We start from the raw sequence: 55,531 nt of genomic DNA, 5'->3' as shown, positions 1-55,531 counted from the left end.
GCGTGGCCGCCAACGTGAGCGAGATATCGGCCTCCAGCGCCGAGCAGAGCACCGGCCTCAGCGAAATCAGCGCCGCCGTGCAGCAGCTCGACCAGATCACCCAGCGCAACGCCCAGATGGTGGGCCAGGCCGTGCACCAGGCCGAGGCGCTGGAACACCGCGCCTCCACGCTCTCGCGGGCGGTGATGTCGTTCCGCCTGCAGCAGGGCACGGCCGACGAGGCCAAGGCGCTGGTGGAGCGGGCCGCGGCCCTGGCGCGCACGGCGCCGCAGGCCAGCCTGCTGCGCACGCTGACGGACCCGGCCCAGCCTTTCCACGACCGGGACATGTATGTGTTCGGGCTGCGTCCGGACGGCACCTACCTGGCCTTCGGCGGCAATCCGGCCAAGGTCGGGTCCCGCGTGCAGGACATTCCCGGCATCGACGGCGCGGCGCTGATGGCGTCCATCGCGGGCCAGGCCGAGCAGGGGCCGGGGTGGGTGGAGTACAACATCACCAACCCGGCCACCGGCCGGGTGCAGACCAAGATGTCGTTCGTGTGCAAAATCGGGGAGATCTACCTGGGCTGCGGCGTCTACAAGTCGCTCATCGCTGCGGCCTGATCCTGGTCGGGCGCTTCCACCCGCAGGAGAGAAGGGCGGCGAGCCAGCGTTGCCGGCGCTCGCGTCAGTCGGCGGAACGCCTGGCGCGGGCCCGCGCCATGGCGGCGGCGATGGCGGCCTGCTTGGCATCTCCGGGCGGCGCCGAGGATGAGGCCGCCCCTGCGTCGGCTGAGGCCGTAGCGGGCTCCGGGGGCGGCAGCGAGGCGGGTGCCGCCTGCGCGTCGCGGTCCAGCCGCCGCGTGCGGGCCGCGTAGCGGTCCCTGGCGTGCCCGGCCTGTGCCGCGGACCAGGCGGCCCAGCCGGTCGCGCTGCCGCTGGCGTTCTCCAGCACGATGCAATCGACCGGGCACACGGGAATGCACAGCTCGCAGCCCGTGCAATGGGCCTCGATCACTGTGTGCATCTGCTTGTTGGCCCCCAGGATCGCGTCCGTGGGGCAGGCCTTGAGGCACAGCGTGCAGCCGATGCACCAGGCCTCGTCGATGAACGCCACGGCGCGCGGCCCTTCGGTACCGTGGTCCGGCGAGAGCGGCTGCACCGGCCGCTGCGTGAGGGCGGCCAGGCGTTCCACGCCCTCGGCGCCACCGGGCGGGCATTGGTTGATGCCAGCCTCGGCCGTGGCGACCGCCAGGGCATAGGCCGCGCAATCGGGGTAGCCGCAGCGGGTGCACTGCGTCTGCGGCAGCACCGCATCGATGCGCGCCGCGAGCGCGCGAACGGTGTCCGCGGCGGGGGTCAAGCCTTGCGGGGCGCGCGCTTGGCGCGCGGCGCGCTGGCGGCGGCGGTGGCCGCGGCCTTCAGCCCGGCCGTGTCCGCGTGCACGGCCGCCGCAGCACCGGTGCGGCGGCGCGGTGCGTCGTCGCTGGGCAGGGGCGTGGTGCCGGTGTCAGTCGCGTGGGCGGGCTCATGGGCCAGGATGAAGTCGCGCACCTGGGGGTACACCAGATCGCGCCAGCGGCGGCCGCTGAAAATGCCGTAGTGGCCCGCACCCTTCACTTCGTAGTGGCTGCGGTTCTTCTGGGCGATGCCGGTGCACAGGCTGTGCGCGGCCTCGGTCTGGCCGGAGCCGGAGATGTCGTCCAGCTCGCCTTCGACGGTGAGCAGGGCGGTGGTGTGGATGTCCTGCGGGCGCACGCGCTCGGGCTGGCCTTCAGGGGCGCGCACATCCCAGGTGCCGTGCACCAGGCTGTAGTCCTGGAAGACGGTCTTGATGGTCTCCAAGTAGTAATCCGCGTCCATGTCCAGCACGGCGTTGTATTCGTCGTAGAACTTGCGGTGGGCCTCGGCGCTGGCGTCGTCGCCCTTGATGAGGTCCTTGAAGTAGTCGTAGTGGCTGGTGGCGTGGCGGTCGGGGTTCATCGCCACGAAGCCCGTGTGCTGCAGGAAGCCGGGGTACACGCGCCGGCCCGCGCCGGGGAAGCTGTCGGGCACGCGGTAGATCACGTTGTTCTCGAACCACTCGTAGCTGCGGTTCGTGGCCAGGTTGTTCACCGCGGTGGGGGATTTGCGCGCGTCGATGGGCCCGCCCATCATGGTCATGGACAGCGGCGTGGTCTCGCCGCGGCTGGCCATGAGCGACACGGCGGCCAGCACCGGCACCGTGGGCTGGCACACGCTGACCACGTGGCAGTTGCCGTAGCGCGACTGCAGGTGGCGGATGAACTCCTGCACGTAGTTCACATAGTCGTCCAGATGGAAGGCGCCGTCGGCGAGCGGCACGAGGCGGGCATTCTTCCAGTCGGTGATGTAAACCTTGTGGCCCTGCAGCATGGTGCGCACGGTGTCGCGCAGCAGCGTGGCGTAGTGGCCCGACAACGGCGCCACGATCAGCACGGCGGGCTGCTGCTTGATGTGGGTGAGGGTGGCGGGGTCGTCCGAGAAGCGCTTGAAGCGGCGCAGCTCGCAAAAGGGCTTGTCGATCTCCACCCGTTCGTGGATGGCGACATCCGTGCCCTGCACGCTGACGGTGTGGATGCCGAACACCGGCTTCTCGTAATCCTTGCCCAGGCGGTACAGCAGGTCGTAGCCCGCGGACATGCGCTGGGCGAAGACCGTCTGGCTGAAGGGCGACACGGGGTTGCTGTAGAGCTTGGATGCGGTCTGGGCAAAGTCCGCGAACGGCTCCATGAGCGAACGCTGGGTTTCGTAGATGTTGTAAAGCATTTGGCGCGAAACTCCGGATATGTTGCAGTGCAATATAGCAGTACAAAGCAACCCCTGTATGGCGTGAAAGTACTGACAACGAGTCACCTATGCGACAAATGGAAACAATTGTCGCGTGAAGGAAGGCTGTTTGTTTGCTATTAAAAATATAGCGCTATGCCCTAGTGATGATTGCGCTGAGGGCTGTTTTAGTGGTCGGTGCCGGAACGCGTCGTCAGGCGTGTTCTTTCAGCCACGCCTCGAACGCCTCGCGCGAACTGTTGCGCAAGGCCCGGCGGAACGTGGTGCGGTCGCCGAGGTAAAGGCAGTGGCGGATGACCGTGTAGGCGTTGAAGCTGCCCTGCGGGTTGTGGTCCTCGAAGTGCTGTTTGTAGCGTTTGACGGTGCCGATGGTGGCCCGCATCAGGGTGTTGAAGCGCGCTCGTGTGATGGTGGGCGACCACGCGCGGATGTCCTCCACGAACAAGTCCACCTTGTGCGGCTCGAAGTCCTGGTCCTTGAAGAAGTGGTTCGCGATCTTGAGGAACGTGAACGCATTGAGCTCGCTGCCCGGCGCCTGCGCCTTCTCGGCGGGGGCCGACTCCAGGTCGGTGCCCTCGTCGGGCTCGGCGGTTTCGTCGGGCGCCTGCCGCAGTTCGGCCTCGGTCGCGTCGCGGATCTGCAGGAACTCGCGGTCGGCCAGCTCGAACAGGGCCGACAGCACGTTGATGCGCCGCTTGAGCTGCCCGGGGATCGATTTCTTGTACTTGATCTTGTGGTCCAGCACGCTCCAGGAGTCCTGGATGATCGTGCGCACCTGCAACTCGAACGGCTGGTGGGCATAGGCCGCGTGTTCGGCCAGGGCCGCCTGGGTCGGCGTCAGCCGCAGGTCCAAGTGCAGGCCCTTGTAGCCGAAGGAGTCCTCGGTGCTCTCCACCGCCGTCACCTTGTCGGTCACGTCGATCACGTCGAAGTGCGATCGCACGGCCTGCGCCACCTTTTCCAGCTCGTCCTCGTACAGGCACACCACCCGCACGCCGATCAGATCGGTGATGTAGGGGCGGATCTCGTAGGGGGTGTTGCTTTCTTCCAGCGCCGCGCGGTATTTGCGCGAGAACTTGTTCACGCATTCGCGGCGGTCCTTCACGCGCCCCTCGACCTTGGTGATGTCCAGGTGGGGCGTGCGCGAGAGGATCGCCTGCAGCAGCGCCATGTAGGAGGCGCAGGCGTACTGCAGCGCAGGCAGTTCCTGGGCATAGGCGGCTTCAAAGCCTTTTTCTTCCCGGGAGAAATCGAGCGAGGGCATGGGCAAAAAGAAACGGTGCTTGAGGGCGATGGCCTCCAGGGCGGGCCACCGTCCGAGCCGCCATCGTAGTCCAACTGCATTGCCCGGGCACGCTGCCCGGGCACGCTGCCCGGAACGCCGCCGGCCGTGCCGGCCGGATTTACCGCGTGGCCGCCAGTTCGGCCGAGGCGTCCAGGGCGGCCGGGGTGTCCGAAGGCGCGCCGCGCTGCGGCGCCTGCGCCAGGGCCATCACCTCGTGCGCGGGCAGGCCCTTCAACCGATGGTCGCTCCACACCTGCCGCCAGCGCCGCGCGCCCGGCAGGCCGTGGCGCAGCCCCAGCATGTGGCGGGCGATCGAATACCAGTGGGTGCCGTGCAGTGCCGCCTCGCGCGCCATGTAGTCCACCATGGCGGCCTCGACCCCCTCGCGCGTGAGGGCGTTGTCGGCGGCGCCGAAATAGAGCGCGTCCCAGCGCGCGAGCCACCAGGGGTTGTGGTACGCCTCGCGCCCCACCATGGCGCCATCGACCCGGCCCAGCGCATCGGCCACGGACTCGTCGGTGGCCAGGCCGCCGTTCAAGGCGATGGTGAGGTGCGGAAAATCCGCCTTCAGGCGCTGCACCACGTCGTACCGCAACGGCGGGATCTCGCGGTTTTCCTTGGGCGACAGGCCCTTGAGCCAGGCGTTGCGCGCATGGACGATGAACACGTTGCAGCCCGCATCCGCCACGGTGCCGATGAAGTCGCGCACGAAGCCGTAGTCCTCGCTCTGGTCGATGCCGATGCGGTGCTTGACCGTGACCGGCACGTCCACCACATCGACCATGGCCTTCACGCCGTCGGCCACCAGTTGCGGCTCGTTCATCAGGCAGGCGCCGAAAGCGCCGCGCTGCACGCGCTCGCTGGGGCAGCCGCAGTTGAGGTTGATCTCTCCGTAGCCCCATTGCGCACCCAGCCGCGCGGCCTGCGCCAGATCGGCCGGCTCGCTGCCGCCCAGTTGCAGGGCCACCGGGTGCTCCTCGGCGTTGAAGCGCAGGTGCCTCTCGACGTCGCCATGGATCAGCGCGCCGGTCGTCACCATCTCGGTGTAGAGCAGTGCATGGCGGCTCAGCAGGCGGTGCAGGTAGCGGCAGTGGCGGTCGGTCCAGTCCATCATGGGGGCGACGGATAGCCGCCAGGGGCTCGCTTTCACGCTGTTTTCTTTAGAATCAATAGCTTGCGAGTGTGTCTGTAACATTTTTAGCTTCCTATTTTCCGCTTTCTTGCACCGTTTCGCTCCATTTTTCTCGTCGTGGTGCTACATTGAGTGCTACAAAGACTGCCGTGTAGCACTACTAGATGGGCACGATCACGCAACGAAAGAAGAGTAACGGAACCCTCTCCTACACAGCCCAGATCCGGCTGAAGCAGGGCGGGAAGGTGGTACACAACGAGGCGCGTACCTTCAGTCGCCACGCGTTGGCGTCCGCGTGGATGAAGCGCCGAGAGTCGGAGTTGGAACTGGCACGCGCAAGTGGCCGCAAGGTGCCAGAGAAGGTGACCCTTAGTGTGCTGTTCGACGAGTATGTCGGTGCGGCTACGAACATCACCCCATGGGGGCGAAGCAAGACCGCGGACATTAACCGCCTCAAGAAGTCTACCCCTGCCGATAGGGAGGTCACGGGGTTAAGCGAGGCCGATTGGATGAGCTATGCCCGCGAGCGGCGCCTTGGCGGAGCGGGCCCCGCTACAGTGCTCGGGGACTTCGTCTGGTTCCGCCAGGTTCTTCTGCACGCCGCGGCCACGCGTGGCCTTCGCGAACCTCTGCAAATTCTCGACAACGCACGAATTGAACTACTCCGTACTCGCGTCCTCTCGAAGGCGAAGCTGCGAGAACGACGTATTACGGCCGCTGAGGAAGCGGCGCTGCTCGAACACTTCGAGAAGCGGGACGCCAGGAGCATCATCCCCATGGCGGAGATCATGCGGTTCGCGATTGAGAGCTCACGACGGGAGGATGAAATTTGTCGCCTGCGGCGCGCGGACGTGGATCAGGACAAGAGCATCGGCTGGCTGGATGACGTGAAGCATCCAAGGCACAAGACGGGCAATCGTCGAAAGTTTCGACTCAGAGCAGCGGCTATGGAAATCATCAAGCGCCAGCCGATAGCTGACGGAGAGAAAGCCGCGTATGTGTTCCCGTTCAACCCAAAATCGGTGAGTGCAGCATTTACGCGCGCTTGCAAAGTGCTGGAGATCGAAGACCTGCACTTTCATGATTTGCGTCACGAAGCCACGAGCCGCCTCTTTGAGCTTGGCTACTCGATCCAGGAGGTGGCGCAATTCACATTGCACGAGAGTTGGGCAACTCTAAAGCGTTACACCCATCTTCGTCCGGAAGACGTGCCTGAGCGTTGATGCAGCATCGGCATGCATCAGGCGCGCATGCGTTCCCAGTCGGTCTGCGCCTGCTTTTTTGCTGCGTCCAGATGTTCAGCTAGTTTTTGAGCGTCCACTAGCCATGGGCTTTTCTGTGAGCCGACGCGAAAGGCTGGTACCGGAAGTTCCTGTCGACGCGCGTACTCCTCGGCCTTCCTAGCTGAAAGGCCGAACAGCGCCGCGCATTTTTGTACCGGAATCTGCGCCGTGCCGTATTCAGCCATCAATGCGAAAAACGTGTTCATCGCGGGCGTAAGGACTTCGAGAGCAAAGAATTGGTGGGGTAGCCAGTTGGCCTCAAAGGTTGTCGTTGCGCATGCATGAAATGGATGCAGCGCTATCCGCATTGTTCGTCGCCTAGCGGAGCAGCCCGTAGCTGGCTTCAACAACCAGCACCGCCGCGATTGAGGCAAGTTCTAGACGGCGCAGAAGTGCGGATTCTTCTTTGCTTGCAGGTTGGTTGTTACAGCGCTTCAGAAGGTGTCGCCAACCCCAGGAGGCACCTAGATACAGAGCCATCCGACACACGAAGAATACGCCAGCATGCTGCTTCGACCACAGACTCCATGCGCCCATGCCATCCAACACGCAGACGCCACAAAGTTTCGCGGCAACCGCTACGCCGACCAGAAGTGCCAGCCAGATCGCAGCGCGGAGTATGGTCCGCAGGATCAAAGTCACCCTCTGCAAGTCAGATGTCACGCTCGCATAGCGCCAGGTCGGACGAACAGCCCGCTCCGGCCTGGTCATCGAAGAACAGCGCGTACTGGCGGCCCCCGCGCGCGGTGCGGCACCACTGCACCACGCGCCGGATGCCCGAGTACTGGCCGGGCCGGTCTGCGTCGGTGGGGTCCTTGCGCACCGGGAAGAAGGTCGCGGCATGGCGCTTGTTCGCTGCCGCGACGACGCGTTCCCAGCGCTCGATGCGTTCGACGTGTTCCGGGAAGCGTTCTGCAATCGACCTGAGTTCGGCTTTCCTGGTGTGGATGCAGGGCATGCAGCCGACGCGGCCCATGCCCATGGAGTAGAGCGGGTTGGGGGTGAGCCCGTGGTCGGTGTGCTTTTTCCAGACCTGCTGCAGCGTCCAGTCGAAGATCGGCCGCCACAGGTAGCAGCCGGATTCGTGGCGGTTGAGGCGTGGCTGCAGGGCGCGGTGCCGGCTTTCCTCCGCACGGATCCCGAGCCACTGGATGACGGGGCCGCGCCGGAGCATCGGCAGAACCACCTGTTCGGTGATCGGCAGTTCTTTCAGCTCGGAGGTGCAGAACTGGGCCATCCTCGACGGAAAGCGTCCTTTGGTGATGCAGAGGTCGAGGAAGGGGTTGCCCGTCGGCTCATGCAGTTCCGCAGCCTCGCGGACGAGCGCATCGGAAATGCCCATTTGCGGCCAGCGCTCCAGCACATAAGCCTTGTGCTTCGCCATCCTTGCGCTGAAGTCTGCCTTCACCCACTCGATCGCGGGGCCGCCCGTGCGCTCCAGCAGCTGCTGCACGAATTCGTAGGTGAGTTCGTGCTCGTTGCCGGTGTCTGCGAAGACAGCACGAAAGTCCCGGCCGGACTCCAGGGCGAGCAAGTAGGTCGCGGTAGAGTCCTTGCCGCCGGAGACGTTGACCAGGTGCTGTACGCGCCTGACGCCGTTGCTGGCGCTCATTGCGTGCTCCGGGGCTTCTGAATCTCCTGGACACGGTCCCTGGTGGGGTCGCCCTGGTAGATGCCGCGCGAGCCGGCGGCGCGCGTGCTGTAGCGCTGGATCAATGTCATCGGGGAGTTGCCGGCGAGCTCGCGGCGCAGCTCCAGCTCGGTCTTCAGGTTCTGGATCTCCTGTTCCAGCGCGCCGCTTTCCTGATCCACCGCTTTCGTCGCGAGCTCGTTGGCCGCGACGTTGGGCTCCTTGCGGCCCGTCAGCAGAGTGCGCTGCAGCAGAAGGGCCTTCTCCATCACCGAGGCGAGCGCGACCTCCGACGCCAGGCGCTTGCCCAGCAGATCCTGGTCGGGCTCGTCGCGCAGCGCTTCGATGACGCCGCGCGTGAGCGGCAGCGAGGCGCTGCCGGCGGCGTCCAGGTTTGCGGGGGTGGTCGGCTTGGCCCCGGAGACGAGTTCCTGCAGCGCCTTGAGCTTGGCCTCGTACTCTTCCTGGATCAGCGGCGTCAGGCCTACGCCGGGTGTCGTCGAGGTCTTGGTACAGGTCTCGCAGGTTCGTTGCTCCCGCTCGCCCAGCACCCTCGTTGCCCACGTGGCCGCCGCCTGGGGCGAACTCCACGTCTGGCACGACAGGCGTCCGTTGCACTCGTTCGCGGAGATGGAAGACGTGTCGGTGGCTCCACGCCCGTTCAACAGGTTGTAGCCCGCACGCGTGACGTCCCCCACGATCTTGATCGAGGACTGGCCCGAGCCGCCCGCATTGCCGCCGCCGACCCAGGGAACGCCGTTGTTGCCCTTGTTGGCCTCGGCGCGTTCGATGGCCGATACCGCGTCCGTACTGGATACCGCCTGCTTGAGGGCCATGCCCTCGGCCAACTGGTCCCAGCCGGTCTGTCCGCCCGCCATGTCCGCCATGCGGCTGGCGATCGCCCGGCAGGTCATCTTGGAGCGGTCGAAGTCCAGCCGGGCCTGCAGGATGCCGTTCGTCAGCAGGTTGTAGAGCCCGGGATCGGCACGCTGGATGATGAGCGCTGGCAGCGATGCGACCGCGCTCGTCGCGGACTGGATCACATTGCTCATGATCGACTGAAAGCCGTTGCTGATGCCGTTGAGCTGGTTCTGCAGCGTGGTGGTGATGCTCATGTCCCCGCAGATCAGGTTGCTGTTCCAGCCCATGCCGACGCCGATGCTCTGCATGTTCCCGGCAGGGCTCATCGACACGGCGCGGCCGCCGCCGATGCTGTAGAGCACGTCGCTACCGATCACGTTGCCGCTGGCGCGGATGCCGTCCTCGTCGATCCGCGTCTGCGCACCGGACGTGCTGCAGAGGGCTGCGAGTGCGGCAATGGCGATCAGGCTGCGCAGGCTTGCGCGGGGAGCAGTGCGGGGGGGTGCCATGTCGTCCACGGGTTCTCCGTCAGAAATCTCAGAAATCGGTGCTGCCGATGAAGACCTGGCCACGCCGCTGGCAGCAGCTGTACGGGCGCCAGAGCGCCCAGGCGTAGTCGCCTTGCCGGGCCTGCAAGTGGGGGCCACGGTTGGGGAAGACCGCGCATTGGCCGGAGAGGGTGGGCGTCAGCTCCTGCCACTTGCCGGAATCGGCATTGCTCTCGACCAGCGGGCCGGCGGGCCAGTAGCCCGCGCGCGGGCTCGCGAGCAGGGGCTGGTACACGTGCGGCTGGCCAGTGCGTGTCACCACATCGCCAGCGCGCTGTGCGACCACGGCGCCACTGAAGTGGTCGTCGGTCTGGTGCAGGAAGCCGCCCCGCGGATAGATGTTGCCCCACAGGTCCGCCGACAGGCGCGATCCGATCTCGCGCATGCCGGGGGTGAGCGACTCGGGGTACGCGAGTTCGGGCACGTTGTAGCGCCATGCCAGCGTGTCGAAGGTGCTCAGCAGGTATGGCATGAAGGGAGTGCCTGCGCCCTCGCAGGTGTAGCCGGAAGCGCTGGCGAACGCGGAGAACGCTTCACCGGCCGGATGTCCGATCACGTCCGAGTTCTTGAACTTTGCGAGGTTGTTCTCGTGGCTCTGGTTGGTGGTTCCGTCGCCCCCGGCCTGCGCGGAGGGGTTGGGCACGCTCATCGCGCGGACTTCGACCCAGGGGTTCACGCCGGTGTTGCTGTAGCTGGAGACGACCGCATCAGGAACGTAGTGCCGCACCTTCACCGAGGTGCGCACCGTGCAGCCGCTCCACGTGCAATACAGCCAGTAGCAGATGCCGGAGACCCGATACGCGAAGCAGTCAGGCGAAAACGCCGAAGCCACGATGGTCGCGGTATCCAGTGCATACGAGGGCACCGTGGCGGCGAACAGGACGCCGAAGGTCGCGGCGCGCAGTCTCTTGGAGCGCATCACTGCCCGGCCCTCCGGTACGCCGCGATGCGACCCAGGGCGCGGCGTGTGTCGGCGTCGCCATACACGACGTAGCGCCCCTCGACCACGACCGCGGGCAGCTTGGCGACACCGAGCGAGTACGCGTCTGCCACCGCCTGGAATGCCTGGCCGATCCTCTTCTGCCTTTCGGCGAGCGTTGGGTTCGCCAGACGCTGGCGCATGACGGCTTCCGCACGCTGCGGATCCACCGGCAGGCCCCCACCCAGCTCCGATACCAGGCGGGCGGGTGCATCCAGCTCGATGATGGTCGCGCCGGGCACAGCGGTGGCCGGGTGGGCCGTGTCGGTGAAGATCCTCACGTCATCGGCGAAGGCCGACGCGGAGGCCATCAAGGCCAGGCCGGCGGTCGCCCTCGCGAGGGGGGCGAGGCTCGTGCGCATGGGAAGGCGGTGGACTTGCACGTGGGAACCCTGGATGTGTGTTCACGGGTTCCAAGTCGAACGCAGGTGCCCGGGCGCGGCCAGGGGAAATAAGCAACGCCCGCTGCCCTGTTGTTCGGCTGGGAGAGGACGCCCCGGGGCCGGGGCGTCGTTGGATCACAGCAGGCCGGCTTCGGCGAATGAGTAGGGCGTGCCCGAGCCAACGATCACGTGGTCCACCACGCGGACGTCGATCAAGCCCAGCGAAGCGCAGATGCGCTCCGTGAGGCCCCGGTCAGCATCGCTGCACTGGGAGGTGCCCGAAGGGTGGTTATGGACGAGGATGACCGAACTGGCGTTCAGATCCATCGCTCGCTTGACGATGACACGCGGGTAGACCACCGCCTGATTGATCGTTCCTTGGAACAGGGCCTCGAAGGCGATGGCTCGATTTTGGCAGTCGAGGAAGACAACGCCGAAGACCTCGTGGAGCTCGCCGGCGAGCTTGAGCCGCAGGTAGTCGTAAAGCTCCCTCGGGCTCGAGATCGCTGCCTCACGATGGAACATGCGCTGCTCCAGCACGTGGAGTGCGCGATGGACCAGTCGGCTTTCCTGGACGGTGAGTGCCGGGCAGGGTGTAGTGCTGGGTTGCAGCACCTCGGACGTGGCAAGTTGCGGCATGTGTAGCCTCCGACTTTCTTACAAAGAGGGGCTACACGCCCATCGGGGTGGAGACCCCGTGGGTTGGCGATGAAGTGCATCCACCAGCGCTTTCGCGCTGGGCGTCCGCCGTTTCGGATGTGGAGCGGACTGGTGCGATCGGCGCCTGCGCGCCGCAGCCTTGAAGATCGTGGCTGCCTGGGAAGGGAGGAGAAATCCTCCGCGACCTGCGGTCGATAGTGAGCATTCGGAGGGCAGGCGCCCATGCAGAATCCGGGTCTAGCGGTGATCCGTTTAGGCAATGGCCATGGGATGTGGCGTAACGGGGGAAGGACGACCCAGGAGTAGCCGGCGAGCGTTCACTACAGCAGCGCTGCCTTCGGTCGTCAGCCCGCCGGCGTCATCCAGCAGCCGCACCTGAAGGAGCCGAAACTGCGCAGCGCACCACGACGTCAGATTGTGCTGCTGGACCTGGTCGAACTCCGCGTAGATGTACTCCACCGGCAGGCCTCCCGCGCCGCTGTACCGCGCGTCCAGTGCGGACAGCACACGGCCAGCCAGCGGATCCAACCGCTCTGACAGCTGTGCCAGCATCCAGGCGCATTCCTGCATCCGCAGGTCGATAGCAAGCAAGGTCTCGGCCATGCACTCCAACTGCTGGACGGTATCCCGATAGCTGCCGGCAAAGACGGTGCAGCGCACATCAGGTTGCTCGCACACGCTGCGCGCCAGATCGCCCAGCCCACGCAACAATGCGGCATCGACCACCCCGCCCAGAACCTGCCACGACTGCGTCAGGTACAGCGGCACGGTTCCACTCGCGATCCAGTGTAAGGTGGGGTTTTCCGCGGCCTCGCTGAAATTCGCGGAGTCGAAGCCCAGCCCCCACGCCACTTGGGATGTGGGTGACAATCCACGCCAGCCGTACTCCAGCATGCTGCCCGCCCAAGTTGCCGAGGCACGGACATTGTTCGTCATAAGGCCCTGCAGCGGACCGCGGGGCAGCCGGTCGGCAACACGGGCAAGCAGCGCACCGGTGACGCCCAATGCACGCAGGCGCGCGATGGCCGCCGTATGCGCGCTGCCGTCCAATGCGCAGCGCACCGCCGCCAGCGCTTTCGCCACGTGCATCACATGGCCGCGCACCACCGGGTCCTTGAAGCTGCCGGGCTTGGCAAGCGGCGCCAAGGCCGCGGCGAGAGCGTCATGTACGTTGGAATGGGGATGCATGGTGGGTGTCTCCTTCCGGTTGCCGTTACGGGCATGGCCGGCTTATCGGCAGGCGCGCGCCCGCCGTGCCCCTAACGGGCATGCGATCAACGAAGAGTGTGATGGTCCGCCGCCTCAGCTGCGGAATCAGCATCGGTGCCAGCGATAGCTGGCGGCGTCGCTGTCAGGCCGTGCTCAATCCCTTGACGACAGAAGCGCAGCGCTTTGGGCCGGCTTCATGGGGCAACGACGAGATGGCCAGTCTGATCAAGTGGAAGTGGAGCATCGGCTTGCCGGCGCGTCTCACTGCGGATGGATGCCGGCATCGCGCGCGACCGCGCCCCACTTGGCGATCTCGTCCGCGAGAAAGCGGCCGAACTCCTGCGGCGAGGAGGGCAGAGTGGTGAGGCCTGCTGTGGCGAAGCGTTGCTGCACTGTGGGATCTGCAAGCACCTCGCGCAACGTGTCGCTCAGCTGCTTTACGATTTCGGGAGGGGTGTGCGCCGGAGCCGCCAAGCCGATCCAGCTGGAGAGGTCGTAATCCTTGATTCCCTGCTCTGCAAGGGTTGGAATGTCCGGTGCCAGCGAGGTTCGATGTGCCGTCGTCACGCCCAATGCGTTGACGCGCCCGGCCCGCACCGCCTGCAAGCTATTGAGGACATCGGCGATGACGAAATCGTTCGTGCCGCCGATCAGGTCTGTCACGGCCAGGTTGTTGCCTTTGTACCCCACGGCCGTGGCAGTGAAGCCTGCCAGCGATACGAACCGCGCTGCTTTCAGTTGGCTGCTTCCTGATCCGTATCCATACGACAGCTTGTCCGGGTGCGCTTTGCCATAGGCGACCAGTTGCTGCACGTTCTGGACGGGCAGAGACTTGCGGGAAACCAGCAGGAAAGGCAGTTCTGCGACCAAGGAAATCGGCGCGAGGTCCTTGCGCGGGTCGTAGGGCAGCACCTTCATCACCGCCAGATTGCTCGCCCCGTTCGTGACCCCAACCAATAGCAGGGTGTAGCCGTCAGGCGCGGCCCGTACTACAGCCATGGTGCCGACCACGGCGTTGCCGCCGGGCTGGTTGTCCACGACGATCGACTGCTTGAGTCGTGCCCCCATCGACTCGGCCAATGTTCGGGCGACTAGGTCGGAAGTGCTCCCTGCGGGCATCGGCACGACCAGGTGGATTGGCTTGTCGGGGTGGGCTGCAGCCAGCAGCGGGACGGCAACGAGCGATGCGATGATGGTCTTTTTCATGGTTTCCTCCCGAGATGGATTGCTTCTTCCACGCACAGCGGCAGGTGCGTGCGGTTTGCTCAAATGCGCTCGACTGGCGGGTGCAAGGGTCAACAGGCCGCGTCGGCGGACCGGGCGTTTGTTGGGGAGAAAGCAGCCAGCCACGCAGCGAAATCGCATGAGCAGTTCACGGTCGAGATGCTATGCCGGCTATCGGAATATGACGATTGCGCAATCTGCCGTGGGGGATGCATCTTGGGTAATTGATCCCCCATCGCCTATGCGCTCAGGTAATAAGTTATGGCCGCCATAACACGGTGTTTGGCTGTCGGCATCTAGACACATCTGCAGCCGCACGATCCTCTGCAGCCTGCTCTTTCAAAGCGCTGATAAACGGCGCTACATACGGTCTTGCGACCCCGAGCGAAGAGCGCACAACAGCCGGGGTCAGACATATGTCTTCGGTAATTGGCATCGAGCGCAGATGTTGGTGCTCCTGGGCCTGCAGCGTGAATTCATCCAGCAGTGCCACCCCGACGCCTGCTGCGACAAGTCCGTAGGCGACGTCCATTTGCCAGATATGGACGCATACGTTCAACGATAGCCCACGCTTTTCCAATGCGGTTTCGATCAATTGGCCGCCCGGATTGCTCGGATGTGGAGCAATGACTGGGAACCCGGCGAGGTCCCGCAAGCTGATGCGCTCTTGAGAGGAGAGAGGATGGTTATGCGGCATGACACACACTATTCGCCCAGAGCTCACCACCTCGACCTCCAGATTGACGTGTTCCAGAGGGAGAACCGCGACGGCCAAGTCGGCCTGATTGCTCAGAAGGACGCGAGGCATGTCTGCAAGCGTGCATACCCGCAGTTGCACTTGCACCTTCGGGTGGCGTGCCAGGAAACGTGCGACGGCTTTTGCAGTCAGCCCGCGAGCGAGGCAAGCGCTGGAGCAGATGTTCAGGGAGCCGGCAGAACCATTGCGGAGACTCGCCGCCAGATCGTTGACTTGAAGCGCATGGAGGTAGCACGACTCCACCTCGGCGATCAGGGCCTTCGCCTCCTCGGTGGGGCATAGGCGACCACCGACGCGATCGAACAATGGGTATCCAAGGCATTGCTCCGTATGGGCAATTCCTCGGCTCACTGCCGGCTGCGACATCGAGAGAAGCTTCGCAGCCCCTTTCACTGACCCGGCCTGCATGACCGCCCGAAATACTTCCATCTGCCGCAAGCGAAACCGCACGTCTTGCTCCCCTTTTGTCGAGTCCAACGCTCAGCAACGGGTCTGCAGGCTTCATCGACATCATGTCAAATTTCATGCGGTGCATAACGGTTAACGATCTGAAACAAAACAAACTGGGCGTGGGATGTTCGGCTCGGCCATGCGCGGACTAAGATCGCGCCCGTTTTGACACAAGGTGGCATGGCTTTTTGTCGATGCCTCAATAAATGACCCGCCGCGTCACCATCAAAACGGCCTTGGGAGAGGCCCTGCAGTTTCGACAACTGCGGGGTGAGGAAGCGCTCTCATCGCTTTATTCCTTCGACGTCGACCTGCTCTCGGAGGGGCGCGACATCGATCCCAAGGCGCTGCTGGGCAAGACGGCGACGGTGGAGATCGAGACCGAAGGCGGCGGCAAGCGGTACCTGGACGGCCTGGTCACGCGCTTCGGCATGCAGGGCCAGGACCATCGCCTCTACTCCTACCACCTGCGCCTGCAGCCCTGGCTCTGGGTGGCCACGCGGCGGCAGGATTTCCGCATCTTCCAGTTCAAGACCGTCCCGCAGATCGTGCAGGAGGTGCTGGGCCGGTATGGCTACCCTCTGCAACTCAAGCTCACGCGCGCGTACCGCGCCTGGGACTACTGCGTGCAGTACGGCGAGAGCGACTTCGACTTCGTCTCCCGGTTGCTGGAGCATGAAGGGGCGTACTACTACTTCCAGCACGCGAGCGGCCAGCACACCCTGGTGATCGCCGACGACATCGTGGCCGGGCATGAGCCCCTGCCGGGCGCGGCCGTGATCCCGTTCTACCCGCCCGAGAAATCGGCCACGGCCGACCGCGAGAACATCCACGCCTGGACATTGGGCGAGGAGATCAAGCCCGGGCGGTACTACAACGACGACTATGACTTCAAGAAGCCGAGGTCGGATCTCTCCAACATGCGCCAGCAGCCCCCGGGGCACGCGCACGACGCGTACGAGATCTACGAATGGCCGGGCGGCTACGTGCAGCACGGCGACGGCGAGCAATACGCCCGCGTCCGCTTGCAGGAAGGGCTGACGGGCCACAGCACCGTCAGGGGCGAATCCCGCCACCGCAGCCTCGCGACGGGCTACACCTTCACCCTGGAGAACTACCCACGCGGGGACCAGAACCGGCAGTACCTCATCACCGGCGTCACCTACCACCTGCACGAGAACCCGCGCAGCTCTTCCTTCAACAGCGCCAAGCCGGGCGAGGCGCTCAAGCACAACGAGGAGCAGGGCTCCTTCCAGAAATTCAGCCTCACGGCCCAGCCCACGAGCCTTCCGTACACGCCCGCGCGCAAGACGCAAAGGCCCAGAACCACCGGCCCGCAGACCGCCGTCGTGGTCGGCCCGGCCGGGGAAGAAATCTGGACCGACGAATACGGCCGCATCAAGGTGCAGTTCCACTGGGACCGGCTGGGGGCGATGGACGAGAACTCCAGCTGCTGGGTGCGGGTGGCCACGAGCTGGGCAGGCTCGGGCTTCGGGGCGATCTCGATCCCGCGCATTGGGCACGAAGTGGTGGTCGATTTTCTGAACGGTGACCCCGACTATCCCCTGGTCGTGGGCTGCGTCTATAACGCCGCCAACATGCCGCCGTGGGCGTTGCCGGGCAATGCGACGCAGTCGGGCATCAAGACGCAGTCGAGCAAGGGCGGGGCCTTCGGCGACGGCATGAAGAACGGTGCGGGTGACGCCAACGCGATCCGCTTCGAGGACAAGAAGGGCGCGGAGCAGCTGTGGCTGCATGCGCAGAAGGACCAGCTTACCGAGGTCGAGAACGACGAGGACAAGTGGGTGGGCAATGACCGGCGCAAGACGATCGACCGGGACGAGACGAACACCATCCACCGGGACCGCACGGAAACGGTGGACCGCAATGAAAAGATCACGGTGCATGGCTGGCGCACCGAGGAAGTGGATGGCGACGAGACCATCACCATCCATTCCAACCGCAAGGAACGGGTGGACCACAACGAGACGATCTCGATCGGTGACAACCGGGATGAGACGGTCGGCATCAATGAAGACATCCGTATCGGCAAGAACCGCAGCAAGACGGTCGGCCGCAGCGAGACCGATTCCATCTCGAAAAACTGGACCACCACGGTGGGCCTGCTGAAGACCGAAACCATCGGCGTGGGCTGCATCCAGACCACGGGCGTTTTCAAGATGGCCAACGTCGGCGTGGCCTACAACCTCAACGTGGGCATCACGATGATGACCAACGTGGGCATGAACCGTAGCGACACCATCGGGATGGAGCACACCCACACGGCGGGCAAGAAATATGCGCTCACCGTGGGTGGGGGCGGTGGAAGCGCGGCGGCCGGCGCGGTCTCCAAGAACATCACCGCACCCTCCGGTGGCTCAGGAGGAAAGAGCGGCTCCAGCCTGGTCATGGACGAAACCAGCATCACCCTCAAGGTGGGCAAGTCCGTGCTGGAGATGAAGGACGACGGCACGGTCAGCGTCAACGGCAAGCTCATCCAGATCACGGCCGATGGCGACAACGTGGTGATCCAGGGCGAAGACATCCACCTGAACTGATTCGCCCTGGACTGGCATGGACGTCGAAAACCACAGCCCGTTCCCGCACATGGTCATCGAGAAAGCGACCACCAAAGGCCGCTTCTTCGATGTCGTCATCGTCGCGGGCAGCTTCACCCTCGCCCACGGACAGCCCGTGCTGGCCATGGATGAGCAAATGCCCATCCAGTGCGTGGACCGCTACGTCGGCGCGCCCGAGAGCACGCCGTTCCTGGAGGAAACCCACCTCGTCGTCGGCAAGCAGCGCACGGACGTGCACGTGCTCGGCCACGCCCGGCCCCTGGACGGCAAGCCCGCGACGCACTGGCCCATCGGCGTGCGCATCGGCCCCATCACCAAGACCGCGCAGGTCACCGGCCTGCGTGCGTGGCACTGGACGCCGCTGCGCGGCTGGCACCTGACGAAGCCCGAGCCGACGACTGCCGTGCCCCTGCACGCCGGGATGGCGTATGGCGGCGCGGTACGCCGGGCGCGCTACCGCGGGCCGGCCACCGACGACATCCACGATGCCCAGGCCTTCGATACCTACCAGCCCAATCCGGTGGGCCGGGGCTATGTGGGCGATGAGGATCTGGACCGTGCCCAGTTCTACCTGGCACCCCAGATCGAGGATGTGCAAAAGCCATTGCGCGACATCCGCGAGCGGCTCACGCCGGTTTGCTTCGGCCCTGTGCCTCGCTGGAACCCGCAGCGTGCCCGGCATGCCGGCACCTATGACGACGCATGGCACGCGGAGCACTTCCCGTACCTGCCGCCGGATTTCGATTTCGCGTTCTACCAGTCCGCGCAGCCTGACCTGATTGCACCCAGCTGGCTGAAGGGAGACGAGCCCATCACTCTGATCGGCTGCGACCCCACCGGCCGTATCGACACCCAACTTCCGGGTATCGACATCCTGAGCTTGCTCACGGACGAGGACGGGCTGACACAGCCCGTTCCGCTACGGCTGGACACCGTGACCATCGATCTCGACAAGCTGTCGCTGCAATTGGTGTGGCGCCGTGCAGTGCCGAAGGAATGGGGGCTGCGCAAGGTCATGTTGGCTGGTATTCCCGCCGGGCCGGCGCAGCGTGGTGCCGAACAGCCTGTCCATGTCCACCGCCAGCGGACTTCGACGGAGGTGGGCCGTGGCTAGAAAGCACATCGCCGAAGCTACCGCGAAGTGGATTGCGGTCTGCACAACACCGGATGTATGCAAGGTCGGCAGCACTACCGTCCCGTTCGACAGTTTCAGGAGCCTGTCGAACAAGTTGAAGTATTCCCCGAACGTATACGCACGGGGCATGCCGGTGTACCGGTTGACCGACTGGGTTCGCGGCACAGATGCCAATGCGGGCATGGGTGTGGTGTCCCAGACTTCACAGCAGCCTGGGCATGTACGGCTGATCGGCGATAACACCAGCGTAAAGGTCAATGGGCTGATCTGCGCGCGACACGACACAGTCGTGCAGATGAATGTCGGCCCCGGCGGGCCGAACACCGTGGGCAAACTGGTCACGGAGCAGAGCGCACCTGCGGGTGTGGTCAAGAACGGGAAGTTGCCTTGCAATGACCCGCCAAAGACGTCCCCTGAGTTGGAGAAACTGCAGAAGCTCAAAGAGAAGCTCAGCTTCATGAATCCAGATCAGCTGGATGAGTACATCCGGTTTGGCGACTGGAGTAAGTCAGCGGACGAGACGATCGCCTCGATCGACATGAAGGACGAGGGCGGATGGTCCACGGCGGGTCACTATGGCGGTCAGGTGGCGCGGGGAGCGCTGGGCTTCGTCAAGGACATTGGCCTTGGGCTGGGGCAGCTTGCCTACACGGTCGTTAAAAAAGGCAACATCGCCGGCGCCCTTCATAGCAATCTGGATGCGCAGATTCTTATGGAGCAGATCCGGCTGGGCAACGTCTGTCTGGAAACGCTCAAGCAGGCCGCAAAGGCGGCGGGCCACGAGCTGACAAAGCCGGTGACGGACGCGTGGGAAAAGGGCAACTACGTCGAGGCGGTGACGCGGGCCGGCCTGGAGATAGGAAGCCTGGTGCTGGTCGTCGGCGATGTCGCAAAGCTGGCACAGGGTGCGAAAGCGGTGGAAGCTGCGAGCGCCGGCGTGAAGGCGGCGGATGCAATGAGTGCGGGTAGCAAGGCCGGCGAAGGCCTGGCAGCCGGCGGGAAGGCGGCCGAAGGCGCGGCAGCGGGTGGGAAAGCGGCTGAAGGCGCCGGAGCCGGCGCCAAGGTGGGCGATGAGCTTGGGACTGTTGCCAAACCGGGTGAAGCTTCTAAGGCGGCGGAAGCGGCCGAGGCGGCGGGAGTGCCCGTGGAGGAATACAGGGTCCTCACCCAGAAGGGGAAATCGGTCAAAGAGTTTTCGACCCGGAAGGCGAATGGTGTAAAGATCAAAGCCCGCAGCCTGCGCGAGCTGTTCCTGGGTAAGACGCCAGGTAAGGGTACGAAGACCGGCAAAGACGTTATTGCAAGGATGGAGAAGGAGGGGAAGATTCGGGAAAACCCCCTCACGGGAGAAAAGGAATTCCAGGCGTCGAACAAGAAGTGGTACAGTATGGATGAGGCTGATATGGCGCATTATCCAAAGGATGCAGTCACTTATTGGAATCAAGAAGGTCGATATTACGGCGCAAGATCGCCAGAAGTTAGAGCGTTTATGACCAATCCTGATAATTATGTTTTGGATCATTTCTCGTTGAATCGATCTGCAGGTGCCAAACTGAGTGAAAATTATTTAAACCCTTTGAAATAGAGGAGTTTTTATGGATGTTCAACCCCTTCCCCCCGCAGTGATGGAAAAGCTGGTTCAGAACGGGAAGGTATATAGGGATGCCAAGGCTTCAGGAGACTATGCTTCTGCGGAAGCCCAGCTTCTGGCTAGCTGGGATGCATTTCCGGAACCCAAGCATTCCTGGGATTCGTCTGAAAGTGTGATAAAGACGATTGCTGGCTTTTATATCGAAAGGAAAGATTTTTCCGCTGCCGAGAATTGGGTGAAAGAGCTCTTCAAATGCGATCCTCTCCCGGGCGATCCCAAGCCATACCTTCTGCTTGGCAAGATATATTACGAATCCGGCAGGCACGAACTGGCAGCACAAAATCTCATCAAGGCATATGAGATGGGCGGCAGGAGAGGTTATGCCAGTGAAGATCCGAAGTACTTGAAGTTCGCATTGGACGAAATCAAAAACGCGAGTAAATGATGGCGAGCAACGATCTCGAAGACGATAGCGGTCCGGGGTTGCCCGACGACATCTACGAACAGGTGACTGCGCTGGCGGAAAAGGCCAACGAGGCATTGGAGAGCGACAGGCCTTCAGCTGCGATCGAGCCGCTGCAGCGGGCGCTCGACCTGTTGCCCGCACCTCAGCACGAATGGGAGGCGTGGACCTGGCTGAACGGCTCGCTGGGCGAGGCGTATTTCAACCTCTCCGACTTCAAGATGGCGCGTATCTCGTTCCTTGACGCCATGAGTGGACCCGGCGGTGAGGGGAACCCTTACCTCTTGCTGCGGGTGGGCCAGTCGGCCTTCGAGTTGGGTGAGACCGCTCAGGCCAAGCAGATGCTGGCGCAAGCCCACATGCAGGAAGGCGATGAGTTGTTTTCGGACGAGGATCCCAAGTACCTGGCGTTTTTGCGCTCGGATCGCTGATCGTCCTGACCATTCCGGAAGCTCGCGCTATGCCTGCCCGATTCGATCCCTTACCCGACATGCTGCTGCGGAACCTTGGGCGCTATAGTCGTCAGGAACCCTTGCAAAGGGCCTTGATGTCGCTCCAGCCACCTGTCACGGATCTGCGCCGGGGGCACGGCCCGGATCCGTATCACGTCAGCGTGGAACGCCTCGGTCTGGATCTCATGCTGCAATGCATGGATCCCCGCTTGCCGGACCACGAGCAGCTTTGGGGTCTGCATGCACTGACCTTCCACAGTCCGTTGTCCCGTCCGGCGAATCCCTGGACGGGTGAGTGGCCGCGCGGGCTGGACGTCGCCACCGCCACCTCGAGTGACGTGGCGGCGCTGCTGGCGCAAAAGGACGATGAGGCCGTTCTGGCCTTGCCCGAGATGGCTTGCTTCGTTGTGCCTGGTTTCGACGGCCAGGCCTGGGCTGTGAACTGCACGTTCGGGGGGGCGGCCAAGACGCTCAAGGCCATGACCCTGGTGCGCACCGGGGAGTGGGTGGGAGCCTCCTGGCTTCCAGCGCACAAAGCTGCAGGGAGCTCCGTCGCGGCCTGAATCCCTCCGGAGAAACGATGGAGCGCGCCGAGGTGGCGTGCATCCACAGCCGGCGCGAGCCGGCATCTCCAAATCTCAACGAATTGTCTCCATGAGCTACACGAAACTGCTCGGCTTTCTGGCCGCTTGGATGATGATCTGTTGCGGAGCCGTGGCCCAGACGGCATGCCTTTCCGGCGTCGCCGCCGGCAGCGCGCGTTGCAGCCCGAGTTCCGACGGCGGTGAAGAGGCATCCCCTCGGCCGACTGGCGAATGGATCAAGACGTGGGGCGTCATCGCCACCTCGCCCAGCGGCATCGGTGGTGTGAGTTCGCGCCAATTGTCCGAGGACGCTGCCCGAAAAATGGCATTGGAGAACTGCAGGAGCGCCGGGATGTGGGATTGCAAGGTGGAGTTCGTCTACCAGAACCAGTGCGTCGCGCTGGTCCATCCCGCGCAGGCCATCGGTGCTGCATTCACCACGGCAGCAACGGCGGAGGAGGCCGTGCGCCTTGGCAAGGCCAGGTGCGCGGAACTGGTAAAAGGCGAATGCAAGGTGGCGATCTCCGAATGCTCCGAGCCGGTTTCCAGGAAATTCTGAGCGCTCGGCCAGCGTCTCTTTTCGCACTGCCATGGTCGATACCGCGCCTTCCGACAAGATCTATGGGCTGACTCCTCGCTACGAGGGCGGACGGCTGTTGCGCTGGTCCGTATCCATCACGCGCCGCGGAGAGCACTTCGACAAGGAGTTTCGGGTAGCCGTCTACGGTGACTCGGAGAAGGCCAAAGCCGCGGCGATCGCCTACCGCGACGAGTTGCTCCAGCACCGCCCGGCCATGAGCCTGCGCGACTTCGCGTCGATCGTCCGCACCAACAACACTTCCGGTGTCCCTGGCGTATCGCGCAGGGAGTACAACGGCTTTGCGCGTTGGTGTGCGCTGGTGTCGCTTCCGAATGGAAAGACGCGCAGGCGGACATTTGCCGTGGCGAAGTACGGCGAGGAACAGGCGCGGGAACGGGCGATCAAAGCCCGCCTTGAGTTGCTCAAGTTGCTTGAAGGCTGGTTCGTGCATCACCCGGACGCGGTGCAGGACGGGCAGGCGCCATCCGACGTCGTCGCGCCCGCGATGCCCAAGTGCGGCAAGCGGCCGGGCTAGGCATCCAGGCGGAAGCCATCGCCAGAAAAGCGGGTGTATCGCATGGAGCTCAAATGGGCGCTCCGCGACGGTACCCAGGTCTGCCGCGACTACTGGGTAGCCGAATGCGATGTGCCGACGGGCGGCGTTCGGCGCAAGCAGTTCGCGGTGGACAAGCACGGAGAGATGGAAGCTCGGCGACTGGCCTTCGAGCAACGCCGGGAATGGCTTGCGCATCCTCCCGAAGCAGCGCCTCGTCGTGCGCGGCGGACCAAGGCGGGTCGTGCTTCAGATGATTGTCCGCTGGCGGTCATCGCTGGGGCGGAACAGGCGATGCCAGCAAGTCCAGCGCAGACATCAGCGCATCGGCCGGCACCGCTCCGCTGAGGCGCATTTCTTTGCCACTGGTGTGGTCCCGCAGCCGCAGCGTCGGCGTCCCGGTAACGCCTTCGTCGGCGGCTTGACGGGCCTGCTGGCTGACGGTGGCCTCCGCCTTTTCGCCGGTCAGGCAGGTCTGCATGCTGGGCGTCATGTCCGGGTAGCGGTCGCCGTTCGGCACGCCGCGGCCCTCGGCGAGCGTGTGCGCGTAGATCCAGTCCACCGCGTGCCAGAAACCTGCATGGCCGCGCTCGTTGCCGGCGCATTCGGCGAGCCGAGCCTCCTGGCTGGCCGCCGGATCATGCGCCTGGAGCGGGAGGTGATGCCACTGCAGGCTGACGTCGGGCGTCGCCGCGACCCAGCGCACGAGCTGGGGAACGTAGTCCCGGCAGTACGGACACTCGAAGTCCGCATAGACGGTGATCGTGAAACGCGCATCGGAGCGGCCGTGTGTCCAGGGCGGCCCTGGCGGCAGGGGCGGCGCGGTCTGGGCTGGCTGAGCTTCGGAATACTCCACCTGCGGATGTTCCGGCCAGATCGCGATCGCGAGCGCAGCGGCCAGCAGAATGGCCGCGGCGGCGATCGGCCACTCGACGAGGGAAAGCGCCGTGCGGCAGCGCAGGAGTCGGGTGATGGTGGGTCGCATGGGTGGCCTCCGTTTCAGTGGTGCGGCAGCGGCTCGATACCGCGTGCGCGATCGATGCGCTCGGCGACCAGGATGGCGGCGTCCAGCTCGTTGATGCCGTGCTGCTGCATCAGCGCGAAGCGCTCGGCCTTCTCTTCGGGTTCGGTCATGGCCATGGCCAGGTACAGGCTGGGCGGCACGGCGCGAAAGAGGAGTTCCATGGACTTGGAGAGGATGACGCCCTCGGTGAACTTTCCCGCTTCCTTGCGCGCCGACAGCATCAGGGCCTTCTGCGCCGGGTTGAGTTCACGGAATCGGGCGATCTTCTCCACTTCGTCCGGCGGCATGGAGAGGCAGATCCACCACTCGATCATGTTGAGCATGGGCTCGGCAGCCTTCGGCAGATCGTCGAGGTTCTGGGTCGCCAACCAGAACCAGGCGCCGAGCTTGCGCCACATCTTCGTGATCTTGACGATGTAGGGCGCGAGCAGCGGGTTCTTGGTGATGATGTGGCCCTCGTCGGTGACGTTGATGATGGGCCGGCCGAGGAACTGGTCGCGCTCCGCGATGTTGTTGACGGTGTTGATGAGCGAGATGTACGCCACCGAGAGCTGCGCGTTGTAGCCCTCGCGCGCATAGGTGGCGAGGTCCACGATGGTGATGTCGGCCTCGGGCCAGGGCGTGCCGGCACGGTCGAACATCTCACCGTCCGCGCCCTGGCAGAACATGTCCATGGCGTCCGCCATCTCCAGCAGCCGGGCACGGCGCATGTCGGGCAGGTTGGCGTCGCCGGCCCGTTCGCGCAGCGCGTCGCGCACGTCCCGCGCCAGCACGGTGCGGCCCGCGGCCGTGCAGCGGCGGGCGGCATCGAGGATGCACTGGCGGATCAGGCTGCGGTCGGCGCGCGTCATGCGCGCCTCTTCCTTGTCCTCGCCGCCGGTAATCATGAGGCGGGCGGTGATCTCCAGTTCGCCGAGCACGTCGCGCTGCTCGTCCCCGTCGGAAGCGGTGCCGCCGGCATCTGGCCCTTCATCGAGCGCGTCGGCGTCGAGTGTGCGGACCTGGCTGGGTGTGTCCACCAGGCGACGCGCATCGGCGAACGGCGCGAGGCTCACGCCCGCGCCCGGGGCGAGCCGCACGCGGTTCACGGTGAGACCGAGGCGGGCGGCGAAGTCGCCGAACAGCCCAAAGGAATTGCCGGCCTCGACGATGAAGAGGCGAGGGCGGTACATCGCCGTCACCTGGTTGAGCAGGTTGTTGAGGGTGGCGCTCTTGCCCGATCCGGTGGGCCCGAACAGGAACAGATGGGCGTTCATCTGCCGGTCCAGCCGGTTGAGCGGATCGAAGGTGATCGTGTCGCCGCCGCGGTTGAACAGCGTGATGCCGGGGTGGCCCGTGCCTCGGCTGCGCCCCCAGACGGGCGCGAGGTTGGCCGCGTGCTGCACGAACATGAGCTGCGTGTACCACTGCCGTGTGTCCTTCGCCGGGTCGAACACGCAGGGCAGCCATCGCAGGTAGGTGTTGAGGGGGGCGACCTCGTCGTCCTCGCGCACCGGCTGCAGGCCGGCGCCCAGCATCACGTTGGCAAGCTGCACGCCGCGTTCGTCCAGCTGCGCGAGATCCCGCCCGCGCAGGTAGAAGGCGAGGGCGCCCCGGTACAGCTTGTGCGCGCTGCCGATGAGGCCACGCGCCTCCTGCACGTCGCGGCGCGTCTGCTCGGAGGCCAGCGTCTCACCCACGGCCTTGCGCGCGAGGTGGTTCAAGTGGGATTCGAGCACGTCCTGCGGCGTGGCGACCAGGGTGAGGCACATCACCGTGTCCTCCGGCATCTGGTCGAACAGCGCGTTGATCGCATCGCCCTTGCGAGTTTCGCCGGTGAGGTGGCCCGTGCCCGGCGCGTTGCGCAGGCGGTCCATCACCACCGCACGGTGGGGCATGCCGTCGAACCACCACATGCCGTTGTCCAGGTCGGAGCGCGGCGGGCCGAAAAACAGCCGCTGGGCGAAGTCGGTGCCGCTGGCGAGTTCGATGTCGCTTTCGTCGGCTTCTTCGGGATAACGCGTCAGGTCGTAGAAGCGTTCCCGGTCCACCGCGGTATCGCCGAGCAGCTTCGGCCGGGGATTGAACCAGCGCAGCAGCCATGCGTGGATGTTCGCTGCGCCCAGACGTTCCGCTCTCACGCCGGCATTGGCCAGGCCGCCCTGCAGCCGGTCGCAGATGGTGGCGAGCGCCTGCTCGGGCGACAGGCCGCGGCGGTGGCTGGCGGTGTCGCCGATCCGCCGATAGACCACCATGCGCACCCTCCGGGCCTGGCCGCGCCAGGGCAGGCGCGTCACGGCCGTGTCCTCGAACAGGCCGCCGGGCTTGGCGATGGCGCGCAGGTGGTGGGCGAAGAAGCGTTGGTAGAAGGCCGTGAACGCGGTGTCCCGCGCTCGTGGCTGCACGTAGGCGTCCAAGCCGCGCAGGTAGCGGTCCCAACTGGCCTCGTCCTGGGCGTAGAGCTGCACCACCCATGGGTGATCGTCCAGTTCGTCGAAGGCGTCCTGCAGCGCATTCTCCAGCGCATCGCGCGCCTGCCACAGCCACGCCATCTCGCGGCCTTCCGTGCCAATGGGCACGAGCTCGAAGAATGCCGCGACGGACACCCCGTCATCCAGCAGCATGCACCGCGACTCCGGCAGGTACTCGGCCCAGGGCAGCATGTCCACGAAGGAGGGCGACACGCCGTAGAGGGCACGCTCGTCGTCTTCGGTGGCACGCGGCCGGCCCGGCGGGCGCGCGTGCGTGCCGGGTGCCGGAATGCCGTTCTCCGCGAGCCGGGCGACGTGTTCGTCCCAGGCATCCGGCGGTTCCGCGGCGACCGAACCCATCGCCGCCACACCGCTGCGCAGCCGATGCAGCGCGCCTGCGGCGCGTTCGGACCAGCGCCAGCGCGGCCGCCGCGGCATCAGTAGTCCTCCACGCGCTCGCCGGGCATGGCGTACTGAATTCGCTGGTACAGCGGGAACACCGTGCTGTAGCCCGGCACGGGGACGGGATCGGTCCCGGCGAGGTGGGGGAAGACGTACATCACCAGATCGGGATTGGGCAGCCGGCGGAACTGGCGGTAGATCTCGTTCTGCGCTGTCCGGGTGTATGCCGCGTTGTCGGCGGGGATGGCCTGGACGTCGGCTGCCGTCAGGGGGCGGCGCAGGACCTGGCGCGCGTCCATCAGTTGGCGTGCCGCCGCGCCGCCGACCTGCGCACCGGGCACGCCGGCGCCGCCGGTCTCCTGGTCCCAGATGTCGCGCATCGTGCGATCGCCATGCGACAGCAGGTCGTCCTTGTGCGTCGCGCAGCCCGACAGCAGCAGGGCGATGGTGGCGAGCAGGCTGCGCAGCGCCCCGCGACGCTCAGTCCATGTCGTTCGCATGGGTTCCTCCAGTGGTGTGGCGGACCTTGCGGCCCTGGGCTTCGTAGTCGATCTGCAGGGGTTGTTCGAGGTGGACGGCGACCTGGGCGCCGGGCGGCACGTACACCGCGGCGAAGGCCTGCCCGTAGAGCTTGTTCACCCACTGGGACATCTCCTGCACGCCGCCTGCGAGGATGCGGCCCATGGCCTCGTTGCCGGAGATGCCCACGGTGCCCAGCGAGCCGTTGCCGTTGCTGACCACCGCCACGCTGCCGCTGTCGCTCTTGATGAGCGACGCGGCGCCGGCGCCAGCCGCGGTGATGAGGGCCTGCGATCCGAGATATTGCTGCGCGTTGCTGCGGCGCTCGCCGCTGACACAGGGGATGCCGTGCGGATCGCTGATCCAGCCAAGGCCGCCCAGGATGGAGCCCTGGCCGTCGGCGGCATTGCCGTTGCCCGAGCCGCCGCGGCTGCCCGCGCCGCCCTGGGCCTTGTCGTCCGGGATCGTGCGGATCGTGCCGTCGCGGAAGACGAAGGTGACCGAGCGGATCTGGCCGCGCACGCACGAGAGCGTCCAGTCGCCCGAGGCGGTGCCGCTCACCACGGCGCCCGCCACCTCCGGCAGATCGATGCCGTTGGCCGTCAGGTTGTCGGGGCCGATGAGGACTTTGAAGGGATAGGGGTCGTTGACCGTGCCGTCTATCGGCACACGCCCGATGAGGGCCGTCATCGCGACGGAGCCCATCAGGGTGGCGTTGGTGGGCAGGGTGTAGATGGGCTTGGCGGGCTTGGCCTCGGTGGCGGGCGAGTTGCCGGCCGGCGTGGTGGATGCGGAGCCGCCGCCCGCACCGCCATCGGCGGGACCGAAGCGCATGGGAAAGCGATCGGCCTTGCCGGTGCCGCCCGGTGCGTTCTTGCCCGCGTCGGGCCGCGCGTCGTCGGGTTCCACCCACCGCACGCCAGAAGCGCCGGAGGCGCCGAAACCCTTGCCGTCGCCTTCCTCCAGGCCCAGCCCGACAGGCAGGTCGGCGGAGCCGCCCTTGGCGCCCAACTGGTCCAGCTTGTGCTGCAGGTCCTGCAGCATGCTCTGGGTCTGCTGCTTGTCGCCAGCGACCTGTTCGTTCTCTTGGCGCTGGCGGTTGCGCTCACCGTCGATCGCGGCCTGAATGCGCTGGTCGATGGAGTTGTCGCGCTGGCGCAGGCGCTCGTTTTCCGCGCGCTGGTTCTTGTTTTCGCCGACGGCGGTCTGCAGTTCGCCGCGCAGTTGCTTGACCTGCGCGACCAGGGTGGCGACGGTGTCGCGCGGGGTGTCCCCGTCGATGCCCAGGGCCTTCATTTCCTCGGGCGTGAGCTGCGCGGTGCCGTCTGCCGCGGCGGACTTGTCCGGGCGGCCGGAGGTCAGATGGATGCCGAGGAAGACCAGCAGTGCGATCACCGGGATCATCAGCCACTTGAGCAGGCCGTTACTTTTCATGGTCGGCTCCCGAGGGCTGCTGCGCGGTGGCCGGCGTGGCCACTGGAACCGCGGCGGTATCAGCGTCCGGCGGCGGCAGGTTCCGGGCGGCGTCGATGCGGCTGATGCGCGGCAGCAGCGCGTCGCCCAGCCCGCGGCCGCGCGTGACGAGGTAGAGCACCGTGGTATCCGTGGCGTCGCCGGCCGGCCCCAGGCCCGGGTGCTGGAAGGTCGCGGCGACGAAGTCGCCGATCAGCATGCGGGGATCGAGGTCTACCCAGCGCGGCGAGGTGTTGGTCAGGCGTACCGCGGTCACCCACTGGTCTTCCATGCGCCACGCGGCCAGGGCCTGCGCTCGCACGGGCAGCGACGGCGCGAGCGCGTCCAGGTTCAGGCCGCGGCGCAAGTTCGCCTGCGACACGCCCATGGCTGGCTCCACCGCGCGCAAGGGGGCATAGAGGCTCTGCGCGGCATAGCGGGTGAGCACCACCGCGACCGGCGTCTCGTGGCGCGCATGGGTTCCCGATTCGGCGGACCCGGATGCTCGCGTGCCGCCGGGGCGCTCATCGGCCCCTGCGTCGCTGTCCGGAGTTCCGTCGCGGGCGCCGTAGCGCGGGCCCGGAGTGTCGCCCTCGACAATCCGCACGGGCTCCAGCGGGGCCTGGCCTTCCTTCGGCGCTTCGGCCGCGATGTCGATCAGGATCAGCGCTCCGCTGTCGGCGTCCTGCAACTGCAACCGGGTCGGCTCGATCGCTTCGCTGGCCCGCAGGTAGATCGCGCCGCCCGCGCTCTGCACGCGCAGGCGATCGGCGATGGCGGCGGGCACGCCCACGCGCACGTTCCGATCAATGAAGACCACGCGCTCTTCCCCGATGCGCAGGGGCACAGCCAGCGGCATGCGTTCCCAGCGCAGGATCTGCAGCGCCTGGGCTGCGGGAGCGACGCCCAGCCAAAGCATGGCGCCCAGTGTGAGCGCGCGCAGGGCGAAGGGGATGGGTCGGTTCATGGCGTGCCTCCAGGCAAGGGCGCGGCGGGCGCGGATGGGTTGCCCGGCGCGGTGGTCGCGGGCGCCGCGGCGGGCGGCGTGATGCGCTGCGGAGCACCGCTGTAGCAGTCGAGGGCCAGGCCGAAGGGGTTGCGCTCGGGATCGATGTCGAGGCGGACCACCTTCAGCGGGTAGCGAACGAGCGCCCGCTTGACCTGCTCTCCCGCGTAGTACTCGTCCGCGGCGACGTCGAGCGTCACGATCCAGTCGCGCTCGGACAGCACCTTGACGCGCGTGGTCGGGTCTTCGCCGTAGCTGCGGCCCGGGATTTCGTAGAGGCCGCGCACGCGCTGGCGCAGTTCGCCGTTGTTGCGGCGGGTCTCGTAGTCCTGCTGCAGCAGCGCTTGGCAGGATGGGGTGAGGTAGGCGGACAGGGCGCGGAGGTTGCGGGGGTAGTCCTCCTCGCCATTCGTCGGCCAGCGATTGAGCTGCTGGAAGATGTAGTAGCCGAAGGCATACACGTTCTCGGGCGGCACGTCCCACCACTTGCGCGTGCTGCCCGAACGCAGGTCGGGCGGCACGTGGATGGTCAGGTGGCGCGGCGCATTCGCCCAGCCGATGCCCAGCAGCACCGCCAGCGCGAACAGTGCGGCGCCCACCCGGCGCAGGGTGGCCACGTGCGCCTGCAGGTGCGCCACCTCGTTGCGAAAGCGGCTCATGGCCGGCCCCGGGGATGCGCGTGGCGTGGGTGGAAGCCACGGAGGCCGCGCGGGCGGCGCACAGGCGCAGTGCGGCGCGTGGTCCAACAGCCGGAGCGCGTGACCAGCCCCTGGCCGCCCAGGCGCGCGGCCCAAAGCGGATGGCGCAGGGCCAGCCGCCACTGCAACTGGCGGTACAGCCAGGTGTCCGGCCGGCCGCGTTTCGCGCGCCGCAGGATGCCGCCTCCGATGAAGACGCCCGCGGCGATGCCCGCCACGATCATCGTGGGCACCATGGCGATGCTGTGCGTGATCCACGCCAGCGGCAGCCCCGCGGCCAGGCCGGCGGCGGCGGATGCGCCGGCGCAGACCCAGAGTTCGTCGGCGGTGAGGCCGCGCACCACCACGGGCTGGCGGTTGAGCCGGTGCGGGAGGAAGGCGACGAGGCCGTCGCGTGTCGTGTCCTGGGGAGCCATGGGCAGGCTGCTACAGGATGGCCGTGGCCTTGGTGAGCAGCCAGATGCCCACGACCAGCAGCATCGCGCCCACCGCCACCGTCAGGCCGAACTGGCCCCAGGTGGCACGGCCGGTGTGGATTTCCGAATAGCGGGTGTAGGCGTGGTAGCAGACGCCGACGAACATGGAGGCTACGACGAGCAGCGCGACGAGCAGCACGATGTCGTAGCCGTAGTTCTGCAGCGTCTGCAGGATGCCCTTGCCGGCTCCGCGGGATGGGTCTTCCATCGTGGGCAGGCCGACCGCGAACGCCGGTGTCGCGGTCGCCAGCAGGGTGGCCGTCGCGAAGATGGGAGCGGTACGCGAGGCGCGACGTCGGGGGAGGGTGGGTGCTTGCATGGCAGGTCCTCGGTTCATCGGGGTCATCGGGAAAGGCGGGATCAGCGGGAAAGCAGCAGGAAGGTCAGCACGAGGTAGAGCGCGAGGAAGCGGACGACCACCGCGAGAAACTGGCGTTGCGACAGGCGCTGCTCGGCCCAGCCGGCGTAGGCGGCGCGCATGGCCCATACGCCCCACAGCAGCAGCACGGCGAACACGAAACCCAACACGACATCGGCGACCGCCGAAGCCGGGAAGCCGCCGTTGGCCTGGAAGGCGGCGAGCTGGTCCGCGGTCGCGGTCATCGCCGCGGCTCCGGCGGCGCCGGGCTCAGCGCGCTCTCGCGCGTGTACTGGCCCGCCAGCGCGGACGGGTCGCGCGGCTGCGCGCGCACCGGAACCAGGTAGCTGGCGAAGCCCGCCTGCATGCGGCGCATGTCGTCGTGCAGGCGCGTGTAGTCGAAGTGGTACCGGGAGGGCTCGGAGGCCGCTGCGGGAGCCGCCATGGCGGCGAGCCGGTCGGCCTGATCGAGCAGGCGCTGCGCTCCCGCCAGCCGCTCGCGTTCGAGGGCGGTGTCGGCGTGGGCCGATGCCGCGCCGCATAGGAGTGCCACGGCCAGCACGCCGGACAGGGGGAGGCGAGGGGGTGCGGTGTGGCTGGCCGTGGCACGCGAGGTCATGTCGGTCTCCTTACGATGGGGAGGCTCGATGCTGCGCAGGCGCACGGATGGCCGCCGCCATCAATGAGGACGTGGCTTACACCGCATTGATGGTCAGGAGGCGACGCACTGGTTGCGCGTTCCTGGACGTTGGGCAAGGGCACCGTGAGACGGCATGCAACCGCGGGTCGGGATGTGCCGCACCGCAGGGGCAGGGCTTCTGACCCTGCCGGCGAATGCGGTGGTGCAGTTGGCGGGAGCGGAGCCGGATGGAAATACGTTCTAGGGATCTATCGTTATCACTTGAATAACGAATGTGTTGCCCACGCCAACCGCCCTCGGTGGCGCCTGAAGTCAAGAGAAAAAGGAAGCTGGAATGCTGGAACGGTGTTGTTTGACACGGGCATCGGCGACAAGAAAAATAAATGGAACTGCCCTTCAGGAACAACATTCAAGGAGGACCAAACGATGAGACACACGTGGCCTTTCGTCGCAGCCTGCGCAATGGCGCTGTCCAGTACCGCCCAGGCCCAGGATGCCAAACCGTTGGAACAGTTGGACGTCATCTCTCGCAGCTACGCGAAGGACAATCACGTGGCTGAAGCGGAAGCCTCGCGGCGCCTGGAGCTCAGGCAGGTGCTTGCGCGGACGGAGATCGAGGCTTTCAAAGCGGACTACGCCGACCGTCTCGATACCTCGTACTGGGACGATAGCCGCGACGGGTTCAAGCTCGTTCTGCGCCTCAAGCAGGGGCCGATACCCGCAATCCATGAGTTGTCCACGGCGCACGGAACCATCCCGGTGAAGTTCACACTGGTGTCCGGCAAGACGCTGGACGAGATCAGCGCCATCCTGGCATCGAACCAAGCACACCTGCAGGAGCAGGTGCCCGGCTTGCAGGGCACGGGTATCGATGAAGTGAATGCTGCGATCGTGCTTTACGTCTTCGTCCCAGCGGAGGAGCAAGCTGCCTACGAAGCGGAGAACGCAACGCTGAGTCGTCAGCTCGGCGTGCCTGTCAGGTTCAAGTTCCTGCCGGGCCCCATGGAGTCCGAACCACAAGAGGCGCCTGAACCATCGCCCAGCTCGACGCTGCCGGCACAGAGTGGGCCCATGGCAACGACCCAGTCAGCCTATGTGCGGGGCGGCTCGCAGATCCTCAATCTGGACAACGAGCACCAGTGCACCGGCGGCTTCATCGTGCGGAACAAGGACAACACCAAGTGGGGCTTGGTCACCGCGGCGCACTGTGGCAAGAACCTCATGTACGGCAACTGGTCGGATGCTGCGAGCGGTGCGCAGGTCACTGCGAAGCTGACGTACGAGGACCAGCTTTTCGATGCGACGCACGACTTGGCATGGCATTCCTTCCCTGTCTTGGGCTACCGCCCACTCGGAGAAGTCTTCGCGAGGGACACCTGTTCCAGTTGCGGCGTGGTGATCCTCTCCACCGCAGCCGCCGTACCTGGGGATCGGGTATGCCACAGGGGCTTGCTGACCGGGTGGACATGCGGCGTCGTGTCGAGCAGCACGGCGAGCTTTGGCAGCAAGGAGTGCAACGGACAGGTCTGTGACCCCCGGGCCTACAAGGTGGTCGTAGGGGACGACTTGGCGTGCTTCCGTGGTGACAGTGGCGGGCCGGTCCACTACGGAAATATTGCCTACGGCATCGTCAAGAGCGCTTCCTATGCGGGCGTCGAACCGGGCCGGTGCGGCGCGCTGGTTTTCAGCCCCATTGGCAGGATCGTGGACCTGGGCCTACGGCTGTACTGATTCCAGTACGCTGCACCTCTACCGGCCTCAGCTGCTCTCCAGCCCGCAGTGGACGTTGGAGAAATCCTGCTTGGCAAGGTCGCTCTTATGGATCACGAAGTACACCTCGCCCGCGTCCCAAAAGCAGAAGCCTGGTTTCGGGTCCGAGGCGACGCGCAGCAGCACCATGAAGTCCTCGGGCCGGCCACGCAAGCGGTTGGCGGCTTCGGTGAGCGGGGTGTCGTGCTGCTTGAACACATGGCTGTTCACGCCATGCAGAGGTTGGACCGCGGACTGCGCCTCCAGGCGCCCGCGCAGCGATTCCACCAGTTCGTAGGCCTCTTCCAACTCGCCCAGGCCTTCGGCCGCACCCTGGCAATAGGCGTCGTCGGAATAGAAGTGCGGCACGCTGATCCAACTGGCCGCGTTCGCCCGATAGGGCATGGAAACGTCCTCGTCCTCGAACTGCATGGCATCGCCTGACAGCTCCGCGGCGCTGCGCAACGCGGCGCTTGGCCCGTCGTAATGGAACACCCGTGGCACCAGGTCTTCCTGGTCGGAGATGAAGAAGTAGAGCACGCCGCTGCGCGGCAGGTAGCGCTGCAGCGGTGCCAGTTGCGCGCAGTCCAGTTGCGCGAGGAACAGCATCGGCCGGGTAGTGCCGTCGGCGTCGGTGTGCCGCGGATAGGCCATGCCGGGCGGCAGGTCGGGCAGGCCGCCGAAGCGGGTGTTGCCGCGTGTTCCGTAGTCGTCCGGCGCATCCGTGGCCAGCGCCACCGCGCGCCAGGCAAGCGCCTGCATTCCATCGCGGTAGCGCGCCCATCGCGCGTCGCTGTCCAAAGCATGCGCAAGGCGCTGCATCAGCAGCGGATCGCTGCGCACGAAGAAGGCATCTTCGTCGAAGGCAATGGTGCCCTGGCCATTGGCACCCTTGTAGCGGTAGTCCAGCAATGTGTGCTTCTTGGGCAATTCCAGGTCCAACTGCTCGATGCGTTCCAATCCAGCCGGCAGCGCGGTCAAGGGATTGCCGGTGAGATTCAACGACCGCAGTGCCGGCAGCGCCGCGATGCTCGCCGGCACGGTCTGCAGCTGGTTGCGTGCGAGCGAGAGCGCCTTGAGCGTGGCCGGGAAGCGCGAGTCGGGCAGCTGCGCGAGCGCGTTGTTGTCCAGCACGCAATGCTCCAGCGGCAGCGACAGCAGCTCCGGCGGTAGCGCTTCGATCGCGGTTCCGGTGACGTGCAAGCGGCGCAAGGCGCGCAGCGTGCCGAGCGCGGCCGGCAGCCGCGCCAGGGCGCCGGCACGTACGATGTTCAGTTCCTCCAGCTGCGCCAGGCTGGCCAACGCCTCCGGCAGTTCCCGCACGCCATGCGCGGCATCGGCATCTTCGTCGTAATAGAGACTGAGCGAACGCAGCGCCGGATAGGCGAAGAGCGCATCCGGCAAGGTGGGTCCGGGCAGGTTGGACAGGTGCAGGTGACGCGGTACATCGGCCGGCGCGCTCGAGAGTTCGTCCAGCGAGGTGAAGCGGTAGTTCTCCCACTCCAGTGCGCCCAAGGTCAGCTTGCGCGCGATGCGCACCGGATAGCGGTGACCCGCGCCGTCCGCCTGCAGATAGCCGCTGAAACCGACCCAGCCCTGTTCCAGGACCAGCTCGCCCCAGAGCTTGAGGTCGTGGCGCAGCCCGCCGGACCAGAGATAGGCCTGGTGGGCGGGTTCGCGATCGTTCTCGAAACGGATGCGGCCGGTGGGAACGCCGGCGACGTACACGCCCTTCATCGAGAAGCGAAAATAGACTTTGTGGTCGTCCACCAGGTGCGGCCGCGCGGCGGCGTCGGCCTTGCGCGCCTGTGCCTGCAGGTCGATGGTCAGCTCGTCACCGATATTGCTCCCGCTGCCGATACTGGGCATGGTCTTGCGCGGGAAGGCGAACGCCAGATCGTCGATGCGGAATACGTCCTCGCCATCGTCGGGAAGACGGAACGGCTCGGCCATCGCGGTCGCCGGCGCGGGATGCGCGTCGTCGCTTTCGGTTGCATCCTCGTCCTCGTCCTCGTCCTCGTCGTCGCCGAACATCTGCTGCATCCAGCGCTCGTGTGCCGCCAGCGCCGCGGCGGGATCGCCGGTCACGCGCAGGCTGCGCAGTGCGGCTTCCAGCAGCGGAAAGTGCTCGGCCTCGGTGCCGACGGGACAATCGCCAGCGATGTCCAGCGACAGCTTCTCGTCCAGCTGCGCCCTGGCAAAGAGATAGGCGTAGCCATTGCCGTGCAAGATCATCTGCACGGCGGGCCGGCCGTCGATGGTCAGCGCTTTTTCTGCGAGCAGCGTCGCCTGGCCACGACGCGTCAGGCATTCGGCGCGGAAGGCGGCCCAGGGATCGCCGGCATCCGCCTCAAACGGCGCCTTGTGCCGCACGATCATGATGCCTAACGAGACCTCGTCGTCGCCGACGGGATACGCCGCCTTGATGAACTGGCCGATCTGGCGCGCGACGGTGAAGCGATCGGGTAGGTCGATGGAGAGGGCATCGGTCTGGACGGTACGCATGACGTGATATCGAATGTGACAGAGTGGCTACAGCTTACCCCGCCTTTTTTTCGTCTGTCATGCGCGCGGATGCGCAGTCATGCATCGATAGCTGCTGGTGGGGCGTCCCATCTATGGGTGGGTGAAGCTGATACAAGGATGCTGGCATTCTGACCATCAGCCGGCATGCTTGAGTTCCTTTTTCATGAGGGAATTGGGGATTGTCACTCCGCTGCGGACTGGAAACCGACGCTCGATGACGCAGAATCCATAACGTACGAAAAATGGCTCCGCAGTGCGACTCACATCGGCGGTCAGCTCAGTCAAGCAGAGCTTCCGAGCTTCTTCATGAATTCGGTCCATGAGCATCGTCCCTATGCCCCGTCGCGGATGGGCTCCAGACACGAAGAAGTGGTGGATATAGCCACTCGGCTGAACGTCCGCGTAGCCAACGATCCGATCGCCATCCTCTACGAGGAACGGGTTGATTTTGCGAACTTTTTCAGCCCACAGCTCAGCATCAAAGTCCTGAGGAGCCCAGGCGTCAATTTGATCAGGCGTGTAGTCGCGCGAGGCAATCCCATGGATGGCCGAAAAATAGATGTGCCGTAGTGCAGATTCATCACCAGTCCGTATCCGACGAATTCTCATGAACTTGATCTTTCGAGTCGAGATTACGCGATATGCCGGTCGCCCGCTCCTTGGCGCGACCGAACGCCTATAGCTTAATTTTGGGTGATCTGGAGGCAACTTTGGTTTTCTTCACAGGTACTTCTTGAAGCTCCCAGCCGCGATATCCGTCGCGACCCCCAACAGCACCGCCGCCGGCAGCAGGATCGCCACCGGATGCACGCTGACCGGCAGGGCCAGGTAGGTCACCCAGGGCAGCACCGCGAGCGGCACCAGGCTGGCCCGCGCGCGGTGGTACAGAAACCCCGACTCGCGCCCCGCGCCGAACCGCCGGATGTCCCTGCGCACCAGCCCATCCACGAACCCGGCGAATGCCGCCAGGAGGAAGAGCGGCAGCGACAGGCACAGCACGAGCAGGCGCACCATGAACACCAGCACGGTGTAGCCCGCGGCGATCAGGTAGTCCTGCGCCTGCGTGGCCACGGTGCCGAGCGCTTTCTGCAGGCTCCATGCGTGGCCGCCCGCGTTCGCGCGGGCCTGGCGCGAGGCGTCCCGCATCCATTCGAGCAGGCCGCTGCGCACGAACACCCATTCGTAGCCCTGCTGCACCCAGTGGTGCGCGGTACGCCCTGGCTCCTGCACGAGCGCGCTGCGCACGAAGTAGTCGGACAACTGATCCAACTCATGGCCCAGCATGGCCTGCGCATGGCGCCATGATTGGTCCGGCCAGAACAGCGCCATGCCCACGCATTCGACCACGATGCACAGCAGGAGCGATCCGCACAGCATCCCGAAGCAGCGGAACGGCAGCGTGAGGAGGCCAACGATGAAGCCCTGCTGGCGGACCTGCTGGCGCTGCGCGGTGGCGGCGACATCGCTCATGGCATGCCGGCCTCATCCATCCCGTCCTGGTCGGCGGGGTCGTCTGCCTCGGTCGTGGCGAAAGCGTCCTGCAGCAGGTCGTCAGGCAGCCCGCCATCCCGAGGCCCCGTGGCGCCCTGGCCATCCCACCAGCTTCCGGCGTCCATGACGTAGTGCAGCCGCATGCCGGCGGCCAGTTCCTGCAGGTCTCGCGGCATGGCCTCGTCGGGATCGGGCGCGGGCAGGGGCATGCGCACCTTCCACAGGTTTCCCCCTTCGAGCAGCGCGAAGGCCTGGCCTTTGGGCAGGGCGACGACGTGCGCGGGCTCGATCAGCGGCACGCTGGTGCTGGCGACGCGGTCCTGGGTGTTCGAGGTGAAGGCGGTGTTGCCCGTGGGATCCGAGCTGTCGGTGGCACCGCTGATCACGGACGTAGCAAAGACCTCCACCTTCGGCAACTGGCGGGTGAGCAGTTCGGCCGTGGCCGTCTCCCTGACGCGCAGCATGACCAGGTTGTTGAAGTTGCCCACCACCTGGCCGGCCTTGGCGCGGTTGCCTATGCGCGCCTCGATGTCGGAGAGCGTCTGCGTGTACGCCGTGACCTGCACACCGGCACCGCCGCCTTTGTTGACCATGGGAATGAACTCGTCGCCCATCAGTTCGTTGAACTCGTCCGCGTGGACGTTGATAGGTACCTTGCTGCTGGCGTTGGCGCCGGGCAGCCCGTCGTCCACGCCGAACTTGTAGATATGGCCGGCGACCGAAACCAGGTCCGAGAACATGGAATTGCCCACGGCGGCTGCCACTTCCGCATCCGAGAGCGCGTCCAGCCCCACATACACGATCGCGCGCTTTCGGATGACCTGCATCCAGTCGAAAATGGGCCGCGGATCGGCCAAGTCCGAATAGTTCGGTGCCAGCAACTGGGCAATCTTGCCCGTGGTGAGCTTCTCCAGCAGCGGCAGCAGGCTGGCGACGATCTTGTCGAAATAGGTGCGGTCGTAGCGCACCGCGCTGCGCAGGCCGTCGAGAACGGGGTCGTACACGCGCACCTGTGTCAGGTACTGCTCGATCGCGATCACGCGCTTCTCGCGCCCGATCATGTTGCGCGGGATGTTCTTGTCGTTGAGGCGCGCTTCGAGTTGGACGATGATCTCCCAGGCCTTGGGCTCCGTGCGCGCGAAGAAGTGCGCGGCGTACTCCATGAACAGCGCATCGATGTTGATGACGTGGCGCTGGATCAGCAGGTAGTCCGGGCGCTGACCCAGTTCCACGAGTGCCCTCGCGATGATGTTGACGAACCGCCAGGCGAACTCGCGGAAGGCCGCGCTGTTGCCCTCGCCGGACAGCTGCCCCGCGATGCGCGTGGCGACTTCCGAGATGCGGCCGAAGCGACCCACCGCGTTGTAGCGCGCGCTCAGGTCGGGCCAGCCCAGGTGGAACACATAGAACTCGCCTTCGCGGCCGGCGCGGCGCGCTTCCACGTACATCCGCTTGAGCAGGTCCGCATCGCCCTTGGGGTCGAAGACGATCACCACTTCGTACCCTCCGTCCGCCGCGCGGCGGCGGATGTCCTGCGTGATGAACAGTTCGGCCAGGCGCGTCTTGCCGACGCGCGTCGTGCCGAGTACCAGGGTGTGCCCGACCCGTTCCCCCAGCGGCAGGGTGACGTCCACCTCCTGCGGCTCGATCCCGTGCAGGCGCGGTAGACCGCCGACCGGCGGCAGGGGCCGCACGGGGTTCAGCGGGTGGTCCCATGCCGTCCAGCGCGCCAGGCGCGCGAACGGTGGCGGCGCGAACTCCAGGCGCTCCTCGCACCGCCGCGCAAGCCGGTAGAACGCTGTCGGCTCGACGTAGCGGCGGAATTCGGGCCGGTAGGTCTGCATCAGCCGGTGCGTGTGGCGCTGGTCCCAGCGGAAGCCACGGCCGAGGAACAGGCGCTGCTGGCTGACCGGGACGTCGCGGCTCGTCATCACATAGCGCGGCAGGCGGCGGATGTTGCGCCGGTAGCGCAGGATGGCGTGGGCCTGCCGCAGCCGGATGCCGCCGAAGGCCGCGAAACCGAGGGCGCTGGCAAACCCCAGCGAGGGGCTCAGCGCGAGCGACCACGGTGCCACCACGCACGCCAGCGCGGCGCCGGCGCAGACCGCAACGGTGTATAGCTCCACCGCGGGGCGCAGCAGCACCTCGACTGCATGCGCCTGGGCCATGTCACTGCTCGATGCCCGTGGCGGTCAACAGGGCCGGGTAGTGGCGAAGGCCCAGGCGGCGGGCCAGATCGTCCCCCGAGGCCGGCGAGAGCACCAGGCCCGGCGCCAGGGCGCGCAGTTCCTGCATCGCCTGCGGCGACGCGACATTCACGACGAGGCCGGCGGCGCGCATCAGGCGCAGCGTGCCGGCGCGCTGCTGCAGCCAGGCCCTGGAGCGCGCGTCGTCACCGACCAGGAAAAAGGGGGTCAGCCCCGGCGCCTGCAGCGGGCGAGGCTCTACCACGCCCGGGGACAGTAGCGTGGAGCGCACTGGCAGGCCCACCGCCTCGACCGGGACGACGGGCGCCGTGGCCTTGGCTGCCCCGCTGGCCGAAGGGGCGCCGCTCGCACGCAACGGGGGAAGCCCGAGCTCGTCGTAGTAGGGCTGCGCCGATACGCCTCCCCGGTCCTCGACGACGAACAGGCCGGGGCGGGGCGGCGGGGCGGATGGCACCGGTTCCGCACACAGGCCCAAGGACGGCAGGCAAGCCAGCGCGAGCAGCCGCAGAGGCGCGCACGGGCGGAATCGCAAGGCGGGGAGCTTCATGGGGTGGTCTCTCTACGCGGATTCAGTGAGGCCATCGCCTGCGGGTTGCCCAGCACGCGCGCAAGATGGCGCTGCACGGCGCCGCGGTAGCGCGCTGCGGGTGGGCCGCCTGCGGGGCGGTGGTAGCGTCCCACCGCGGCCAGCCAGTCTTCGCCGGGCCGGTGCTGCTCGTGCAGGATCTCCGCGGCGATACCGAGGTTGCGGTAGGGGTCCAGCAGCGCGCAGGGCTGCTGCACGCGGTGCGCGTGGTAGCCCGCATTGACCTGGCCGAGCCCGACGTCGATGCGCTCAGCGGGGGTGTCCCGCATCGCGCGGCGCAGCGCAAGGCAGGCATCAACGCGCGTGGCGTGCCGCTGCGGCGTGCCGGCGACGTTGAGCGTCCACGGCCAGGGAACTAGCCGGCCACGCAGCCGGGTTCCGCTTTCCTGCAGCGCGACTGCGTACAGCACGGACGAGGGCACGCCCGATTGCGCCGCGGCGATCTGGTAAGCGGGCGGGGGGAGCTCCTGTGCGCGGGCGGGCACGGCGCCCCATGCGGCCGTGCCCAGCGCGATCGCCGCGCGGAGCGCAGCGGCGCAGTGCGGCGTAATCACTGTCGCTGCCATTGACCACCCACCTCGCGCATGACCGCCGGCAGATCGCCGGACGCGCCGAGCGACAGCCAGCGGCCACCATCGTGGTTGAGCGTGATCGTCCGCGCCCGCACCTTGGCGGGATCGACTCCCGCTCGCCGCGCCCACCGGCGGATGCGCTCGTCGTCGCCGCGGCTCCCGATGAGGTACACGTCCACCGGTGTGCCGGCAGACTGCAGCTGCTGCACGCGCTGGTCGCACGCGGCGCAGTCCTCCTTCACGAACAGGGCCAAGCGCCCCGGTTCCGCGGTTCCGCTGCTGCCGGCCGCCGGGCCGCCCTGCAGCGCCACGCGCTGCTGGTTCGGATACAGGCGCTGCCACGCCGCGTCGTATGCGCGCTGGTAGCCCAGGGTCTTTTGCACGCGGCGTGCCTCGGCCTGCACCTGGAGCTCCGCATACCGTCGCCGCTCCTCGTCGCTCCGCGCCTCGATGCCTAGCGCCGTCAGCGGGTCGAGGTTGGGGGAGTAGATGCCCAGCGGCCCCTGCATCAGCGTCCGGTAGCGCGACCAGTCCTCCGCGCGCAGGCCCCATTCGCGGGCCCGGGCCTCGTCGTCGTGCGCATCGGTCAACGGCCGTGCTGCGGTCGCCGTGGTGCGGGTCTCGCCGACGCGCGCTGCTTGCGCCTGTGCCTGCGTCACGTCCGGCGCACCCAGGCCCAGGATGCACAGGCATGCCGCGATGAGCACCGCGATGGCTGAACGGCTTTCCGCTCGCATGTTGGTCGCCTCAGCGCGCACGCAGCGGCAGCCGGCGCACCTGGTCTCCGACCGAGAACATGGCGGCTTGCGGCTCGATCACTTCCAGCCGCCACCCACGCTCCTGCTCGCCCTCGCGGAGCAGCCGAACTGGCGAGTCCGACCCCGGTTCCGATGGAACGACCGCCAGGAAAGGCACCCCTGCCCGCATCTCGCTGCCGAGCACGGTGAACGGGGGCGGGGAGGGCGCGCGCTCGCGGGTCGCCGCGGACTCCGCTGCACGCGCCTTGCGTGGCGCTGTGGCCGCCTTGCGGACAGCAACTTCGGCCTGCAGTGCCTCGATGCGCGACGATAGGGCGGCCAGATCCTCGGTCCGAGCCATGCCGTTCCGCGCCTGTTCGAGCGCCGCGAGCCGGTCGCCCAGTGCTTTCTGGGCCGTGGAGAAGGCTGCTTCGCTCACGGGCGTCGGTTGCCGGCGGGCCGCATCGAATGCCCCGCGCAGCTGCGCCACGCTGCTCGCCAGGCTCTGCATCTCCGCATCGACGTTCGCCTGCTTGGCTTCCTGCGCCATGCGCGACAGCTGGGCGGTGTTGTAGGCGGTCACACCGCCCACGACCATCAGGGCAATGGCGCAGGCCCAGAGTGCCCAGCGAACGCGGGGGCGTCCGGCGGGCGGATGCGAGATCACCATGGCTGTTTCTCCTTCGGAAGCCAGGCCGGCTCGATCGCCGCGGCGCTGGCGCCGGCCCGGTGAAAGCAGACCATGCGCGCCGTGTCGTCCACCGAGAGTGCCCAGGCGTCGCCGGCCATGGTCTGGAGCGCATCGCGCAGCGTGATCGGGCCGAGACGCACATGTGCCGCGGGCAGCGGCAGGGCATACAGGGTGCTGCTGTCCGCGTCGGGAGGGCACAGCCGGTAGCCCGACTGCCGCAGCAGGTACTGCAGGCCGTCCTGGACCGTGGACCCTTCGGCCGATGGCTGCGTGACGTTTATGACCTGCATCAACAGATCGCGCTGCCCAGCCTCGGCGCCGAGCTCAACCAGGGTGTAGCGGCCTTGCCGTGTGACCGGAACTGGCGAAGGTCGGTCCGCGTCCACCCCGGCGGGAGCCGACGCCGTAGGCGTGGGACTGGGGGCGGCGGCCTTGTAGGCGGGTGGTGCGCTGGCGCATCCGCCCAGGAGGACTGATGCGACCGCGGCGGCCACCGGGGCGAATCCCCAGCGGCGAGGGGCGGGCGAGGGGTGTGGCTGCATGCGGGTCGTCCCGGTAACTTGGGTGATCGAGACGATGCGCGAGGGGCCGTGGTCGAGTCAGGCAACAATCGGGATCGCGGCGCGGCGCTTTGCCAGGCCGCCGGCGTTCACGCCGATAACAAAACGAAATGCAGGGAGAACTTGAGCATGGAGTCCAGCAACCAGCCCATTCCGTATGCCGCGCGATGCGAGCGCCTTCCGCCCTCCGGCACCACCGCCCTCGTGTGGCCGTTCGTCAACGTTGCGAAGGGCGAAGGGCCGTACGAGCTGTTCCTCGACACCAACGCGCTCGCGCGCACGGAGTGGGCAGAACAGCTCCCGGCCGCGGAACGTGTGCGCTACACGCTCAACCCGTGGCCGGCGCTGATGGAGCAGTGGATGTCCAACCAGAAGCTCCGCGAGAGCCCTGACCCGGCCGCCTGGGTCAATGACAGGTTGGCGCCGCTGGCATCGCGGGGCTTCCTGTTCCGCGAGAGTTTCGCGCAGCAGCAGGTCGCGCTGCTGCGCAAGAACGAAACAGCGCTGCGCACCCAGTTCAGCCTGATCTTCCCGTACGTCGCGCTCATGCGTTCGCTGCTGTCGCAGAAGGTGCCGCCGGAGGAAGCGCTCGCGAAACTGGACGCCTTGATGCAGGCCGATGTCCCACGCTTCACCGGCATGGCCATGCTGCTGGCCCTCAGCGTGCTGCTCAAGGGGCGACAGTCGCTGAAGCTCGATGGGGACCCGAAGCCCGCGTACTCGTACCTCGAATCCTTCCTGAGTTTTCAGCCCGGAAAGAAGGACGAGGCCGACCACATCACCCTACCGTACCTGCGCAATCGCGCCGGCGACCTGAACCTGTGGCTGAGCGTCCCCATGCTGCGCCAGGCCGGCTACGCGTTCGTCGGGACGCCCGCGCTGGTGACCGAGGACAAGGCCTTGCACCGCGTCATCCTGCGCACGCTGCCTCCGGTGCTCACCCCCAACCGAGCGATGGGCTTCGGCGTGGACAGCAATGGGCTCGACCCGGAGATATGCCATCGCATCGTCATGGCCGTCGGCCCAATGGTGGTACGTGGCACCGTGACGTCGCAGGAGAAGGAGGAGCGCCTGGGCCGCCTGTTCGCGATGGCGGGGGCGGCGTGCGCCAAGCCGGAGGAGACGGCGGCGCTCGACGAGGTGTGGCGGACCTGGTGCCTGCCGGGCATGCATGACAGGTTCGTTGTCTGAGCCGCGTTCGATCAATGGCAGGGAAGATGCATTCTCTGCCGAACCGTACACCTGAAGAGGAGATCGCAGAGATGGCAGGTGAAGAAAAATCGAAGGACAACGCGAAGGAGGGGCTGCCCCATTTCAGCCTGATGGAAAAGGCGTGGGATGCTCAGTGGGTGATGCGGTTCGTGTGCATCGTGCTTTTCATTGATGGCGCACTGGTTCTGAAAGGGGGCAGCGGGTTGCTTCAGTGGTCCACTTCGACCGACAAGCTGTGGCAGGACCTGGGTTTCCTCGTCGTTGCAGCGGCGACCTTCGGGCTGCTGGTCAGCTTCGTTTTGCCAACGTTGGGTCGTTTGGTGTGCTGGATGGGTTACCACATCCGCCGCCTCGCGCGCGGCGTCCTGGAGGTCGAAGATCGCGATGACTTGGAAGGGGCGTACGGCTTTGTTGCAGCCCACAAGCTTCAGCTGTACGCCCTGGAGAGGGAAAGCGATTTCCTGCTCCGCATGTACGAGGACGCCTGGCGGCGTGAAGTGCAGCGCCGCGAAGAGCTGGATCAGATCGGCAATCTGGTCTTTGCGACGGCATTTCTCGCGGTCGCGGACGGCTTGCTCGCCTTCGTTCAACCGGACGGCCGCTCCCTCGTGCACGATGCCCTCGCTCCGCTCGGCGACACTGGCCTCGTGCTGGGATTCGTTTTGCTCGTGGTTGCGGGCTACATCTTGAGCGAGGAGACCTGGGGCGCACCGGATCGCCCGGCACGCGTGTACTACCCGCCGCTGTATCTGCAACTCGCTGAGGAGCGGCGGCAGTGCCGCGACGAAGAATGGCAGCAGCGCCTCAACGAAGAAAGGGAGGCGCTCCGGAGGAAACGCACGAGTTAGGCCATGGAGCGCTGTAGCCCCGCCATGGACGTCGCTGGGAGCTGTGGTCTGCCTGGGAGGTTGCCGCAAGCGCGATGGTCCGGGGAACTGTCTACCTGCCGCACCAACCGCGCTTGTACAGTGGCGCCCACACGCCACGGACCGGTTGGAATGGCAGCGGGGAAAGACATCGCCAAAGGCGCTCTGCTCAGCTTGGGCTACTGTGCCTCCTTCCTGCTGGCGTGGCGCTGTTCGATGGACCAGTGGTATCTGCCGGCGGGGTTGCGCGCCGCGACCCTGCTGTTCCTGCCGTATCGCCTGTGGCCTTATCTGCTTGCCGGTGATGCCGCCGCGCTGCTGGTGATCCGCGTGCCGATGGTCGAGCGCGGCGCGAGCCCGGTGTGGGCGTACACCAGTCCCTTTCTGCTGATGCCCTGCGTGGCGCTGGCCGTGCATGCCGCGCGGCGGCAGCTGCCGCGGCTGGTGGATCAGGAGTACCTGCTGCTGCCGCTGGCCTTGATGCTGGCGCTGTGGAGCACGCTGTGCAACATGGCATTGAATGCCGTGTTCAAGGGTTACACCGCGCTGACGCCGCTGGAAGCGCTCACGCGTTACTGGCTGGGCGACTACCTGGGCATGCTGATGTTTACGCTCCCAGCCCTGCTATGGCTGCGCCGCGAGGAGCCTATGACTGGCCGGACGCGGCTGCCGAGGGATGGCCTGCTCGGCTCGGCAGCCGTGGTGGCGCTGTTCCTGGCATCCTGCATCGCGCAAGATCGCCTGTCGCACCAGATCCTGATGTCGCTGATGGTCGTGCCCTCGCTGGTGCTCACGCTGCTGCACGGCTGGCGTGGTGCCGCCGTCGGCGTCGTGCTGGCCAACGTGGCGATCGGGATCATGCTGCCGGATTCCATGACGCTGGCGTCGTACCACGCCGAGGCATTCCGTGTGCAGATCGCGCTCGCGGCGGCGGCCACCGGCCTGTTCGTATTCGGGTCCCGGTTGTCCGCGGCCTTCGAGCATGCCCGCTACTTCCGCCACCAGCGTCAGGAAGCCTGGCAGATCGCGCAGGCGGAACGCACGCTGCGACGCCGGGTGGTCGAGTACAGCGACATCACCGTCCAGATCAACAAGCTGCGCACGGACATCGTCGCCCACCTCCGCTCGCGGGGACAGCACGCCGCGGCCATGGAGATGACGCGCACGGGCGTGATCCAGGCCCAGTTGCTCGACGAGTACGTCACCGCGCTGTACCCGCTTGGCATCGAGACGCATGGGCTGTACGCCATCCTGCGATCGGTCGCGATGAGCAATCTCTGCGATACCGAGTTCCAATGCCGCCTGCGCGGCGATCCCATGCAGCTTTCCCTCGGGCTGCAGCTTGTCGCGTACCGATGCGTGCTCAACGTGATCGAAACACTGCCACCCGCGAAGCGCCATCTCATCAAGGGCAGGGTCTGGCGCGCGGGTGGTCGCCAGGGCATCGCGCTCTGCGTCGTCGCCGACGCCTCGCCGCTGGAACGCGGTCGTACCGTGGTCCACGATGCGGATTGGGAGCTGGCTGCCCGGCTCAAAGTGCATGGCGGCACCTGCCGGCGCCGCCATGCGTACTGCCTCAGCTTTCTCGTTTCGGAGTCGGTGGGCGAAGGGCTCAGTCTGCGGCGCTGATCTGCCAGGAGTCGCCGCCGCTGCCGCCTGGCACCAAGCGCACGACGAAGCCCGAGGTCTGATACACCACGGACCCGCTGGAACCCGCGCCCTTGGCCGGCAAGGTCACGCGTGCGACGTCCGCACCCATGGGCAACACCCACAGCGTGTCGTTGACCCGGCCCACGGCTGCACGCACCGTGCCCGCCACATCGTTGATCTGCAGGTAGGTCACGCCGTCGCGCGAGAACTCATAGATCCGCCACGCCGGATCCAACGCGAGGTTCCGGGCCTTCGGCAGGCTTTCGCCCAGCCCCGCCGTGGCCGCCGGAGCCCCATGACCGCCGTCGGGGCAGCATGCCTGTGCCGCGCCGGCACAAGCCAGCAGAGCACCTGCCAGTGCGATGTGGGTCAGCATGCTCGTCTTCGTCATCTTCATGGTCGTCCTCGTCCCCTTCGGGGAGCTATCGCCTGCATTCCAGGCCGATTCAAGGTACGTGGTCTGAAGACGTGAACGGTCGACAAGTCCGGGGCAGTGGGTGACGTAGATTCAGGATGCTGACTCGAAGTAGCTGCCGGGCGGTCACCCACGTTTTGGCGAGTCTGGACGCGTCAAGAACAGCGAAGCGTCGTGGATTCTGCAGCGACATGCCACGCCGTGCGTCTGCCTAAATATCGTGGCATTTTGCCTTGGCCAAGCTCTTTTCGCTGAAGAATGTCCTGATTGCAGCATCGTTCAACTTGACGTCGTAGATGGTGATTCCGCCGGAGTACGGAAGTACTCCCGATGAGCCACCGAGAATGGCTGGACCCTGCATTGTGTTCTTGATGAAGACAAGGTTTTTCGCGCTTTGTGTCAGGCGAAACCCCGCCGAGTGGATGTCGTCCCTTCTCACGAGGACTTCCAGCTGGTTCGAGCGATTTCTGGAAACCTCCACGATGCCTTTGAATTGCTTTTCGACTTCCAGTCGGGTCACAAACAATGGGCCGAAGAAGTCGTTCATAACGAAGCGGTCGGTCTTCGCGTCGCTGACGACTGCAACATAGTCAGCATCCATGGCGAGACACCTGAAGTCCCCGGATGGGGAGACGGCCAAGGCCGAAGCACAGGGAAAGATGGTCATCACACATCCGACTAAGAGCTTCACTTTAACGGGCCTCCGCCTTGTCCATGATTCAGCGCGCAATCGAAACATGCCCTTGTCTCTCGCCTTACATCGTCTTCGTTTGGAAGTTCATCCCATAGCGCCAAATGCATCGCCTCGTGATAGAGAGACGACATCAGGCATCCTGCGCCACTCGCTTCAGTGCCTGACGAAATGATCGGATCATTCGGATTGCTGGCGAAGTGCGAAGAAAGGAAGATGTAATTAGGCCTTGCAACGGTAAGCCCATTGATCTGGGGATAGTTGCAGTTGAAACTCGCGGTCGCGACCTTCCTCATTACTTGTGCTGCTTTGTTGAAATCGCAGTTTCCATCGTAGCAACCCGCCTTCTTTTTTTCAGCCATGCCTTGAATCGTGTTTGCCATTTCCGTGACCGCATTGAGGATGTTCTGGCGTTGCGCCGATCCGCAGCTACTGCCGAAGGAAATCAGTCCACTAGCATCTGAGCGGGATGCGGGCGTTGAGCTGGAATATGCAAAAGTGGATATTCCGCCACTCAGACCGATCGGATCGCTTTGCGCGTAGCGCCCGGTGCTCGTGTCGTAATCGCGGTAGTAGTTCTGATTGAACCAGCTCGCGGCATCGTAGCGCTGGCCGGGAAACCGCATGTCGAAAACGAACGCCGTTCCGTCCTGATCCGGATCGCTGTTCGGCTTGGTGTTGCCGAATGCTTCACCCTTGATGTCCCACGTCCAGATCGCCACGTCTCGCGCTGGATCGATCACTGCACGGGGTGAGCCGAGGTGATCCGGCTGGACGTACTTCAGCGCCGTACCGACAAGCACACCGACCGGCAGGTCGTCCATCCAGATCGCCTGCTGGACGGGTTTGCCTTTGCTGTCGTAGTCGCCCAGCCAATGGCCTCCCTCGTCGTACAGCGTATGGGTGTTCACGGTGCCGAGGAAGCGGCGGACCTGCTCGCCCCGGCCGTTGTAGCGGTATTCCATGGCGAGGACGCCGCCATGCTTCGCCTGGCTCATGCGCCCGGTGGCGTCGTAGGCGTACTCGTTCGACGCGCCATCGATGGCGATCGTGTTGCCCGCGGCATCGTAGCTGCGGGTCTCTTTGGCGGTCGTGGCCAGGCGGTGGCTGCTCGCCGGGTAGGTATAGGTTTGCACTGCACCGTTGACCTGTGCGCTGAGGCGGTTGCCGGTGGCGTCGTAGGTATAGCTGTCGATCACCGTATCGGTCGGGCCATCCTTGAACGCGGTCAGCCGGCCCAGCGGGTCGTAGTCCAGCTTGACCACCGGCGCGGTGTTGCCCGGCGCGGTCAGCGCGCTGAGATTGCCGACCGGGTCGAAGGCAAAGCCCACCGCAAGGCCATCGCTACGCGTGTCGTTGACCGCCAGCGGGCGGTAGTCCTGATCCAGCACCCGCTGCATCGGCCGGCCGTTGCCATAGGTCCAGCCGGCGACCGGGCCGAACGGATAGTAGGTCGCCTGGTTCAGCAGGACCTGGCGGGCACCGCCTGGCGGGGTCACCCCAACCTCGGTGGTCTGGCCCTGGGCATTGCGCACGTAGTCCACCACCGCCCCGTCCGGGTAGGTCAGCCGGCTCAGCTGCCCGGCCTTGGTGTAGGCGTAGCGGACCACGAACACCTTGCCGTTGGTGGTCTGCACCTTGCGCACCAGCTCGCCGAAGCGGTCGTAGCAGTAGTCGGTGCTGCCGCTGCCATCCTGCATCCTGGTCAGGCGGCCCACGCCGTAGGTCTCGCCGCTGGCGCAGGTGGTCTGGCTGACATCGTAGGTGTAGCTGACGTTGAGGCTGGTGGTCGGATAGGTGACCTGGGTCAGCCGGTTCAGCGCGTCGTAGCCGTAGCTGGTCTTGATGTTGCGCGCATCGGTCTGCGTCGCGCGGTTGCCGGCGCTGTCGTAGGTGTAGGTGGTGCTGCCGGTGTCCGAGCTCGTGAGCTTGGTCAGGTCGCCCAGGCCGTTGTAGGCGTAGGTGGTGTCCAGGCCCTTGGGATCGGTGACCTTGGTCAGGTTATCCAGTGCGTCGTAGCCGAACTTGGTTTCGGCGGCGATGCCGCCCACGTCCTGCAGGGTGCGCGCCAGGCGGTTGAGCGGGTCGTAGTCGTTCTGGGTGGCATGCCCGAGCGCGTCGGTGACGGTCTTGGTGTTGCCGTTGGCGTCGTAGCCGAAGTCGGTCGGGTCGCCCTGCGCGGTGGCCTGCGTGGCCAGTTGGCCGAGCTGGTTATACACCCGCGAGAGCGTGCGCTTGAGCGTGCCAGACGCGTCCTTGGTGTCTTCCTTGGACCGGTTGCCGGCATTGTCCAGGGTGTAGTGGATGGTATTGCCGGCGTTGTCGGCGATATCGGTCAGCCTGTGCGCCGCGTCGTAGGTGAAGCGGGTGAACGCGCCATCGGGCTGCGTCACCTGCTTGACCAGGCCGGTCGGCCAGTAGTCGATCGTGGTGATGCGGTCGTCGCTCTCGCTGCTGTCGTCGGCCCCACGCACCTTGCTGGCGGTCAGCCAGCCGCGCGGGTGGTACGTGTAGTCGGTGACCACGCCATTGGCGTCTTTCACTGACAGCACGCGACCGGCGCCGTCATAGGCCAGGTACTCGGTGACCTGTCCCAGCGCATTGGTCACCTTCCACAGGTCGCCCTTGCGGTAGGCGCAAGTGGTCGGGGACGTGGCGCAGGTGCTGGCGTCCGTCGCGTAGTAGGTGTACGTCGCTTTGTCTGTGACATCGCCACGAGGTCCGTCGACCGAGGTCACCAGGCCCAGCAGCGGGCAGCGACCTGCATTGATGTCGGTCTGTTCGCAGTAGGTGGTCGTGGATGTGCGGGTGATAGCGCTCGCCGGATCAGTGCGGGACGCAGTGAGCGGCTGACCGCGGGTGTTGTAGGTCCAGTTCGAACGAGACACCAGCGCATTGGAGGCATCGTACGTGCGCCGCTCCGTCGGCACGTGGAAATCCGGATGCCAATCGGTCTGCACGGTGCGCTTGCGGCCTTCCGTATCGTTGGCCGCGCTGATGCGCTGGACCAGTAGACCGCGGGCGTCGTAATCCTCGTCGGTCGTCACCCCCTTGAAGTCGGTGAGCAGATCGGGGTAGCCATTGGCGTCGTAGGTTCGCTGGCTAACCTGGGACGCGCCGCATTGGCTGCACAGCTGATCGACCGCTGTCTGCTTGGCACGACCTAGTGCGAATGCGTACGAATGGGTGGAGACATTGCCCAGTTCATCGGTCACCTGGGACTGCTGCTGCCCGAAATCGATCGATACGCGGTCGATCTGGCTGTTCGCACCGCCGTGCCAGCTGGCGATCGCCCGGCCCTGGCTGTCGTACTGCCAATTCGCATAGGCCTGACCTGCTTCGTCCACGATGCCGGTCAGCAGCAACGCATCGCTGCTGTCGCCATAGACATACTTCACGGTAGCGAGCGTTGGCGATGAGCCATCCGTCATCTGGTACTGCACGCGGGTGAGGTTTTGCTGGGTGTATGCGTATTTCACCTGCCGGCCGTCCGGCTGCTTCACTACGGTCAAACGGCCACTGGAATAGCCGAACTGCAGGCGGCGACTGCGTACATCGGTCACGTCCTGCAGCAATCCTGTCGATGCGTAGCGCAGGGTCAGCACGTCGCCATCGCGGTAGCTGATGCGTACGAGCTTGCCGTCCATGTCAAATCGGTAGCGCGTGTCGTCGCTGCCGATGGCGTCCCATCCCGTCTGCGTCCCGCCTTGCGACACAGGTTGCAGGCGTTCCCGCACGTCCGCGTCAGGCTTCCACACGCCATTGCCCTCGCCCAAGAAGCGATAGCTGTTGCCGCTGGGGAGGTTGAGACGGCGTACGGGTGTGCCGTCCTCGTCGGCTGATGTCAGAGATATCTGGAAGCTATGCCGCCAGCGCGGCCCCAGCACGTTGCCCGGATTGGCGTCGATGGCCACGCTGCTGTAGTGGCGCTGGAGCGCCAAGTGGCCCGTGCCGTCGCGCGCGTCGGTCTCGGTCTGCACCTTGATGCCGAGGGGCGCATTGATCGGGTTGCCCACCTGGGTGGGCCCGGTGGTCACGTCGCACTGGTTGTTCTTGCCGGGATCCCACGGCTTCGGGGCGGCGGTACCACCGCAGTATTCGGCGATGATGTCCGGATTGTTGCAGTAGTAGGTGCCCAGCCCGAAGTCCGCATTGCCCGCATTGGTGCGGCAGTTCTGAGTCCCGGGAATGGCCCCTGCATCCTGAAACAGCGCTGCGCACTCCCCAGGCACCTCGGCCCGGGCCGGCATGAGCGCCGCGCAGCAGAGCATCCCCAACGTCCATGCGAATCGACCCATGATGTCGTCTCCCGTTCGTCCTTGCGGGCGGTCGAATGCAGCAACGCGGCATCCTTCCGGCGTCGGTCGCTGGCGCATGAGCAGCCAGCGAGCGGAGCCGACTCTAGACACCTTTTTGCTGCGAAGTGTTAAGAAGCAATGCAGGGCTGCGGCCAACGCGAGCGTTGGCGATGACGTGACTTCGACGACGAACGCTTCGGGTGGGCTGGTGAGCGGAGCGCGGTTGCATTGCACAACTTGCGAGAGCCACCGCGCAGGGACGCACGTTGGGTTACTCGTACCCTCCCGTAGTAGGGGGAACGTCCTACATGTGACGAATGCGGCTACAAGTGCATCCTTGTCCGACCTTGTGCGGCTGCAGGCCGGTTCGGTCTGCATGCAGTAGCAGCTCTCAGGACTCCGTCCAAAGGCACCTCCATTGCAGAAGACACCGCTCACCATCCTCTCTCTCGCCGCGTTCCTGGCGGCATGTTCCGGCGGCTCGGACGTCAGTGTGGAGGCACAGCAAGCCACGACGATCCCTGGCTACGAAAGGTACCAAACGCCGGAGAACCCTGCGGTGCTTGACTCTACCGGCAAGGTGAAGGAGATGGCGACGCAAGTCCTCGGGCCGAACTACGGCGGCCTATGGGTCGTGCATCGCGATGACGCCACCGTGCGTGTGGAGGTCGGCGTCGCCGGCAACATCGAGGTCGCGCGCAGAAGCGCGCTGTCGGACCAGCCGGGGGTCGATCTCGTACCGGTCAAGTACAGCCATGCCACTCTCGATACGATGATGATGAACATCATGGAGCGGTTCCGTCCGAAAGAGGAGGGCATCGGGCCGACGGTCTACAGCGCGATGGCCTCCACCAAGGACGCCCAGATCTCGATCTGGACGAAGAAGGAGAACATCGAACCGGTGAAGGCGATCCTGGCGCGGGAGGGGTATGACACGAGTATCCTGAAATTTGAATTGCAGGACGGCCCGTTCACGTTCGCCATTGCGCTGGATACAGGCGCCGTCTGGCAAAAGGGCGAGGCCGGCTCTTCTCGGTAGTGGCAGCCGAGGTAGGGCGCGCAAAAAAAGCGGCTCCCGAGGGAGCCGCTGTGAATTACCCAACGTTCAAGCCACCAACTGGCGCGCAAGCGCCACTTCCACCGAATCACCGTCCTGGTTCAGCACGTCGAGCCCGCTTTCCGGGATATCTCCCGACGTGCTCTGCGCCGCCATGATCTTCTGCGCCATCAACTTCAGGCAAGCCATCTGCGATGACGCCAGGGCAGTGCAGGGCGGCGCCTCGCCGGACTCGCAGCGCCATTGCGTCGAGTCGATGCGGCGGCTGATCGACAGCCTTATCCAGCAAGGCGTGGTGGACAGGGCCGACCCGCAGGCGCTGGCATCGCTGATTTACGGCAGCCTGGCCGAAGCGGCGTTCTGGATCGCGGACGGAGAGGACGGCAATGCGCGACTGGCGCAGGCCGTGGACGCATTGGAGTTGTCGCTGCGTGGGCTGTTGGTCAAACGATAGTCGCTGCAACCGGCACTTTTCTTCTGTCGAACCATCCGCTCCACAGGGTTAGCAGAAGGCCCACGCCGACCATGATGGCGCCGACCCACGGCGTCGCACCCAGCCCCAACCGGGACTCCGCCACCAATCCGCCGATGACAGCGCCAAGCGCGATGCCGGCATTCGCCGCCGACACGTTGATGGTGGAAGCGATGTCCACGTTGCCGGGGCGATGGCGCTGAGCGAGCTGTACGACGTACAGCGCCAGTCCCGGCACGTTGCAGAACATCAGCGCACCGAGCACGCCAAGCGTCAGGATCGAGCCGAGCATGGATGACGCGGTGAAAGTAAAGATCAGCAGCACCGCCGCCTGCGCGCCGAGCATCAACGCCAGCGCTGGCACAACCTTCTTGTCCGAAACCCGCCCGCCAAGGAAATTGCCGACGATCACCGAGACTCCGTACAGGGCTAGCATCCACGCCACGCCGTTCGGGCCGAAGCCGGTGATGTCGGCCAGGATGCTGGGCAGGTAGGCGAAGGCGACGAAGGTGCCGCCCCAGGCACAGAAGTTCATGCCGAACGCGATCAGCAGGCGTCCGCTGCCCAGCACCTTGACCTGCTCAATGAGGCTGCCGGCCGGCGCGATGTCGATCTTCCGGGGCAAGGTGGCCGCCATCGCCAGCAGCGACACCAAACCGATGGCCGCGACGAACCAGTAGGCCATCGGCCAGCCCAGGCGCTGGCCAATGACGGTCGCAATCGGCACACCTGCGGCGACCGCGATGGTCAGGCCGCCGAACACGATCGCCACCGCCGAGGCCCGCCGGTCTTCCCCCACCAGACTCGCGGCGATCGCTGCGCCGACACCGAAGAAAATGCCATGCGGCAAGGCGGAGACGATGCGTGCGACGATGAGGAATTCATAACTCGCGCTCAACGCGGCCGCCGCATTGGCCAGGACGAACAAGGCCATGACCGCCAGCATCAGCGTCTTGCGCGACAGGTTTCCCGTCAGGGCCGCCAGGATGGGCGAGCCGAAGCTGACCCCTAGCGCATAGCCGCTAACGACCAGACCGGCCCGCGCCAGGTTGACGCCGAAGTCATCGGCGATCTGCGGCAGAACACCGACGCTCGCGTACTCGGTGGTGCCGATGGCGAAGCCACCGACCATCATGGACAGCAAGGCGGGCAAGGTTCCGCGCTGGGTGGAAACGGCCATCAAGCACTCCGGAAATAGATGAAATGGATCGAGCCTTCCGAAGCGTAAAGGGAGTAGCTATGATGAAATAGATGCTTAAGTTCAATTCACCATTGAAATGGATTCACTTAATGTCTCGCCAGAACATCAACCGTGCTTTCGAGATGGAAGTGTTCATCGCGGTGGTCGCCGCCGAAGGCTTCACCGCAGCCGCCGAACCGGTGGGCATGACGGCCTCGGCCGTGAGCAAGCTCATCAATCGACTGGAAACACGCCTGGGAACGAAGCTGCTGCATCGCACCACGCGCAAACTGCAACTCACGCCCGAAGGCAGCGCCTTCCATGAACGCTGCCTGCGCATCCTCGATGACATCGACTGCGCCGAGCGCGAGGCCGCACAGGTGGGATCACCGCGCGGGCGCGTGCGGATCAACAGCCATGTA

Annotated in this window: 53 protein-coding genes and 1 pseudogene (2 of these 54 only partly in view); 17 read left to right on the top strand and 37 right to left on the bottom strand. The window is 65.8% G+C overall.

Annotated features, from left to right (window positions below; genetic code table 11):
- Positions 1-602 carry the end of a methyl-accepting chemotaxis protein gene (locus AVTE2539_RS23160; RefSeq protein ID WP_284414299.1) on the top strand. The gene continues 895 nt to the left of window position 1, outside the view, so only the last 602 of its 1,497 coding nucleotides appear in the window; its start codon lies off the left edge, out of view; its stop codon occupies positions 600-602.
- A gap of 64 nt (positions 603-666) precedes the next feature.
- On the opposite strand, the gene rsxB is transcribed toward AVTE2539_RS23160, so the two are convergent.
- The 4 genes from rsxB to dusA form a co-directional block, all read right to left on the bottom strand.
- The gene (gene rsxB, locus AVTE2539_RS23155; RefSeq protein WP_284414298.1) at positions 667-1,341 is read right to left on the bottom strand and encodes an electron transport complex subunit RsxB; all 675 of its coding nucleotides are present in this window, start codon (positions 1,339-1,341) and stop codon (positions 667-669) included.
- Positions 1,338-2,765, bottom strand: coding sequence for a polyhydroxyalkanoate depolymerase (locus AVTE2539_RS23150; protein ID WP_284414295.1), 1,428 nt, complete (start codon positions 2,763-2,765; stop codon positions 1,338-1,340). The genes rsxB and AVTE2539_RS23150 overlap by 4 nt, the downstream gene beginning before the upstream one ends.
- A gap of 214 nt (positions 2,766-2,979) precedes the next feature.
- Complete coding sequence (locus tag AVTE2539_RS23145; protein WP_284414293.1) at positions 2,980-4,050, bottom strand: GTP pyrophosphokinase; 1,071 nt, start codon at positions 4,048-4,050, stop codon at positions 2,980-2,982.
- A gap of 139 nt (positions 4,051-4,189) precedes the next feature.
- Entirely contained in the window at positions 4,190-5,266 is a 1,077-nt protein-coding gene (gene dusA / locus AVTE2539_RS23140) for a tRNA dihydrouridine(20/20a) synthase DusA (RefSeq protein ID WP_284414291.1), read from the bottom strand.
- A 101-nt stretch (positions 5,267-5,367) separates the two neighbouring features.
- Between dusA and AVTE2539_RS23135 the strand changes: the two genes are divergently transcribed.
- Positions 5,368-6,426 carry a site-specific integrase gene (locus tag AVTE2539_RS23135; protein ID WP_284414289.1) on the top strand — a complete coding sequence of 353 codons (1,059 nt, stop codon included), beginning with the start codon at positions 5,368-5,370 and terminating at the stop codon, positions 6,424-6,426.
- 17 nt (positions 6,427-6,443) lie between these two features.
- Here the strand turns inward: AVTE2539_RS23135 and AVTE2539_RS23130 are convergent, their stop codons facing one another.
- The 9 genes from AVTE2539_RS23130 to AVTE2539_RS23090 all read right to left on the bottom strand — a co-directional run bounded on the left by AVTE2539_RS23130 (position 6,444) and on the right by AVTE2539_RS23090 (position 15,187).
- Positions 6,444-6,692, bottom strand: a complete 249-nt coding sequence (locus tag AVTE2539_RS23130) for a pyocin activator PrtN family protein (RefSeq protein ID WP_284414287.1) — start codon at positions 6,690-6,692, stop codon at positions 6,444-6,446.
- Between the two features lie 446 nt (positions 6,693-7,138).
- Entirely contained in the window at positions 7,139-8,098 is a 960-nt protein-coding gene (locus tag AVTE2539_RS23125) for a phosphoadenosine phosphosulfate reductase domain-containing protein (RefSeq protein WP_284414285.1), read from the bottom strand.
- Complete coding sequence (locus AVTE2539_RS23120; RefSeq protein ID WP_284414522.1) at positions 8,095-9,486, bottom strand: integrating conjugative element protein; 1,392 nt, start codon at positions 9,484-9,486, stop codon at positions 8,095-8,097. Before AVTE2539_RS23120 ends, AVTE2539_RS23125 begins: the two co-directional genes overlap by 4 nt.
- A gap of 28 nt (positions 9,487-9,514) precedes the next feature.
- Complete coding sequence (locus AVTE2539_RS23115; protein WP_284414283.1) at positions 9,515-10,444, bottom strand: TIGR03756 family integrating conjugative element protein; 930 nt, start codon at positions 10,442-10,444, stop codon at positions 9,515-9,517.
- Entirely contained in the window at positions 10,444-10,866 is a 423-nt protein-coding gene (locus AVTE2539_RS23110; protein ID WP_284414281.1) for a TIGR03757 family integrating conjugative element protein, read from the bottom strand. The genes AVTE2539_RS23115 and AVTE2539_RS23110 overlap by 1 nt, the downstream gene beginning before the upstream one ends.
- A 156-nt stretch (positions 10,867-11,022) precedes the next feature.
- Complete coding sequence (locus tag AVTE2539_RS23105) at positions 11,023-11,526, bottom strand: JAB domain-containing protein (protein WP_284414278.1); 504 nt, start codon at positions 11,524-11,526, stop codon at positions 11,023-11,025.
- Between the two features lie 273 nt (positions 11,527-11,799).
- The gene (locus AVTE2539_RS23100; RefSeq protein ID WP_284414276.1) at positions 11,800-12,735 is read right to left on the bottom strand and encodes a hypothetical protein; all 936 of its coding nucleotides are present in this window, start codon (positions 12,733-12,735) and stop codon (positions 11,800-11,802) included.
- 282 nt (positions 12,736-13,017) lie between these two features.
- Entirely contained in the window at positions 13,018-13,962 is a 945-nt protein-coding gene (locus tag AVTE2539_RS23095) for a Bug family tripartite tricarboxylate transporter substrate binding protein (RefSeq protein WP_284414274.1), read from the bottom strand.
- Between the two features lie 277 nt (positions 13,963-14,239).
- Positions 14,240-15,187, bottom strand: coding sequence for a LysR family transcriptional regulator (locus AVTE2539_RS23090; RefSeq protein WP_284414272.1), 948 nt, complete (start codon positions 15,185-15,187; stop codon positions 14,240-14,242).
- 206 nt (positions 15,188-15,393) lie between these two features.
- Here AVTE2539_RS23090 and AVTE2539_RS23085 point away from each other — a divergent pair, with 206 nt between their 5' ends.
- The 8 genes from AVTE2539_RS23085 (at position 15,394) to AVTE2539_RS23050 (ending at position 23,106) form a co-directional block, all read left to right on the top strand.
- Positions 15,394-17,745 carry a type VI secretion system Vgr family protein gene (locus AVTE2539_RS23085; protein ID WP_284414270.1) on the top strand — a complete coding sequence of 784 codons (2,352 nt, stop codon included), beginning with the start codon at positions 15,394-15,396 and terminating at the stop codon, positions 17,743-17,745.
- Between the two features lie 16 nt (positions 17,746-17,761).
- A complete protein-coding gene (locus AVTE2539_RS23080) occupies positions 17,762-18,880 on the top strand; it encodes a DUF2169 family type VI secretion system accessory protein (protein ID WP_284414268.1) in 1,119 nt (372 codons plus the stop codon).
- The gene (locus AVTE2539_RS23075; protein ID WP_284414266.1) at positions 18,873-20,486 is read left to right on the top strand and encodes a PAAR-like domain-containing protein; all 1,614 of its coding nucleotides are present in this window, start codon (positions 18,873-18,875) and stop codon (positions 20,484-20,486) included. Before AVTE2539_RS23080 ends, AVTE2539_RS23075 begins: the two co-directional genes overlap by 8 nt.
- Before the next feature lie 10 nt (positions 20,487-20,496).
- Complete coding sequence (locus AVTE2539_RS23070; protein WP_284414264.1) at positions 20,497-20,937, top strand: tetratricopeptide repeat protein; 441 nt, start codon at positions 20,497-20,499, stop codon at positions 20,935-20,937.
- Complete coding sequence (locus tag AVTE2539_RS23065) at positions 20,934-21,386, top strand: tetratricopeptide repeat protein (RefSeq protein ID WP_284414262.1); 453 nt, start codon at positions 20,934-20,936, stop codon at positions 21,384-21,386. Before AVTE2539_RS23070 ends, AVTE2539_RS23065 begins: the two co-directional genes overlap by 4 nt.
- Positions 21,387-21,445: 59 nt before the next feature.
- Positions 21,446-21,970, top strand: coding sequence for a hypothetical protein (locus tag AVTE2539_RS23060; RefSeq protein ID WP_284414260.1), 525 nt, complete (start codon positions 21,446-21,448; stop codon positions 21,968-21,970).
- 91 nt (positions 21,971-22,061) lie between these two features.
- Complete coding sequence (locus tag AVTE2539_RS23055; protein WP_284414258.1) at positions 22,062-22,550, top strand: DUF4189 domain-containing protein; 489 nt, start codon at positions 22,062-22,064, stop codon at positions 22,548-22,550.
- Positions 22,551-22,581: 31 nt separating this feature from the next.
- Positions 22,582-23,106 (top strand): AP2/ERF family transcription factor, encoded by a 525-nt coding sequence (locus tag AVTE2539_RS23050; RefSeq protein ID WP_284414257.1) that lies wholly within the window; start codon positions 22,582-22,584, stop codon positions 23,104-23,106.
- Between the two features lie 289 nt (positions 23,107-23,395).
- On the opposite strand, the gene AVTE2539_RS23045 is transcribed toward AVTE2539_RS23050, so the two are convergent.
- The 10 genes from AVTE2539_RS23045 to AVTE2539_RS23000 all read right to left on the bottom strand — a co-directional run bounded on the left by AVTE2539_RS23045 (position 23,396) and on the right by AVTE2539_RS23000 (position 32,128).
- Positions 23,396-24,109: a DsbA family protein gene (locus tag AVTE2539_RS23045; RefSeq protein WP_284414255.1), complete on the bottom strand. Its 714-nt coding sequence runs from the start codon at positions 24,107-24,109 to the stop codon at positions 23,396-23,398.
- Positions 24,110-24,123: 14 nt separating this feature from the next.
- Entirely contained in the window at positions 24,124-26,958 is a 2,835-nt protein-coding gene (locus tag AVTE2539_RS23040; protein ID WP_284414520.1) for a conjugative transfer ATPase, read from the bottom strand.
- A gap of 77 nt (positions 26,959-27,035) precedes the next feature.
- Positions 27,036-27,500 (bottom strand): TIGR03751 family conjugal transfer lipoprotein, encoded by a 465-nt coding sequence (locus tag AVTE2539_RS23035; protein WP_284414253.1) that lies wholly within the window; start codon positions 27,498-27,500, stop codon positions 27,036-27,038.
- Positions 27,481-28,953, bottom strand: a complete 1,473-nt coding sequence (locus tag AVTE2539_RS23030; protein WP_284414251.1) for a TIGR03752 family integrating conjugative element protein — start codon at positions 28,951-28,953, stop codon at positions 27,481-27,483. Before AVTE2539_RS23030 ends, AVTE2539_RS23035 begins: the two co-directional genes overlap by 20 nt.
- The gene (locus AVTE2539_RS23025) at positions 28,943-29,938 is read right to left on the bottom strand and encodes a TIGR03749 family integrating conjugative element protein (RefSeq protein WP_502868969.1); all 996 of its coding nucleotides are present in this window, start codon (positions 29,936-29,938) and stop codon (positions 28,943-28,945) included. Before AVTE2539_RS23025 ends, AVTE2539_RS23030 begins: the two co-directional genes overlap by 11 nt.
- Entirely contained in the window at positions 29,935-30,636 is a 702-nt protein-coding gene (locus tag AVTE2539_RS23020) for a PFL_4703 family integrating conjugative element protein (protein ID WP_284414249.1), read from the bottom strand. Before AVTE2539_RS23020 ends, AVTE2539_RS23025 begins: the two co-directional genes overlap by 4 nt.
- A complete protein-coding gene (locus AVTE2539_RS23015; RefSeq protein WP_284414246.1) occupies positions 30,633-31,091 on the bottom strand; it encodes a TIGR03750 family conjugal transfer protein in 459 nt (152 codons plus the stop codon). The genes AVTE2539_RS23020 and AVTE2539_RS23015 overlap by 4 nt, the downstream gene beginning before the upstream one ends.
- 10 nt (positions 31,092-31,101) lie before the next feature.
- Complete coding sequence (locus AVTE2539_RS23010; RefSeq protein ID WP_284414245.1) at positions 31,102-31,470, bottom strand: TIGR03745 family integrating conjugative element membrane protein; 369 nt, start codon at positions 31,468-31,470, stop codon at positions 31,102-31,104.
- A gap of 41 nt (positions 31,471-31,511) precedes the next feature.
- The gene (locus AVTE2539_RS23005) at positions 31,512-31,754 is read right to left on the bottom strand and encodes a TIGR03758 family integrating conjugative element protein (protein ID WP_148829095.1); all 243 of its coding nucleotides are present in this window, start codon (positions 31,752-31,754) and stop codon (positions 31,512-31,514) included.
- Positions 31,751-32,128 carry an integrative conjugative element protein, RAQPRD family gene (locus tag AVTE2539_RS23000; protein ID WP_284414238.1) on the bottom strand — a complete coding sequence of 126 codons (378 nt, stop codon included), beginning with the start codon at positions 32,126-32,128 and terminating at the stop codon, positions 31,751-31,753. The genes AVTE2539_RS23005 and AVTE2539_RS23000 overlap by 4 nt, the downstream gene beginning before the upstream one ends.
- Before the next feature lie 369 nt (positions 32,129-32,497).
- Here AVTE2539_RS23000 and AVTE2539_RS22995 point away from each other — a divergent pair, with 369 nt between their 5' ends.
- Positions 32,498-33,880, top strand: coding sequence for a S1 family peptidase (locus tag AVTE2539_RS22995; RefSeq protein ID WP_284414237.1), 1,383 nt, complete (start codon positions 32,498-32,500; stop codon positions 33,878-33,880).
- A 27-nt stretch (positions 33,881-33,907) separates the two neighbouring features.
- Here AVTE2539_RS22995 and AVTE2539_RS22990 read toward each other — a convergent pair whose 3' ends face one another.
- The 9 genes from AVTE2539_RS22990 to pilL2 form a co-directional block, all read right to left on the bottom strand.
- Positions 33,908-36,403, bottom strand: coding sequence for a DUF1963 domain-containing protein (locus AVTE2539_RS22990; protein ID WP_284414235.1), 2,496 nt, complete (start codon positions 36,401-36,403; stop codon positions 33,908-33,910).
- 156 nt (positions 36,404-36,559) lie between these two features.
- Positions 36,560-37,033, bottom strand: a complete 474-nt coding sequence (locus AVTE2539_RS22985; protein ID WP_284414233.1) for a GNAT family N-acetyltransferase — start codon at positions 37,031-37,033, stop codon at positions 36,560-36,562.
- Positions 37,034-37,144: 111 nt separating this feature from the next.
- On the bottom strand, positions 37,145-37,894 hold the full coding sequence (locus AVTE2539_RS22980; RefSeq protein ID WP_284414231.1) for a TIGR03747 family integrating conjugative element membrane protein: 750 nt from the start codon (positions 37,892-37,894) through the stop codon (positions 37,145-37,147).
- Positions 37,891-40,083: a type IV conjugative transfer system coupling protein TraD gene (gene traD / locus AVTE2539_RS22975; RefSeq protein WP_284414229.1), complete on the bottom strand. Its 2,193-nt coding sequence runs from the start codon at positions 40,081-40,083 to the stop codon at positions 37,891-37,893. The genes AVTE2539_RS22980 and traD overlap by 4 nt, the downstream gene beginning before the upstream one ends.
- A 1-nt stretch (position 40,084) precedes the next feature.
- A complete protein-coding gene (locus AVTE2539_RS22970; protein WP_284414227.1) occupies positions 40,085-40,669 on the bottom strand; it encodes an integrating conjugative element protein in 585 nt (194 codons plus the stop codon).
- Positions 40,666-41,274 (bottom strand): lysozyme family protein, encoded by a 609-nt coding sequence (locus AVTE2539_RS22965; RefSeq protein ID WP_284414225.1) that lies wholly within the window; start codon positions 41,272-41,274, stop codon positions 40,666-40,668. The genes AVTE2539_RS22970 and AVTE2539_RS22965 overlap by 4 nt, the downstream gene beginning before the upstream one ends.
- Positions 41,259-42,017 carry a TIGR03759 family integrating conjugative element protein gene (locus AVTE2539_RS22960; protein WP_284414223.1) on the bottom strand — a complete coding sequence of 253 codons (759 nt, stop codon included), beginning with the start codon at positions 42,015-42,017 and terminating at the stop codon, positions 41,259-41,261. The genes AVTE2539_RS22965 and AVTE2539_RS22960 overlap by 16 nt, the downstream gene beginning before the upstream one ends.
- A gap of 10 nt (positions 42,018-42,027) precedes the next feature.
- Complete coding sequence (locus tag AVTE2539_RS22955; protein ID WP_284414220.1) at positions 42,028-42,687, bottom strand: hypothetical protein; 660 nt, start codon at positions 42,685-42,687, stop codon at positions 42,028-42,030.
- The gene (pilL2, locus tag AVTE2539_RS22950) at positions 42,681-43,250 is read right to left on the bottom strand and encodes a PFGI-1 class ICE element type IV pilus protein PilL2 (protein ID WP_284414218.1); all 570 of its coding nucleotides are present in this window, start codon (positions 43,248-43,250) and stop codon (positions 42,681-42,683) included. The genes AVTE2539_RS22955 and pilL2 overlap by 7 nt, the downstream gene beginning before the upstream one ends.
- Positions 43,251-43,397: 147 nt before the next feature.
- Here pilL2 and AVTE2539_RS22945 point away from each other — a divergent pair, with 147 nt between their 5' ends.
- The 3 genes from AVTE2539_RS22945 (at position 43,398) to AVTE2539_RS22935 (ending at position 46,975) form a co-directional block, all read left to right on the top strand.
- Complete coding sequence (locus AVTE2539_RS22945) at positions 43,398-44,459, top strand: hypothetical protein (protein WP_284414216.1); 1,062 nt, start codon at positions 43,398-43,400, stop codon at positions 44,457-44,459.
- Positions 44,460-44,530: 71 nt separating this feature from the next.
- Positions 44,531-45,328, top strand: coding sequence for a hypothetical protein (locus AVTE2539_RS22940; protein ID WP_284414214.1), 798 nt, complete (start codon positions 44,531-44,533; stop codon positions 45,326-45,328).
- 150 nt (positions 45,329-45,478) lie between these two features.
- The gene (locus AVTE2539_RS22935) at positions 45,479-46,975 is read left to right on the top strand and encodes an MASE1 domain-containing protein (RefSeq protein ID WP_284414212.1); all 1,497 of its coding nucleotides are present in this window, start codon (positions 45,479-45,481) and stop codon (positions 46,973-46,975) included.
- On the opposite strand, the gene AVTE2539_RS22930 is transcribed toward AVTE2539_RS22935, so the two are convergent.
- The 3 genes from AVTE2539_RS22930 to AVTE2539_RS22920 all read right to left on the bottom strand — a co-directional run bounded on the left by AVTE2539_RS22930 (position 46,959) and on the right by AVTE2539_RS22920 (position 52,400).
- Entirely contained in the window at positions 46,959-47,393 is a 435-nt protein-coding gene (locus AVTE2539_RS22930; RefSeq protein ID WP_284414209.1) for a hypothetical protein, read from the bottom strand. The genes AVTE2539_RS22935 and AVTE2539_RS22930 overlap by 17 nt on opposite strands.
- Positions 47,394-47,622: 229 nt before the next feature.
- The gene (locus tag AVTE2539_RS22925; RefSeq protein ID WP_284414203.1) at positions 47,623-48,012 is read right to left on the bottom strand and encodes a hypothetical protein; all 390 of its coding nucleotides are present in this window, start codon (positions 48,010-48,012) and stop codon (positions 47,623-47,625) included.
- 86 nt (positions 48,013-48,098) lie between these two features.
- Positions 48,099-52,400 (bottom strand): RHS repeat-associated core domain-containing protein, encoded by a 4,302-nt coding sequence (locus tag AVTE2539_RS22920; protein ID WP_284414200.1) that lies wholly within the window; start codon positions 52,398-52,400, stop codon positions 48,099-48,101.
- Between the two features lie 418 nt (positions 52,401-52,818).
- On the opposite strand from AVTE2539_RS22920, the gene AVTE2539_RS22915 reads away from it, so the two are divergent.
- Positions 52,819-53,439, top strand: a complete 621-nt coding sequence (locus AVTE2539_RS22915) for a hypothetical protein (protein ID WP_284414198.1) — start codon at positions 52,819-52,821, stop codon at positions 53,437-53,439.
- 66 nt (positions 53,440-53,505) lie between these two features.
- Here AVTE2539_RS22915 and AVTE2539_RS22910 read toward each other — a convergent pair.
- Positions 53,506-53,655, bottom strand: a pseudogene (locus AVTE2539_RS22910) (DNA topoisomerase III); the annotation flags it as partial.
- On the opposite strand from AVTE2539_RS22910, the gene AVTE2539_RS22905 reads away from it, so the two are divergent.
- The gene (locus AVTE2539_RS22905) at positions 53,612-53,911 is read left to right on the top strand and encodes a TetR family C-terminal domain-containing protein (RefSeq protein ID WP_284414194.1); all 300 of its coding nucleotides are present in this window, start codon (positions 53,612-53,614) and stop codon (positions 53,909-53,911) included. The pseudogene AVTE2539_RS22910 and the gene AVTE2539_RS22905 overlap by 44 nt on opposite strands.
- Here AVTE2539_RS22905 and AVTE2539_RS22900 read toward each other — a convergent pair.
- On the bottom strand, positions 53,901-55,109 hold the full coding sequence (locus tag AVTE2539_RS22900) for an MFS transporter (protein WP_284414192.1): 1,209 nt from the start codon (positions 55,107-55,109) through the stop codon (positions 53,901-53,903). The two genes, AVTE2539_RS22905 and AVTE2539_RS22900, sit on opposite strands and share 11 nt — an antisense overlap.
- A 110-nt stretch (positions 55,110-55,219) precedes the next feature.
- On the opposite strand from AVTE2539_RS22900, the gene AVTE2539_RS22895 reads away from it, so the two are divergent.
- On the top strand, positions 55,220-55,531 hold the start of the coding sequence (locus AVTE2539_RS22895; protein ID WP_284414189.1) for a LysR family transcriptional regulator. Its footprint extends 603 nt past the window's final position; 312 of the gene's 915 nt are visible here — the first part of the coding sequence; it begins with the start codon at positions 55,220-55,222; its stop codon lies off the right edge, out of view.

It is taken from the genome of Acidovorax sp. SUPP2539 (assembly GCF_030158975.1).
GTDB lineage: Bacteria > Pseudomonadota > Gammaproteobacteria > Burkholderiales > Burkholderiaceae_C > Paracidovorax.
Note: the sequence above shows the minus strand (reverse complement) of the source record. Positions and strands in the feature narration are given on the sequence as shown.

Bases quoted from the DNA above. Each gene is read 5' to 3' on its own strand.
- AVTE2539_RS23150 (WP_284414295.1), bottom strand. From the start codon at position 2,765: ATGCTTTACAACATCTACGAAACCCAGCGTTCGCTCATGGAGCCGTTC.
- AVTE2539_RS23145 (WP_284414293.1), bottom strand. From the start codon at position 4,050: ATGCCCTCGCTCGATTTCTCCCGGGAAGAAAAAGGCTTTGAAGCCGCC.
- dusA (WP_284414291.1), bottom strand. From the start codon at position 5,266: ATGTTACAGACACACTCGCAAGCTATTGATTCTAAAGAAAACAGCGTG.
- AVTE2539_RS23135 (WP_284414289.1), top strand. From the start codon at position 5,368: ATGGGCACGATCACGCAACGAAAGAAGAGTAACGGAACCCTCTCCTAC.
- AVTE2539_RS23130 (WP_284414287.1), bottom strand. From the start codon at position 6,692: ATGAACACGTTTTTCGCATTGATGGCTGAATACGGCACGGCGCAGATT.
- AVTE2539_RS23125 (WP_284414285.1), bottom strand. From the start codon at position 8,098: ATGAGCGCCAGCAACGGCGTCAGGCGCGTACAGCACCTGGTCAACGTC.
- AVTE2539_RS23120 (WP_284414522.1), bottom strand. From the start codon at position 9,486: ATGGCACCCCCCCGCACTGCTCCCCGCGCAAGCCTGCGCAGCCTGATC.
- AVTE2539_RS23115 (WP_284414283.1), bottom strand. From the start codon at position 10,444: ATGCGCTCCAAGAGACTGCGCGCCGCGACCTTCGGCGTCCTGTTCGCC.
- AVTE2539_RS23110 (WP_284414281.1), bottom strand. From the start codon at position 10,866: ATGCGCACGAGCCTCGCCCCCCTCGCGAGGGCGACCGCCGGCCTGGCC.
- AVTE2539_RS23105 (WP_284414278.1), bottom strand. From the start codon at position 11,526: ATGCCGCAACTTGCCACGTCCGAGGTGCTGCAACCCAGCACTACACCC.
- AVTE2539_RS23100 (WP_284414276.1), bottom strand. From the start codon at position 12,735: ATGCATCCCCATTCCAACGTACATGACGCTCTCGCCGCGGCCTTGGCG.
- AVTE2539_RS23095 (WP_284414274.1), bottom strand. From the start codon at position 13,962: ATGAAAAAGACCATCATCGCATCGCTCGTTGCCGTCCCGCTGCTGGCT.
- AVTE2539_RS23085 (WP_284414270.1), top strand. From the start codon at position 15,394: ATGACCCGCCGCGTCACCATCAAAACGGCCTTGGGAGAGGCCCTGCAG.
- AVTE2539_RS23080 (WP_284414268.1), top strand. From the start codon at position 17,762: ATGGACGTCGAAAACCACAGCCCGTTCCCGCACATGGTCATCGAGAAA.
- AVTE2539_RS23070 (WP_284414264.1), top strand. From the start codon at position 20,497: ATGGATGTTCAACCCCTTCCCCCCGCAGTGATGGAAAAGCTGGTTCAG.
- AVTE2539_RS23065 (WP_284414262.1), top strand. From the start codon at position 20,934: ATGATGGCGAGCAACGATCTCGAAGACGATAGCGGTCCGGGGTTGCCC.
- AVTE2539_RS23060 (WP_284414260.1), top strand. From the start codon at position 21,446: ATGCTGCTGCGGAACCTTGGGCGCTATAGTCGTCAGGAACCCTTGCAA.
- AVTE2539_RS23055 (WP_284414258.1), top strand. From the start codon at position 22,062: ATGAGCTACACGAAACTGCTCGGCTTTCTGGCCGCTTGGATGATGATC.
- AVTE2539_RS23050 (WP_284414257.1), top strand. From the start codon at position 22,582: ATGGTCGATACCGCGCCTTCCGACAAGATCTATGGGCTGACTCCTCGC.
- AVTE2539_RS23045 (WP_284414255.1), bottom strand. From the start codon at position 24,109: ATGCGACCCACCATCACCCGACTCCTGCGCTGCCGCACGGCGCTTTCC.
- AVTE2539_RS23040 (WP_284414520.1), bottom strand. From the start codon at position 26,958: ATGGGTTCGGTCGCCGCGGAACCGCCGGATGCCTGGGACGAACACGTC.
- AVTE2539_RS23035 (WP_284414253.1), bottom strand. From the start codon at position 27,500: ATGCGAACGACATGGACTGAGCGTCGCGGGGCGCTGCGCAGCCTGCTC.
- AVTE2539_RS23030 (WP_284414251.1), bottom strand. From the start codon at position 28,953: ATGAAAAGTAACGGCCTGCTCAAGTGGCTGATGATCCCGGTGATCGCA.
- AVTE2539_RS23025 (WP_502868969.1), bottom strand. From the start codon at position 29,938: ATGAACCGACCCATCCCCTTCGCCCTGCGCGCGCTCACACTGGGCGCC.
- AVTE2539_RS23020 (WP_284414249.1), bottom strand. From the start codon at position 30,636: ATGAGCCGCTTTCGCAACGAGGTGGCGCACCTGCAGGCGCACGTGGCC.
- AVTE2539_RS23015 (WP_284414246.1), bottom strand. From the start codon at position 31,091: ATGGCTCCCCAGGACACGACACGCGACGGCCTCGTCGCCTTCCTCCCG.
- AVTE2539_RS23010 (WP_284414245.1), bottom strand. From the start codon at position 31,470: ATGCAAGCACCCACCCTCCCCCGACGTCGCGCCTCGCGTACCGCTCCC.
- AVTE2539_RS23005 (WP_148829095.1), bottom strand. From the start codon at position 31,754: ATGACCGCGACCGCGGACCAGCTCGCCGCCTTCCAGGCCAACGGCGGC.
- AVTE2539_RS23000 (WP_284414238.1), bottom strand. From the start codon at position 32,128: ATGACCTCGCGTGCCACGGCCAGCCACACCGCACCCCCTCGCCTCCCC.
- AVTE2539_RS22990 (WP_284414235.1), bottom strand. From the start codon at position 36,403: ATGCGTACCGTCCAGACCGATGCCCTCTCCATCGACCTACCCGATCGC.
- AVTE2539_RS22985 (WP_284414233.1), bottom strand. From the start codon at position 37,033: ATGAGAATTCGTCGGATACGGACTGGTGATGAATCTGCACTACGGCAC.
- AVTE2539_RS22980 (WP_284414231.1), bottom strand. From the start codon at position 37,894: ATGAGCGATGTCGCCGCCACCGCGCAGCGCCAGCAGGTCCGCCAGCAG.
- traD (WP_284414229.1), bottom strand. From the start codon at position 40,083: ATGGCCCAGGCGCATGCAGTCGAGGTGCTGCTGCGCCCCGCGGTGGAG.
- AVTE2539_RS22970 (WP_284414227.1), bottom strand. From the start codon at position 40,669: ATGAAGCTCCCCGCCTTGCGATTCCGCCCGTGCGCGCCTCTGCGGCTG.
- AVTE2539_RS22965 (WP_284414225.1), bottom strand. From the start codon at position 41,274: ATGGCAGCGACAGTGATTACGCCGCACTGCGCCGCTGCGCTCCGCGCG.
- AVTE2539_RS22960 (WP_284414223.1), bottom strand. From the start codon at position 42,017: ATGCGAGCGGAAAGCCGTTCAGCCATCGCGGTGCTCATCGCGGCATGC.
- AVTE2539_RS22955 (WP_284414220.1), bottom strand. From the start codon at position 42,687: ATGGTGATCTCGCATCCGCCCGCCGGACGCCCCCGCGTTCGCTGGGCA.
- pilL2 (WP_284414218.1), bottom strand. From the start codon at position 43,250: ATGCAGCCACACCCCTCGCCCGCCCCTCGCCGCTGGGGATTCGCCCCG.
- AVTE2539_RS22945 (WP_284414216.1), top strand. From the start codon at position 43,398: ATGGAGTCCAGCAACCAGCCCATTCCGTATGCCGCGCGATGCGAGCGC.
- AVTE2539_RS22940 (WP_284414214.1), top strand. From the start codon at position 44,531: ATGGCAGGTGAAGAAAAATCGAAGGACAACGCGAAGGAGGGGCTGCCC.
- AVTE2539_RS22935 (WP_284414212.1), top strand. From the start codon at position 45,479: ATGGCAGCGGGGAAAGACATCGCCAAAGGCGCTCTGCTCAGCTTGGGC.
- AVTE2539_RS22930 (WP_284414209.1), bottom strand. From the start codon at position 47,393: ATGAAGATGACGAAGACGAGCATGCTGACCCACATCGCACTGGCAGGT.
- AVTE2539_RS22925 (WP_284414203.1), bottom strand. From the start codon at position 48,012: ATGGATGCTGACTATGTTGCAGTCGTCAGCGACGCGAAGACCGACCGC.
- AVTE2539_RS22920 (WP_284414200.1), bottom strand. From the start codon at position 52,400: ATGGGTCGATTCGCATGGACGTTGGGGATGCTCTGCTGCGCGGCGCTC.
- AVTE2539_RS22905 (WP_284414194.1), top strand. From the start codon at position 53,612: ATGATCTTCTGCGCCATCAACTTCAGGCAAGCCATCTGCGATGACGCC.
- AVTE2539_RS22900 (WP_284414192.1), bottom strand. From the start codon at position 55,109: ATGGCCGTTTCCACCCAGCGCGGAACCTTGCCCGCCTTGCTGTCCATG.